Below are 57377 nucleotides of genomic sequence, written 5' to 3' on the forward strand. Positions count from 1 at the left end.
GGCCCAGCGCCACGCGCTCGTCGCGCGCGGCCTCCGCGTCGAGGACCGGCGGCGTGCGGGGCTCGACGACGAGCGCGCCCGCTCCCCCGGGTGGGGCCGGCAGGACCCCGGCCGGCGCGCCCGGGTGGGCCCGCAGCCGGACCGCCGTGCCGACCACGTCGTCGTACGGCTCCCCCACCCGCCAGCGCTCCCGCACCCCCGTCCGGTCGGCGGCCCGCACCCGCGCGCGGGCGTTGAGGCGGTCGAGGTCCTCGACGGGCGGCGGGCGGTACGGCGAGAGCAGGGGGTCGAGGTGGGCCACGCCGTCGACGACGTCGCCCGCGTCGTCGACGCCGAGGAAGCCGGTGTGCTTGCGCACGAGGCGGTGCCAGTCCGCGTCGCCCTGCGGGTGCTCCGGCGCCAGGCAGACCACCGTCCAGCTGACGGCGACCTTGTCGGGCCACGCGGGGTCGGTGCGCAGCGCGCGGCCGCGCACCTGCACCACCGACTGGCTGGTGGTGGCCGCCGTCAGGTCGACCACCCCCGTGACGCGCCGGGCGTCCCACCCCTCGCCGAGCAGGCCCTTGGTGCCCACCAGCACCCGCCCGCCGCCCGCCTCGAACCAACCGGTCACCTCCCGCACCCAGCGGCGGCTGCGCCAGGCCCCGGTGGTGCCGACGAGCCGGGCCAGCGGTGCCGTCCCCGCCTCGGGGGTGCCCTCCTCGACCGGCTCCACGCGCAGGGTGGCGGCCAGGCCGGGGTCGTGCGCGGCGACGTGGGCGGCCAGGTCCGCGAGCGTGCGCGGGGCCCCCGCCACGGTGCGGGCGGTCACGAGCAGCGGGTCGAGCGCCGCGGTCACCGGGTCGGCGGCGAGCCGGTCGAGGATCGCCCACGCCGACCCGGCCCGGCCGTCCACGACGCCGCGCAGCGTCATCGGCACGGTCGCCGTGGCGCTCTCGTGGTCGCACACCACGAGCAGCCGCAGGCGGTCGCCGAGCTCGGCGGCCTCGTGGGTCACGATCTCGACCGTCGCCGTCGCCTTGGCCTCCGAGCGGGCGAGCACGCGGTCGACCACGCTGCGCCCCCGCCGTACCCCGTTGCGGGTCCAGACGCGACCCACCGCGGGGAGGGTGCGGCGAACGACGTCGAGCACCCGCGCGTCCTCCGGGTCCTCGCTCGGCACGACGCAGCGGCGCAGCCAGTCGTCGAGGAGCAGCACCCAGTCGTCCACGTCGGGCGGCACCCGGTGCTCCTCCCGGGGCCGGGCGCCCTCGGGGAGGTCGAGGAGGCCGGCGTGGGCGAGGCGCAGCGCCGCGTCGGCCAGCCGCGGCTCCGCCAGCGCGAGCGTCGACCACGCGACCCGGCGTTCCGCGCGCGTGGGCTCGACGAAGCGGCGCTCCAGCCACGTGCGGAACGGGGTCGTCCCGAACGCCGGGTCCTCGAGCATCGCCCGCAGCTCGGCGAAGCGCAGGCCGCCCTCGGCCAGCCAGTCGCGCTCCGCCGACGTCGGGGTGGTGAACCAGGCGGTCTCCGCGAACGGCGCCAGGTCACCCTCGCGCACGACCGCCGGGACGCTGGCGGCGTAGGCCACCGGGCCGAACAGGGTGTCGACCACGGCGCCCTGCGCCCGCGAGAGCGTCTCGCGGGGCGTCGCCGTCAGCCCGAGCACGCGGGCGCCGGGCACGCGGTCGAGCAGGGCCACCAGCAGCTCGCCCCACAGGTCGAGCAGGTGGTGGCACTCGTCGAGCACGAGCAGGAGCGGGCCCGCGGTCGCCAGGCGCTCGACGAGGTCGGCGCCGTTGGGGTGCAGCCGGGCCACGAGGTCGTCCCCCGGCTCCCCCGGCTCCCCCGGCTCCCCCGGCTCCCCCGGCTCCCCCGGCTCCTCCGGCTCGTCGGGTACGTCGGACGTGCCGGGCTCCCCGTCGTCGGCACGGAAGACCGCGACGGACTGGTAGGTCAGCGCGGTGAGCGCCGCGTCCAGCGAGCGGTCGGTGCCGACCTCGAGGCCGAACGCGTGCGCGGCGGCGGCCCACTGCCCCTGGATCGCGGTGTTGGGGGCCAGCACGACGACCCGCTCCGCCTCGCCGGCCGCCAGGGCGTCGCGGGCCACCGCCAGGCCCACCCACGTCTTGCCCGACCCGGGCGGCAGCACCACCCACGAGCGGGACGGCACGCCCGCGGCGCGCTTCGCGCCGTGGTCGGCGGCGAGGGCCGCCAGGGCGAGGCGCTGGTGCCGGCGCCAGCCCGCTGCCCCGGGCGGCGGCGCGGGAGGGGCGGCGGCCTCAGCCCCAGAAGACACGGTCGACGACCGCCCGCGCGTGCCGCGTGGTGCGGAGGTGGTCGTTGACCATGGCGTCGACCTCGCCGGTCGCGTAGCCCAGCACCTCGGCGACGGCGCTGCGCTCCCGCGTGTCCCGGGGCAGCTGGTCCGACGGCTTGCCCCGCACGAGGGTCACGGCGTTGCGCAGCCGGCTGACGAGCCGCCACGCCTCCGCCAGGGTCGCGGCGTCGTCGTCGCCGAGCAGGCCCGCCTCCCGCGCGGCGTCGAGCGCCTCGAGGGTGCGCGGCGTGCGCAGCCCGGGCACGCGACCGGCGTGCTGCATCTGCAGCAGCTGCACGGTCCACTCGATGTCGGCGAGCCCGCCGCGGCCGAGCTTGAGGTGGGTCGCGGGGTCGGCGCCGCGCGGCAGCCGCTCGGTGTCGACGCGCGCCTTGATGCGGCGCACCTCCGCCACCGCGTCCTCGTCGAGCCCGTCGGCGGGGAAGCGCAGGGGGTCGACCAGCTCGTGGAAGCGGGCCCGCAGCGTCGCGTCGCCGACGACCGCGTCCGCGCGCAGCAGCGCCTGGAACTCCCACACCGACGACCAGCGGCGGTAGTAGGCGGCGTACGAGTCCAGCGTGCGCACCAGCGGGCCCTGCTTGCCCTCGGGGCGCAGGTCGGCGTCGACCTCCAGCGGCGGGTCGGTGCCCGCCACGCCGAGCTGGCCGCGCAGCTCGCCCACCACCGCCTGGGCGTACGACGCCGCTGCGGCCGCGCGGTCGGCGTCGACCTCGCCGTCGGGCCCGGGCAGCGGGTCGTGGACGAACACGACGTCGGCGTCCGAGCCGTAGGAGAGCTCGAACCCGCCGTAGCGGCCCATCGCCACGATCGCCATGCGGGTCGGCGGCCCGTCGAGGCCACGGGCGCGGGCGACCGCGCGCGTCGCGGCGTCGAGGGTGGCCTCCAGGGTCGCGTCGGTGAGGCGCGAGAGGGCGGCCCCCACGGTGGCGACGTCGGTGACGCCGAGCAGCTCGCCGCAGGAGATGCGGAACAGCTCGCGCCGCCGTACCGCCCGCACGGCGCGCACCGCGGCGCCCAGGTCGTCGTGGCGCCGCGCGCCCGAGAGCATCTCGGCGGTCAGGGCCTCGGCGCTCAGCGGCGCCAGGTCCTGGCCCAGGATGCGCACGCCCTCGGGCTCGCGCTGCAGCAGGTCGGTGGCGTAGCGCGAGGTGGCGAGCACCCGGGCGAGCCGCTCGGCGACCTCGCCCTCGTCGCGCAGCAGCCGCAGGTACCACGGCGAGGAGCCCAGCGACTCCGAGATGCGGCGGAATCCGAGGAGACCGGCGTCCGGGTCGGGGGCGTCGGCGAACCACGCGAGCAGCACCGGCAGGAGCGTGCGCTGGATGCGCGCGGTGCGCGACAGGCCGGCGGTGAGCGCCTCGAGGTGGCGCAGGGCGGCGGCCGGGTCGAGGTAGCCGAGCGCGGCGAGCCGCTGCTCGGCCGACTCCGGCGAGAGCCGCGCGTTGGCGCCGGGGATGCGCGCGACCGCCTCGAGCAGCGGGCGGTAGAAGATCTTCTCGTGGAGCCGGCGCACCTCGCGGCGGTGGTGGCGCCACTCCTTCTCCAGCTCGACCACGGAGTTGCGGGCGTGGCCCATCGAGCGGCCGAGGCGGCGCAGGTCGGCCTCGTCCTCGGGCACGACGTGGGTGCGGCGCATCTGCCACAGCTGCATCCGGTGCTCGAGGGTGCGCAGGAACGCGTAGGCCTCGTGCAGCGCGCGCCCGTCCTCCTGCCCGACGTACCCCCCGCGGGTCAGCTCGGCGAGCGCGCTCAGGGTGGCCTGGCTGCGGATCCGCTCGTCGCCGCGCCCGTGCACGAGCTGCAGCAGCTGCACCGCGAACTCGACGTCGCGCAGCCCGCCCGAGCCCAGCTTGAGCTGCCGCGCCGCCTCCTTCGACGGGATGTGCTCCAGCACCCGGCGCCGCATGGCGCGCACGTCGGTGACGAAGTTGTCGCGCTCCGCCGCCCGCCACACGAAGGTCTGCGCCATCTCCAGGTACGCCGCACCCACCGCCGCGTCGCCGGCCACCGGGCGGGCCTTGAGCAGCGCCTGGAACTCCCAGGTGCTGGCCCAGCGCTCGTAGTAGCCCTCGTGGCTGGCCAGCGTGCGGGACAGCGGGCCGTGGCGGCCCTCGGGCCGCAGGTTCGCGTCGACCGGCCAGATGCTGCCCTCGCCCGTGTGGTCGGAGCAGACCTGCATGAGCTGCGAGGCGAGCTTCGTCGCCGCGCGCGTGGCCGCGTCCGGGTCGGCGCCCTCGGCGGGCTCGTGCACGAAGACGACGTCGACGTCGGAGACGTAGTTGAGCTCGTGGCCGCCGCACTTGCCCATGGCGACGACGGCCAGGCGCACGTCGCCGGCCGCCTCGCCCACCCGGGCGCGCGCCACGGCGAGCGCCGCCTCGAGGGTGGCCGAGGCCAGGTCGGACAGCTCGGCGGCGACGTCGTCGACCCCGAGGTGGTGGGCGAGGTCGCGCGCGGCGAGACGCAGCAGCAGGCGCCGGTACTCCACCCGCAGCGCGTCGACCGCCGCGCGGTCGGCGTCGGGGCCGGGCAGCGCGGAGACGGGGTCGGTGTCGGCCGGGTCGGCGCCGACGGCGCGCAGCAGGCTCTCGCGCAGCGCCCAGGCCGCCGGCCGGGTCGAGCCCAGGAAGGGGTCGGTGAGCTCGCGCCACTGCTCGGGGTGGCGTGCCAGGTGGTCGCCCAGTGCGGTGCTCGCACCGAGCACGGTGAGGAGCCGCATCGCGGTGCCCTCGTCGTCGGCCAGTGCCGCGAGGAGCGCCTCGGCGCCGCCCGCGACCTCGTGCTCGCCCACCCGGTCGACGAGCTGGACGAGCTGGGTCAGCGCGGTGTCGGGGTCGGCCGTGCGCGCGAGGATGGTGAGCACCGCCGGCGCGTGCGCACCGAGGGTCGACAACTGCTCCGCCGCCTCGTCGACGTCGGCGAAGCCGGCCCGCAGCAGCGTGGCGCGGCTCGGCGCGCGCTCGACCACCCAGCCCACCCCCGCCCGGTCAGATGACCGGCAGCATGCGGTCGCGCTCGAAGGCGGAGACCTGGGTGCGGTACTCCTCCCACTCCGAGCGCTTGTTGCGCAGGAAGAAGTCGTAGACGTGCTCCCCCAGCGCCTCGGCCAGCAGCTCGGAGGACTCCGCGATGGTGATGGCCTCCGACAGCGTCTTCGGCAGCGGGTCGATCCCGAGGCTCTTGCGCTCGCGCTCGGTCAGCGACCAGACGTCGTCCTCGGCCTCGCGCGGCAGCTCGTACTCGTTCTCGATGCCCTTCATGCCGGCGGCGAGCACGACGGCGTACGCCAGGTAGGGGTTGCACGCCGGGTCGATGGTGCGCAGCTCGACGCGGGTCGACTGGCTCTTGTTCGGCTTGTACATCGGCACGCGCACCATGGCGGAGCGGTTGTTGTGGCCCCAGCAGATGTACGACGGCGCCTCGCCGCCCCACAGCAGGCGCTTGTAGGAGTTCACCCACTGGTTCGTCACGACGGTGATCTCGCCGGCGTGGCGCATGAGGCCGGCGATGAAGTGCCGCCCGGTGCGGGAGAGCTGGTACTCCGCCCCCGCCTCCCAGAACGCGTTGCGGTCGCCCTCGAAGAGCGAGACGTGCGTGTGCATGCCCGAGCCCGGGTGCGAGGTGAACGGCTTCGGCATGAAGGTCGCCCAGATGCCCTGGCTGAGCGCCACCTCGCGGATGACCGTGCGGAACGTCATGACGTTGTCCGCCGTGCTCAGCGCGTCGGCGTACCGCAGGTCGATCTCCTGCTGCCCCGGCCCGCCCTCGTGGTGGCTGAACTCCACCGAGATGCCCATCGCCTCGAGCATGGTGATGGCCTCGCGACGGAAGTCGGAGCCCATCGACTGCGGCGTGTGGTCGAAGAAGCCCGTGCGGTCCACCGGCACGGGGTCGGCGCCGACCTCGGGGATGTCCTTGAGCAGGTAGAACTCGATCTCGGGGTGGGTGTAGAAGGTGAAGCCCTTCTCCGCCGCCGCCGCGAGGTTGCGCTTGAGCACGAACCGCGGGTCCGCGTACGACGGGCTGCCGTCCGGCATCACGACGTCGCAGAACATGCGCGCGGTCGAGGGCCCGGTCGCGCGCCACGGGAGGATCTGGAAGGTCGAGGCGTCGGGCAGCAGGAGCATGTCGGACTCGTAGACCCGCGCGAAGCCCTCGATGGCCGAGCCGTCGAAGCCGATGCCCTCCGAGAAGGCCCCCTCGAGCTCCGCCGGCGCGACGGCGACCGACTTCAGCGACCCGAGCACGTCGGTGAACCAGAGCCGGACGAACCGGACGTCGCGCTCTTCGAGTGCGCGGAGAACGAAGTCTTCCTGCTTGCCCATGGCGCCACCCTAGTGGTCGGCGTGCACCGGCCCGCGGCTCACCGGACGTTCTCGCGGAACACGCGGTGGAAGGTGGCGGCGAGGCCGGGCGCCCCGGCCCCGGGGCTGAGGTCGACCCCGGTGCGCAGGAAGTCGGTGAAGCCCGGCACGGCGGCCATCGCGTCCGCCCCGAGCTCGCGGAACCCCATGGTCCACTCGGGGAACGCGCGCTCGTCCACCTCCTCCTCCACCACCACGAGGACGCCGCGGTGGCGGGGGTCGGCGGAGATGGTGGCGAAGAGCGACCGCACCGTCTCCCGGGGCCCCTCGAGCGTCTGCACGATCTTCCCGTCGGCGTAGAGCAGCGCCCCGATGACCCCCACCGCGGCGTTGCTGGCCCGTGAGTAGGCGAGGATCGCGGCGAGGTCCTCGGACGTCAGCTTCGGCACGGCCGAGCTCAGGTAGGTGAGCGAGAGCAGGCCGCCCCCGTCGCCGGGCAGGTCGCCCCCGTCGCCGGGCAGGTCGCCCCCGTCGCCGCTCATGCCTCCTCCGGCACCCGCTCGAGGTCGGCCAGCCAGGCTGCGGCCGTGGCGTCCGACGGCATCCGCCAGTCGCCGCGTGGGCTCATCGTGCCGCCCGCCGAGACCTTGGGGCCGTTGGGCAGCGCGGAGCGCTTGAACTGGCTGGCGAAGAAGCGGCGCACGAAGACGTCCATCCAGCGCCGGATCTCGGCGAGGTCGTACTCGGCGCGCCGGTGCTCGGGGAAGTTCGGCGGCCACTCCCCGGCCTCGCGGTCGCGCCAGGCGTGCCAGGCGAGCAGCGCGATGCGGCTCGGCGCCATGCCGTAGCGCAGCACGTGGAAGAGCGTGAAGTCCTGCAGCGCATAGGGGCCGACGCTGTCCTCCGTGCGCTGCGGCAGCTTGTCCTCGCGGGTGGGGATGAGCTCGGGGGTGATCTCCTGCTCGAGGATCTCCTCGAGCACGGCGTTGGTCTCGTCCTCGAACAGGCCCGCGCCCATCACCCAGCGGATGAGGTGCTGCACCAGCGTCTTCGGCACGCCCGAGTTGACCGTGTAGTGCGACATCTGGTCGCCCACGCCGTAGGTGCACCAGCCCAGCGCGAGCTCGGAGAGGTCGCCGGTGCCGAGCACGATGCCGCCGCGGTGGTTGGCGAGGCGGAACAGGTAGTCCGTGCGCAGGCCCGCCTGCACGTTCTCGAAGGTGATGTCGAAGACCTCCTCGCCCTGCGCGTAGGGGTGGCCGAGGTCGGTCAGCATCTGGCGCGCCGCGCCGGTGATGTCGATCTCCTCGAACGTCACGCCGAGCGAGCGCGAGAGGCGGGTGGCGTAGGACTTCGTCTCCTCGCCGGTGGCGAAGCCGGGCAGCGTGAACGCGTGGATGTCGCTGCGCGGGCGCCCGAGGCGGTCCATGGCGCGGGCCGCGACGATGAGCGCGTGCGTCGAGTCGAGGCCGCCGCTGACGCCGATGACGACCTTGGGCTGGCCGATCGACTCCAGGCGCCGCTCGAGCCCGGCGACCTGGATGCTGTAGGCCTCGTAGCAGTCCTGCGCGAGGCGCTCGGCGTCGTCGGGCACGAACGGGTAGCGCGCGTGCGTGCGGCGCAGGCCGACGTCGCCGGTCGGCGGGTCGAGCTCGAACTCGACGAGGCGGAACGCGCCGTCGCCGAGCACGGCGCGCCGGTTGTCGTCGAACGTGCCGGTGCGCAGGCGCTCCAGGCGGGTGCGGTCGAGGTCGGTGTCCACGACCGTGCGGCGCGGCCCGTCGGGGAACCGCTCGGTCTCCCCCAGCAGCTCGCCGTGCTCGTAGACCATCGTCTGGCCGTCCCACGAGAGGTCGGTGGTGGACTCGCCCTGGCCCGCCGCGGCGTACACGTAGGTGCCGAGGCAGCGCGACGAGGCGGAGCGGGCGAGCAGCTTCCGGTCCTCGGCGCGGCCGACGGTGATGGGGCTGCCGGAGAGGTTGAGGAGCAGGGTGGCGCCGGCGAGCGCGGCGTGCGCGCTCGGCGGGACGGGCACCCACATGTCCTCGCAGACCTCGACGTGCAGCACGAGGCCGCGCACGTCGGTGGCCGAGAAGAGCAGGTCGGCGCCGATCGGCACCTCCTGGCCGGCGAGCACGGTCGTGCCGCCCACGTCGTCGCCGGGCGCGAACCAGCGGCGCTCGTAGAACTCGCGGTACGTCGGGAGGTAGGACTTCGGCGCCACGCCGAGCACCCGCCCGCGGTGGATGACGATCGCGGTGTTGAGCACCCGGTTGCCGTGCACCAGCGGCGCACCGACGACGAGCACCGGCAGCAGGTCCGCCGACGCCGCGACGATCTCCGCGACCGCCTCGAGCGTGGCGTCGAGGAGCACGTCCTGGAGGAAGAGGTCCTCCGCCGAGTAGCCCGTCAGGCACAGCTCCGGGAAGACCGCGACGGCCACGGCGTCGTCGTGGCAGGCCCGCGCCTGCTCGAGCACCGCCGCCGCGTTGGCGGCCGGGTCGCCCACCGCGACCGGCAGCGTCACCGCCGCCACCCGGGCGAACCCCTGCGCGTACACCGAGGACCACTCCACGCTCACACCACCGTCCCGGCCCGCGGGCCGCTCGCCACCATCCGTGCGTCCGGGCGCCCGGTACCACCGGGCGCCGGGTCTAACCCTCGCCCCGACCCCCGCCGCGCGCCCCGTGCTCGCGCTCGATGCGCCGCAGCCGCTCCCGCGCGCCCTCCTGGTCGTAGCCGCGGCGGAACTCGCGCCGCAGCACGACGGCCAGCGGCAGCCAGAAGAACAGCACCACGAAGAGGAACAGGCCGACCTGCACGGGTGTCGACACCGGCACGAGCGCGACCGCCACGACGAACACCACGAGCAGCCACAGCGGCGCGGAGTGCACGCGCCCCACGGTGCGGGCGTAGCGCGTCAGCAGGGAGGTCACCCCCGCATCGTGCCACCCCCGACCCGTGCCGCCCCCGCGCACGCCGGCCCCGCCGGTCGCGCGCGCCCTATAGTTGAAGATGTGACTATCACCTTCGCCTCCGTCTCCGGACCGTCCCGCACCACCATCGAGCAGGAGGAGGCGCCGGCCGAGCTGTCACCGGGAACGGTGGAGGTGGCGATCACCTACTGCGGCATCTGCGCCACCGACACGCACAACCACACCTCGGGCGGGAAGGTCCCCCCGGCGGTGTTCGGCCACGAGTGGACCGGCACCGTCACCCGCGCCGCGGACGACGTCACCGGCGTCGCGGTCGGGCAGCGCGTGCTCGCGAGCGTGGGCCCGGCCTGCGGCTCCTGCGCGATGTGCCGCGCGGGCCACGCCGACCACTGCGACCTCGCCTTCGCCGAGGCCAACGGCGTCGCCCCGGGCTCCCCCGCGCACGGCGGCTTCGCCACCTCGCTCGTGGTGCCGGCCCGCCGCGTCGCGCCCGTGCTCGACGCGCTCAGCGACGTCGAGGCCGCGCTCGTCGAGCCCACCGCGGTGACCTTCCACGCCGTGCGGCGCACGCGGCAGCGCCTCGGCGCCGTCGTCGTCGTGCAGGGCGCGGGCCCCATCGGGTTGCTGACCGCCCAGCACGCGCGGCACGCGGGCGCCGGCCGGGTCGTCGTCGTCGAGCCCAACGAGGCCCGCCGGCGCGCCGCCACCGAGCTCGGCTTCACCGAGGTGCTGGCCCCCGGTGACGCCGCCCGCGACGCCGTGCTGGCCGCGAGCGACGGACGGGGCGCCGACGTGCTCTACGAGTGCACGGGCGTCGCCGCCCTCCTGCAGCCCTCCGCCGAGCTGGTCCGCCGCGGCGGCACGCTGTCGCTGCTGGGCTTCCCCATGACCGACTCGACGGTCAGCTACGGCGACTGGCAGGTGCGCGAGCTCACCGTCGTCGGGTCGCTGGCCTACACCCACGACGACTTCCTGGGCGCGCAGCGCGCGATCGCCGACGGCTCCGTCCGGGTGGCCGGGCTGCACACCGGCACGATCGGGCTCGGCGACCTGGAGGCCATGTTCACCGAGCTCGACTCGGGCGCGACCGAGCACGCCAAGGTGCTCGTCGACCCGCGCCGCTGAGCGCCACGGCGCCCGCGGCCGCGGCGCTCGTGCCGGTCGTACGCTGGGCCGCGGTCCGGGGACTCCACCAGGGAGCCGCGAGAACGCACAGATCAGGAACTCGACGATGAGTGACGCCACGAACGAGGGGCCCAGCCCGTACGGATCGGGGACGCAGGCGCCCGCCGCGACACCCGCCGGCGCCGGGGGCCCCGGGGCCCCCCGCCGCATCCGCACCCACCACCTGCGCGACATGAAGGCGCGCGGCGAGCGGTGGACGATGCTGACGGCCTACGACATGTACACCGCGCAGGTCTTCGACGAGGCGGGCGTCGAGGTGCTCCTCGTCGGCGACAGCGCCTCGAACAACGTGTTCGGCAACGAGACGTCCCTGCCCGTGACCGTGGACGAGCTGCTCCCGCTCACCCGCGCCGTGGCCCGCTCGGCGCGCCGCGCCCTCGTGCTCGGCGACCTGCCCTTCGGCAGCTACCAGGCCAGCCCGGAGCAGGCCTACCTGACCGCGGTGCGCTTCATGAAGGAGGGCGGCGCCCACGCCGTCAAGCTCGAGGGCGGCGCCGAGATGGCCGCGACGATCACGAAGCTGACGCAGGGCGGCGTGCCGGTGTGCGCACACATCGGCTTCACCCCGCAGTCGGAGCACACCCTCGGCGGCTACCGGGTGCAGGGCCGCGGCGAGGCCGCGGAGCGGGTCCTCGCCGACGCCCGGGCAGTCGCCGACGCGGGCGCCTTCGCCGTGGTGATGGAGATGGTGCCGGGCGACGTCGCCGCGCAGGTCACCCGCGAGCTGGCCATCCCGACCGTGGGCATCGGCGCCGGGCCCGACTGCGATGCCCAGGTGCTCGTGTGGCAGGACGCGTTCGGGCTCCGCTCGGGCCGGATGCCGCGGTTCGTCAAGCAGTACGCCGACGTCCGCTCGGTGCTGCTCGACGGCGCGCGGGCCTACGTGGAGGACGTGCGGGGCGGGACGTTCCCCGGCCCCGAGCACACCTTCTGAGCCGCGGTGCGCCCAGCCCTCGCGGTGCGCCCAGCCCTCGCGGTGCGCCCAGCCCTCGCGGTGCGCTCAGCCCTCGCGGGGTGCCTCGTCGTCGTCCGCGGCCTCCCACGCCTCGTTGCGCTGCGCCACCCGCTCCAGCGCGCCGGCCGCCTCCTCGCGCGTCGCGAAGGGGCCGAGCCGGTCGGCGTTCCGGCAGCCCTTGCGGGGCTCGACCGTGTGGTGCTTGAGGCAGAACCACCAGTCGTCGGGGGCGTTGTCGGAGGAGGTGCGGGCCATGCCCCCGAACCTACGGGGCGCCCGGGGCCGGCGGTAGCGTGACGCGCATGCGTCCCCCGCTCGTCCCCGGCACCGTCTCCCCCACCCGCCCCGTCCCGCGGGACATCCCGCGGCCGGAGTACGTCGGCAGGCCGGCCCCGGCCCGCTTCGAGGGCGACGACGTGCAGGACGAGGAGACGATCGCGCGCATGCGCGTGGCCGGTCGCGTGGCCGCGCAGGCGCTGGCCGAGGTGGGGCGCGCCGTACGCCCCGGGGTGACGACCGACGAGCTCGACCGGATCGGCCACGAGTTCCTCTGCGACCACGGCGCCTACCCCTCGACGCTCGGCTACCGCGGCTACCCGAAGTCGCTGTGCTCCTCGGTCAACGAGGTCATCTGCCACGGCATCCCGGACTCGACCGTCGTCGAGGACGGCGACATCGTGAACATCGACATCACGGCGTACCTCGACGGGGTGCACGGCGACACCAACGCGACCTTCCTGGCCGGCGACGTCGACGAGGAGTCGCGCCTGCTGGTCGAGCGCACGCGCGAGGCGCTGGAGCGCGGCGTCAAGGCGGTGCGGCCCGGGCGGCGCACCAACGTCATCGGGCGGGTCATCGAGGCCTACGCGAAGCGGTTCGGGTACGGCGTCGTGCGGGACTTCACCGGCCACGGCATCAGCACGCACTTCCACTCGGGCCTCGTCATCGCGCACTACGACAACGACCACTACGCCGACGAGATCCGCGTCGGCATGACGTTCACCATCGAGCCGATGCTCACCCTCGGCACGCCCGAGCACGACATGTGGGACGACGGCTGGACGGCCGTGACCAAGGACCGGCGCCGCACGGCGCAGTTCGAGCACACCCTGCTCGTCACCCCCACCGGCGCCGAGGTGCTGACGCTGCCCTGAGACCTGGGGGCGGCAGGCAACACCCGCGTTACAGGTCGTCGGTAACCTCCGAGCATGACCGCCATGTTCGAGGGCTACCCGGGAGCGCAGGGGCCGGCGTACGACGAGATGTTCGACCCCGCGGGGCTGCGTGCGTCGTACCAGCAGCTGTCCCGCTCGCTCGAGGAGATGAGCGAGTCCGACCTGCGCGGGCGCGTCGACGCGCTGCAGACGGCGTACCTCGACCAGGGCGTCACGTTCGACATCGGCGGGGAGGAGCGGGCGTTCCCGCTCGACATCCTCCCGCGCGTCATCGAGATGGAGGCGTGGAACCGCATCGAGAAGGGCGTGCAGCAGCGCGTCAAGGTGCTCGAGATGTTCCTCGACGACGTGTACGACGCGGGCCGCGTCTTCGAGGACGGCGTCATCCCGCGCACGGTCGTGACGACCTCGTCGCACTACCACCGGGCGGCCGCCGGCATCACGCCGCCGAACGGCGTGCGCATCCAGGTGTCGGGCATCGACCTCATCCGCGACAACGCCGGTGAGTTCCGCGTGCTCGAGGACAACGTGCGGGTGCCCTCGGGCGTCTCCTACGTGATGACGAACCGGCGTGCGATCTCCTCGGCGCTGCCCGAGACGTTCGCCCAGCACCGCATCCGGCCGGTCGCCTCCTACCCGCAGCGGCTGCTCTCCGCGCTGCGCGCCGCCGCCCCCGCCGGCGTGACGGACCCGACCGTGGTGGTGCTGACGCCGGGCGTCTACAACGGCGCGTACTTCGAGCACGCGCTGCTCGCCCGGACGATGGGCGTCGAGCTCGTCGAGGGCCGCGACCTGGTGTGCCGCCGCGGCCGCGTGATGATGCGCACCACCCACGGCCTCGAGCAGGTGCACGTCATCTACCGCCGCGTCGACGACGAGTTCCTCGACCCGGTGCAGTTCCGCGGCGACTCGCTGCTCGGCTGCCCGGGCCTCATCAACGCCGCCCGCGCCGGCAACGTGACGATCGCGAACGCGGTCGGCAACGGCGTCGCCGACGACAAGCTCGTCTACACCTACATGCCCGACCTCATCCGCTACTACGTGGGCGAGGAGCCGGTGCTCCGCAACGTCGACACGTGGCGGATGGGCGAGCCGGAGCACCGCGAGGAGGTCATGGACCGCCTCGACGAGCTGGTGCTCAAGCCGGTCGACGGCTCGGGCGGCAAGGGCATCGTCATCGGCCCGCGCGCGACGCGCGCCGAGCTCGACGAGCTGCGCGCCAAGGTGCTCCAGGACCCGCGGGCGTGGATCGCGCAGCCGGTGGTGCAGCTCTCGACGGTGCCGACGTTCGTGGGCGGTCGGATGGCCCCGCGCCACGTCGACCTGCGTCCCTTCGCCGTCAACGACGGCCAGCGGGTGTGGGTGCTGCCGGGCGGCCTGACCCGCGTGGCCCTCGCCGAGGGCGAGCTCATCGTGAACTCCTCGCGGGGCGGCGGCTCGAAGGACACCTGGGTGCTCGCCGGGCCGGGAGCGGGGCAGCACCGACCGCTGGCGACGCGGCCCGCGAGCACCAGCACCTCTCCCCCGGTCTCCGGCCCCGCGCTGGGCGCGGTGACGGGCGTCGAGCAGGAACAGCAGCAACAGCAGCAGATGGGGCAGCAGATGGGGCAGCAGCTGGGGCGACCGGCGAGCCGGGCCGCCGCGGCCGGGACCGTGGGCACCACCGAGGACGAGGGGGACGGCGCGTGCTGAGCCGCATCGCGGAGTCGATGTTCTGGATCGGGCGCTACGTCGAGCGCGCGGAGGACACGGCCCGCATCCTCGACGTGCAGACCCAGCTCATGCTGGAGGACCCGACGGTCGACGAGGCCGCCACCTGTCGCACCCTGCTCTCGATCATGGGCGTGCCCCACGACGAGGACGCGCCGGTGAACCGGCAGACCATCCTCGAGCTGCTGGCCTACGACGCGCAGGCCCCCGCCTCGATCGCCGCCGCCCTCGCCGCCGCCCGGGAGTCCGCGCGCCGGGCGCGCGAGACGCTCTCGGAGCCGATGTGGGAGGCGGTGAACACGACGTGGCGTGCGCTGCCCTCGGGGCGCTTCCGCACCCTGCGACCCCCGGCCGTGTTCGGCTGGGTGCGCGACCGCGCGGCGCTCGTCAACGGCACGGCCGAGGCGACGATGACGCGCGACGAGGGCTACCAGTTCCTCGTGCTGGGCCGCAGCATCGAACGGGCGGACATGACGGCGCGGCTCGTCGCGACCGCGGCCCTGACCGGGTCCAGCGCGTCGTCGGCGTGGACCTCGACGCTGCGCGCGTGCGGTGCGTACGAGGCGTTCCTGCGCACCTACCGCGGTCTGGAGACCGACCGGGGCGCGGCGGAGTTCCTGCTGCTCGACCGGCTGTTTCCCCGCTCGATCGTGCACTCGATCAGCCGGGCGGAGCAGTGCCTGGAGAACCTCGAGGCGGGCGGTCAGCGCGCCGGCTTCCAGAACGACGCGCAGCGGCTGCTGGGCCGCACCCGCGCCGACCTCGAGTACCGCTCGCTGTCCGACGTCGTGGCGAACCTCCCGGCGGAGATGGAGCGGCTGCAGTACACGTGCGCCGCCGCGACCGAGTCCGTGACCCGCCGGTACTTCGCCGGCTCCGAGGCGACCGAGTGGCACGGAGGTGTCCTGTGAGCATGCAGCTGCGCATCACCCACACGACCGGCTACGAGTACGACGGGAAGGCCATCACGTCGTACAACGAGGCGCGGCTGACCCCGCAGACCTCGCCGGAGCAGATCGTCGTGCACACCCGGCTCGACATCACCCCGACGCCCTGGACGCACACCTACCGGGACTACTTCGGCTCGCAGGTCACGGCGTTCGAGGTGCTGGACCCGCACGACGCGCTGACGGTGCAGGCGCACGCGACCGTGCACACGAACCGCTCGCCGCTCCCGCCCCCGTCGCTGCCCTGGGCGGACCTCGCGACGCCCGAGGTGGCCGACGTGCACACGGAGTACCTCGTGCTCTCCGAGGCCGTCGCCCCCACCGACGACTTCGCCGCCGAGGTGCGGGCGATCGGCACGGACGCCGCCACCCCCGGCGAGGCCGCGATCGGCGTGTGCGCGCTCGTGCACGCCGAGGTCGACTACCTGCCCGGCTCGACCGAGGTCGGCAGCCGCGCGGCCGTGGCGTGGGAGCAGCGCGCCGGGGTGTGCCAGGACATGACCCACCTCGCGATCGGCGGCCTGCGCACGCTCGGCATCCCCGCCCGCTACGTGTCCGGCTACCTCCACCCCCGCGCCGACCCCGAGATCGGCGCGACGGTGCAGGGTGAGTCCCACGCCTGGGTCGAGTGGTGGGACGACGGGTGGCACGCCTTCGACCTGACCAACGACCAGCCCATCGGCGACCGCCACGTCGTGATCGCCGCCGGGCGGGACTACGGCGACGTGCGCCCCCTGTCGGGCATCTTCGCCGGCTCCCGCACGTCGCGGATGTTCGTCGAGGTCGAGGTCACCCGGCTGGCCTGAGGGGTACGGCGCGCCTCAGCGCAGCTGGTCGACCGTGCCCGTCCGCTCGGCGAGGCGGCGCTCGATGCGCAGCACCGTCGTCTCGTGCTCCGGGTCGCCCGTCATGGCGGCCGCGAGGCGCGCGTGCGGGAGGGCGTCGGCGTACCGGGACTGCCGCTCGAGGCTGCGGGCCAGCGCGTGGCGCACCCAGTCGTCGCTCGGGTTCTCGTCAGCGAGGCCGCGGAGCTCCTCGTCGGCCCGCTGCAGTTGCGCGCGCAGGAGGTAGGCCCACGCGCGCAGGCTGCGCAGTCCGTAGTTGCCGGGGTCGACCTCGAGGGCGGGCTCGAGCACGTCGAGCGCCTCCTTCGGCGCGCGGCGGGCGAGCAGATCGTGCGCCGTGCGGTGCGCGCCCGTGGGGTCGGCCGCCTGGCCGGGGAAGACGATGGCCGGGGCCTGGATCTCGTGGCCGGTCTCGTGGCCGGTCTCGTGCTGGATCTCGTGCTGGATCTCGTCGTTCATGGTGCTCCTCTCGTGGGGCGCCCGGACAACGTTCGGCGACCCGGTCGGATTCCCCTATCCTTGCGCGAGCGGATGGGCTGGCCGGGCGGCCGCGGCGCGCTCCACGGAGGGCGTCGAGGAAGGTCCGGGCTCCACAGGGCGAGGTGGTGGGTAACGCCCACCCGGGGTGACCCGCGGGACAGTGCCACAGAGAACAGACCGCCCGCGCCGACCTCGGTCGGTGCGAGCAAGGGTGAAACGGTGGTGCAAGAGACCACCAGCGCTCCGGGCGACCGGAGCGGCTCGGTAAACCCCACCTGGAGCAAGGTCGAGAAGCCTCCCCACGGGGAGGTGCGCGTGCGTTCGAGGGCTGCCCGCCCGAGCACGCGGGTGGACTGCACGAGGCCGTCGGCAACGGCGGCCCTAGATGGATGGCCGCACATCGGTGCCCGGCGACGGGCCCGAGGACAGAACCCGGCCTACAGGCCAGCCCGTCCGCTTCCCGGGCCCGTGCGCCTGGGTGCCGCGCCTGGGACGCCGCGCTCGGGACGCCGCGCCTGGGACGCCGCGCTCGGGGCGCCGGGCTCCACCCCGTGTGCCACGGTGGGGGCATCTCCCGCGCGCTCCCGCCCGGGGTCCCCGACACGATGGAGATGATGCACGTGACCGAGTCCCCGCTCAGCCCGTCGGCCCGCGCGATGCTGGCGAAGCCGAACCCCGCCGTCATCGCCACCACCCGCCGTGACGGGCAGCCCGTCTCCGCGGCGACGTGGTACCTGCTGCAGGACGACGGCCGCGTCCTCGTGAACATGGACGAAGGCCGCGTCCGCCTCCAGCACCTGCGGCGCGACCCGCGGGTCAGCCTCACCGTCATCGACCAGGCGGACTTCTACACCCACCTGACCCTCATCGGTCGCGTCGTCGACATCCACGACGACCCCGACCTCGTCGACATCGACGCGCTGTCCCGGCACTACACCGAGCAGCCCTACGCCCGCCGCGACCGGCTCCGCGTCAGCGCCGTCATCGAGGTCGACCGCGTGCACGGCTGGGGCGAGCAGAAGAACAACGACCAGGCCTCCTGAGTGGTCCGCACCGTCGCGGGGTTGCGTCCGGTCTGGTCGCGGACGACCGGGGCCCTGCTCCTGCTGCTCCTCGTCGAGGTCGTCCTGGTCGTCGCCGGCGCGCCGTTCGACGGCCTCGTGACCCGGGTGGCGTGGGGACCGGCCGTCGTCGCCGCCGCGCTCGTCGCGCTCTCCCTCCTCGTGGCGGTGGCCCCGCGCTCCCCCGTCGGCGCCCCCGTCCGCCTGGCTCCCCCCGTGCGCGGGGAGTGGACGGCGGTCAACAGCCCCGGTCAGCGCCTGCCCAGCCACGGTCGGCGCGCCCGTGGGCAGTACAGCGCCGTCGACGTCTGCGGCCGGGCGACGGGCGGGAGCCCACCCCTCGTGCGGCTCGGCCTGCGCGGCACGCGGCCCGAGCGATACCCGGGGTACGGCGAGCCGTGCTGGCCATGGCCCCCGGCGAGGTAGCGCGGGTGCTCGACCGCCAGCGGGACCACCGGGCCCGCGACACGTGGCAGGGCCTGACGTTCATGGTGACCTTCGAGGGCCTGCTGCGCGACCTGGCCGGCACGGCCCGGGTGCTCGGCAACCACGTCGTCGTCGCGCACGACGACGGCACGGCGGCGGTCTACGCGCACCTGCGGCGGGGGTCGGCCGCCGTACGGACGGGGCAGCGGGTCGGCGTCGGCGAGCTGCTCGGCCGAGTGGGCAACACCGGCAACACCTCCCTCCCCCACCTCCACGCGCAGCTGATGGACCGCACCGACGTCGAGAGCGCGGCCGGTCTCCCGCTCGTCTGGTCCGACGTCGAGCTGACCGGGGAGATCGACGCCCGCTTCGCGGCGTACGCGAAGGCGCCGGAGGCGTCCGCCCTGCCCGGGATGCCCCGCAACGGCGAGGTCTTCCTGGCCGGCGAGGGGCACGAGCCGCACGCGTGACGAGCGTCGGTCGACCTACGCTCGGCCGCATGACCGACCGCGACGTCCTCCGGAGGCTGCTCGACCGGCACGGCACCACCTTCGCCGAGGACGCCGGCATCCGGCTCACGGACGAGCCGGCGCCGTTGTGGCAGCTGCTCGTCCTCACCCTCCTGCTCTCGGCGCGCATTCGCTCCGACGTCGCGGTCGCCGCGACCCGCGAGTTGCTCGACGCCGGCTGGCGCACGCCGCAGCGCATGCAGGACTCCCCCCGTCGCTCGCGCGTCGCCGCCCTGGGCCGGGCGGGCTACCGGCGCTACGACGAGCGCACCGCCACCCGGCTCGGTGAGCTGGCCGACGCGGTGCTCGACCGGTACGCCGGCGACCTCCGCCGGCTGCGTGACGGCGCCGACGGCACCCGTGGCGTCGAGGAGGAGCTGCAGGGATTCGGGGGCATCGGCCCGGCGGGTGCCGCCATCTTCTGCCGCGAGGTGCAGGGCGTGTGGCCCGGGCTCGCGCCGTACGTCGACGACCTCGCCGCCCGCGGCGCCGAGCGGCTCGGGCTGCCCTCCGACGCCGACGCACTCGCGGGTCTCCTGGACCGCGACGACCTCCCGCGCCTGGTCGCCGCCTGCGTCCGGGCCGCCCGCGACGCCGCGGTCGCGGACGCCGCTGCGGATGGCGATACCGACGAGGGCTGAACGCTGCCGTCTTCGACGCGAGCTGGCCCCACTCAGGGCGGCAGGCTGTCGCTAATTACACAAGCGTAGTTCTTATGTGATAGTGGGCCTTGCGTCCCGCTCGGGGCGTCCGTACCGGGCGGGCACCCGGCCGAGGAGAAACGCAATGAGCAAGCCCCCACAGGTCCCCAAGAAGGGCGGCGGCACGCAGGAGCGCGACCGCAACAAGGACGGTCGCTGGCGCGACAAGCGCAGCGACGCTGGCAAGAAGCGCACCTGAGCCAGTAGGGCGGGGAAGCCCGTACTGGGGAAGGGCCCGGAGACACACCACATGTCTCCGGGCCCTTCTGCTCCCCACCGTAGTCAAGGACGTCGTGGGACGTGCGCCGGGCCGGCCTGGGTACCAGGCGACGTGGATCCCGCCAGCGCACCCGCCGTACCCGTTCCGACCGCGGGGGCCGCTCGTGACCCGCACGGTCGCCGACCTCGTCGTCGAGCGCGTCCGCGCCTGGGGCGTGCACCGGGTCTTCGGCTACACGGGTGACGGCATCAACCCCGTCATGGGCGCGCTGCGCCGCGCCGACGGCGACGCCGCCTTCGTGCAGGCCCGCCACGAGGAGCAGGCCGCCCTCATGGCGGTCGGGCACGCCAAGTTCACCGACGGCATCGGCGTGGTGCTCAGCACCCAGGGCCCGGGCGCGGTCCACATCCTCAACGGTCTGTACGACGCGAAGCTCGACCACGTGCCCCTCGTCGCGATCGTCGGCCAGCAGCCGACCACCGCGCTGGGCTCGGAGTACCAGCAGGAGATCGACCTGCCCGCGCTCTTCAAGGACGTCGCGGCCCAGTACGTGCAGTCGGTCCTGTCGCCGGAGTCGGCGCCCATGGTGCTCGACCGCGCCTTCCGCACCGCGCTGGCGACCCGGAGCCCCTGCGTCGTCGTGCTCCCCCACGACGTGCAGACCGCCGAGGTGCCCGAGCCCCTCCCCCACACGCACGGCGTCGTGCCGACCACGCCGACCTGGCGCACGCCGGTCGTCGTACCAACGGACGCGGACCTGCGCGCCGCCGCCGAGGTGCTCGACCGCGGCGAGCGCGTCGCCCTGCTCGTGGGCCAGGGAGCCCGGCACGCCGGCGACCAGGTCCGCGCCGTCGCCGAGCGGCTCGGCGCCGGCGTGACGACCAGCCTGCTGGGCAAGCCGTGGTGGGACGAGACGCTGCCGACCAGCGTGGGGGTCATGGGCCACCTCGGCACCACCGCGTCGGGCTGGCTGATGGACGAGTGCGACACCCTCCTCGTCGTCGGCAGCAACGACCCGTGGACCGAGTACTACCCCGCCCCCGGCCAGGCCCGCGCGGTGCAGGTCGACATCGACGGGCGCCACCTCGGCAACCGCTACCCCGTCGACGTCGGGCTCGTCGGCGACGCGGCCACGACCCTGGAGCGGCTGCTCCCCCTGCTGCGCGAGCGCACCGACCGCTCGTGGGAGCAGGAGGTCGTCGCGCAGGTCGAGCGCTGGCACGACGTCGCCGAGCGCCGCGCCCGGGTCGAGGCGCACCCGCTCAACCCCGAGCTCGTCGTACGACGCCTCTCCGACCACCTGCCCGCGGACGCCCAGGTCGGGGTCGACGTCGGCTCGATCACCTACTGGTACGCGCGGCACCTGCGGCTCCCGCCCGGCGTCCCGGCCCCACCTCTCGTCCACGCTCGCGAGCATGGGCTCGGCCGTGCCCTACGGGCTGGCCGCGAAGCTCGAGCACCCCGACCGTCCCGTCGTGGCCCTCGCCGGTGACGGCGCGACCCAGATGACGGGGCTCGCCGAGCTCGTCACGGTGGCGTCGCGCTGGCGCGACTGGGCCGACCCGCGCTTCGTGCTCCTCGTCCTCGCCAACCGGGACCTCGCGGAGGTCACGTGGGAGCAGCGCGAGATGGAGGGCGAGCCCCGCTTCGACACCAGCCAGTCACTGCCCGACGTGCCGTACGCCGGGTGGGCCGACCTCCTCGGGCTGCGGGGCATCCGGCTCGACGACCCCGCCGACGTCGACGACGTGTGGCGCGCCGCCCTGTCGGCCGACCGGCCCGTCGTCATCGAGGCGGTCGTCGACGCGGACGTGCCGCTGCTGCCGCCGTTCCCCGCCGGCGCCCAGAAGCTCGACAGCTTCCGCGACGCCCTGGCCCAGGAGGGCGAAGCCGGCGAGCACGCCCGTGCCCTGCTCGACGAGCACGCCGCGCACGAGGGCGGCTAGGCGCTGTAACGCGGTGTCCGGGCTGCTGCACACGGCGCCGGCGCCGTCTCCAGTAGCCCGGACACCGCGTTACACCCGCCGGGGAGTGCTCGTCACACCTCGGGCGCCGGGGCGACGTTCGGCGGCACGCTGCCCGGGCCGGCCGTCGGCGGGCGCGGCCGGTCCTCGGGGTGCAGGCGCACGGCGACGATCGCGACGTCGTCCTCCGTCCACCCCGGCAGCATGCGGCGCAGCAGCTCGTCGCTGAGCTCCTCGAGCGGCAGGTCCTGGGCTGCGAGGTCGGTCAGGGTCTCCCGCAGCAGCTCCAGGCCGACGTCGAGCACCTGGCCGCGTCGCTCGACGAGGCCGTCGGTGTAGAGCAGGAGGGTCGAACCGCGCGGCAGCACGACGACGGAGTCGTCGCGAGCCTCCTCGTCGCCGGGGATGCCGGTCAGCAACCCGAGCATGGGGTTGGCCGCGTCGGCCCACAGCAGGCGCGCCGTCAGGCCGCCGGAGGAGTCGGGGACGACCACGACCGGCGGCGGGTGGCCCGCGTTGGACCACCGCAGGCGAGTGACGCCGTCGGCACGCTCCTGGGGCGTCTGCTCGAGCCGCGCGACCACGGCGGTCGCCATGGTGTCGACCTGCAGGGTCGTCATGGCCGAGTCGACCCGCCGCAGCACGGCGGCCGGGCCCTCCTCCGTCGTCACCGCGATGCCCCGGAGCAGCGTGCGGACCTGGCCCATCGCCGCCGCCGCGACGGTGTCGTGGCCGATGACGTCGCCGATCACCAGCGTGGTCGCACCGTCGGGCTGGAGGAACGCGTCGTACCAGTCCCCGCCCACCTGCGCGGCCTCGGCCGCCGGCTCGTAGCGCACGACGACCTCGAGGTGGTCCGGCTCCGGCGGAGCCGTGAGCAGGCTGCGCTGCAGGCCCTCCGCGAGCTCGCGCTGGTCGGTGTACATGCTCGCGTTGTCCAGCGCCAGCCCCGCGCGCTCAGCGACGTCGGCGAGGACCTCGACGTCGTCGTCCGTGAAGGTGGCGCGGCCCGCGCCGCGGAACACGCTCATGAGGCCCGCCACCCGGCCGCGCCCCTGCAGCGGGATGATCGCGGCCGCCGACGGCGCCAACCGGCGGCACAGGTCGGTGGCCTCGCCGGGCTGCAGGATCGCGGCGATGCGGTCGGCAGCGCCCTCGGGCACGACGACCGGCCGGCCGCTCACCAGCGCCTGCACGACGAGCGACTCGTCGGTCAGCGCGGGCACCCGCAGCTGCGCGTAGCGCTCGACGAGCGGGCGGAGTGCGAGGTCGTCGGCCCACCAGCCCACGTCGCGCAGCCGGCGGCGCCACGAGCGCTCGGAGAGCAGGTCGTCCGGGAGCGTGCCGTCGACCAGGGTGACCACGCACCAGTCGCCCAGGGCCGGCACCAGCAGCTTCGTCAGCCGCCCGACCGCCTCCTCCTCGTCGAGGGTGTCGGTCAGCGCCCGCGTCGCCTCGGCCAGCAGCGCGGCGCGTCGCGCCCGGCGGGCCAGCAGCTCCTGCGCACGGCGTCGCTCGGTGATGCCGAGGAAGTAGACCGACAACCCGTCGGGCGCGGGCCAGCAGCGCACCTCGTACCAGTCGTCGAGCGGCGGCGGGTAGTACGCCTCGAACGCGGACGGCTCGCCCGAGGCGACGGAGCCGCGGTAGTGCCGCTCGAAGTCCGTGCCCAGCGCCGCGGGGAACAGCTCCCAGATGTCGTGGCCGACCACGTCGGTGCCGATGCCACCCAGGAGGCGACGGGCCTCGGGGTTCGCGTAGGTGAACCGCCACTCGGGGTCGAGCTGGAAGAACGCGGTCGGCATCGCCTCGAGGATCCGGCCGACGCGCGCCTCGCCCTCGCGCACCGCGGTGGTGTCGTACGCCGCTCCCACGACCCGCACCGCCGCGCCGTCCTCGCCCGTCACGGCATGACCGCGCGCGGCGACCCAGCGCAGCTCGCCGTCGGGCCGGACCACGCGGTACTCCGCCTCGTACTCACCGCAGGTGGCGATGGCCTCCGCCAGCGCCGCGCCCACGCGGGCCCGGTCGTCCGGGTGCACGCACTGCTCGAAGGCCTCGATCGTGCCGCCGAACGTGGTGCGGTCGTGCCCGAACAGCCCCAGCAGGCGCTCGTCCCACCGGAGCGCCCCCGTCGCCAGGTCCCAGTCGAAGGCACCGACCCCGGCCGCGTCGACCGCGAGCTGCCACAGCACGCGGTCCTCCTCGTAGGTGGTCTCGAGGGCGGCGAGCTCGAGCTCGGTCAGCGCGGGCCCCGTCAGCTGCTGCAGCAGCGCGACGTCGTCGTCGGACCACGACCGGGTCTCCCGGCCGAAGACGCACAGGGCGCCCACCACGTGGTCGCCCGCCCGCAGGGGGACGCCCAGGTAGGACCCGACCGCGCCCGAGGTCACCGGCGGCAGGTCCCGCACCCGCGGGTCGGCCGTCGCGTCGGGGATCAGCACCGGGACACCGGCCTCGACCGTCACGGTGCACAGCGACTCGGCAGCGGCCGAGCGCACCCCGACCGTCTGCGACGCCAGGCCGGCGCCGCCCATGACGGTCTGCTCGTCGGCGACGACGGAGACCTGGGCGGACTCGACGCCCAGCAGCTGCGCGGCCAGCTCGGCCAGCCGGTTGAGCGGGAGCAGCCCGCCGGGGCGCGCCGCGAGCTTGCGGGCACGCTCCACGCGGGCGGCGTCGCGGGCGCCGGACGACCCGAAGGGGGCGGCCCGGCCGTCGTGGGCACGGAGCTCCTGCCCCGTGTCGTCGGTGCCGGCACCTGCACCCGTCGTCACGGCGTCGTCACGTCGCGCACGGCTCAATCGGACTCCACTCGACGACGCCCCGAGGCTGCGGCCCAGGACGAGGAAAATGTCGTCGGACATTCTTCCACAACGCGCCCCGTCCGCCGCCTCGGCGCCGCGGCCGTGCTCCGGTTGCCCGCCACCGGGGTGGGTACCAGCCCGGCGCACCCTCCCACCCCGACACGCACGGAGGCACCCGTGAAGGCGATGACGTACCGCGGCCCGTACCGCATCCGCGTGGAGGAGAAGGACCGCCCCACGATCGAGCACCCGAACGACGCGATCGTGCGCGTCACGACCGCGGCCATCTGCGGCTCGGACCTGCACCTCTACCACGGCCTGATGCCGGACACCCGCGTCGGCCACACGTTCGGCCACGAGTTCGTGGGCATCGTCGACGAGGTCGGTCCGTCGGTGCAGTCGTTGCAGGTCGGCAACCGGGTGATGGTGCCGTTCAACGTCTTCTGCGGCTCGTGCTTCTTCTGCGCGCGCGGCCTCTACTCCAACTGCCACAACGTGAACCCCAACGCCACGGCGGTCGGCGGCATCTACGGCTACTCCCACACCACGGGCGGGTACGACGGCGGGCAGGCCGAGTACGTCCGCGTGCCGTTCGCCGACGTCGGCCCCTCGCTCGTCCCCGACTGGATGGGCGACGAGGACGCGGTGCTGCTCACCGATGCGCTGCCCACCGGCTACTTCGGCGCACAGCTGGGCGACATCGTGGAGGGCGACACCGTCGTGGTGTTCGGCGCCGGGCCGGTCGGCCTGTTCGCCGCGAAGTCGGCGTGGCTCATGGGCGCCGGCCGCGTCATCGTCGTCGACCACCTCGACTACCGCCTCGAGCTGGCGCGGACCTTCGCGCACGCCGAGACGGTCAACTTCACCCACCACCGCGACATCGTGGTGCACCTCAAGCGCACGACGGGCCACCTCGGGGCGGACGTGGCGATCGACGCCGTGGGGGCCGAGGCGGACGGCAACCTGCTCATGCACGTGACCGCGGCGAAGCTGAAGATGCAGGGCGGCTCGCCCATCGCCCTCAACTGGGCCATCGACGGCGTCCGCAAGGGCGGGACCATCTCCGTGATGGGCGCCTACGGCCCCATCTTCAGCGCCGTGAAGTTCGGCGACGCCATGAACAAGGGCCTCACCATCAACGCCAACCAGTGCCCGGTGAAGCGGCAGTGGCCGCGCCTGCTGGAGCACATCCGCAACGGCCACCTGCGCCCGAGCGACATCGTGACCCACCGCTTCCCCCTCGACGAGATCGCCGAGGGCTACCACGTCTTCTCCGCCAAGCTGGACGGCGTCGTCAAGCCGCTCGTCGTCCCGTCGGCGGCGTGACCGAGGAGCCAGCCATGATCGAGAAGCGCGACCCGGCCGACCTGACCTCCGAGGAGCGTGCCGAGCTGGGCACGCGGTACACCTACACCCCGCACAAGCCGCCGCTGGCCGAGACCAGCGACGAGCTCCGCGCCCGCATCCCCGGGTGGGGCGCCGACCTGGACCCGGCCGACCGCCCGGCGGTGCCGAAGATGCGGTTCGACCCCGGCGCGACCGGCGCCCGGTGGGAGTTCCCCGAGCGGCAGCCCGAGCTGCGGCCGCGGGAGCGGTCGGTGGAGCACGCGTTCGTGACCCCCGTCTTCGGCACCGGGCAGCCCCTCAAGGGCGTCTCGGGCGTCGTGCGCCGCCTGGCCTACCGCCGCTTCAGCGAGGCCCGGGCCGCGCACTGGCTGCTGCTCGTCGCCGCCGACCGGGTGGACGTCGCCGAGGGCCGGGTGACCTCCGCGCTGCGCGGCCGTCCCGACCGCCTCGTGGCGGAGACCGGCGTCCGGGGCGAGGCGGGCCACGAGCCCGTGTCCTCGCGCGCCGGCCGGGTCGACGTGCGACACCAGTGGATCGACCCCGTCATCGTGGCCGGGCCGATGGCGGTCGCGGGCGTGCTGGCCTACCGCGTCGTACGACGGGCCCGCTCGGCACGCTGAGGCCGGGGGGTCCGCCCGGGTGGCACCGTCGTCACCGAGGGGCGGACACCGGCACGCGCACCACGGTCAGCACCCGGTGCGCCAGCGACCCCGGCTCGGCGACGACGTCCACGGCGACCCCGTTGCGCTCTGCGCGGCGGCGCAGCGCCACGAGGGTGCCGACGGCGAGGCTGGGGAAGAAGGTGGCCTCGCTGAGGTCGAGGCGCACGTCGCGCGCGAACCCTCCCGACGCGGCGCTCACCGACAGGTCGAGCTGCTCGACGTCGTGGGTGTCGTAGAGCCCACCCGTCAGGCGCAGCGTTCTCGTGGCGGTGTCGAAGGTGAACGACGCCTCGGGCTCCCGCACGGTCGGCCTCCTCAACTGGCGAGCAGGGCCCCGACGGCCCGACTTCCCTGCGACGAAACCTACACAAACCGTTGAGGATTTTCTAGACATGCCGCCGAGCCCGCGCGCCGCGCCGCGCGTCGGGGTCGCCCGGGCGCGCCGCCCCGCCTAGGCTTCTCCGCTGTGCTGATCCTGCTGCCGCCCAGCGAGGGCAAGGCCGCGCCGGCGCGCGGCAAGCCGCTCGACCTGGCCTCGGTGTCGTTCCCCTCGCTCACCCCGGCCCGCGAGCAGGTGATCGACGCGCTCGTCGAGCTCTGCTCCGGCAACGAGCGCCACGCGGCGGAGGTGCTCGGCCTCGGCGCCACGCTGGCCGACCTCGTGCCCCACGACGCGGCGATCCGGTCGGTGCCCACGGCGCGGGCGGAGCTCGTCTACACCGGCGTCCTCTTCGAGGCCCTCGACGCGCTGACCCTCGACGCGGGTGCCCGTCGTCGGCTGCGCCGGGTGCTCGTCACGTCCTCGCTGCTGGGACTGGTGCGCCTCGGGGACCGGATCCCGTCGTACCGGCTCGGCGGCGACGTGTCGCTGCCCGGCGTGGGTCCGGTCGCCGGCGTGTGGCGCGAGCACCTGGGTCCGGTCGTCGAGCAGGAGGTCGGCCGGGGGCTGCTCGTCGACCTCCGGTCGAGCACGTACGCCGCCTTCTGGCGCCCCGAGGGCGACGTCGCCACCCGCACGGCCACCGTCCGCGTGCTCCACGAGCACGAGGGCGAGCGCAAGGTCGTCAGCCACTTCAACAAGGCGACCAAGGGGCGCATCGTGCGCTCCGTCCTGACCGACGGCGGCGACCCCCGCACCCCGGCCCGGTTCGCCGAGCAGCTGCGCGACCTGGGCTGGCACGTCGAGGTGGGAGAGACGGGACCGCGCGGCACGCGCCTCGACGTGGTCGTCCGCTCGCTCTGACGGCCTCGCGGGGTCAGGCGCCGAAGGGCCCCGTGCCCGGCACCCCGTTGAAGAGCCGCAGGCTCGCCATCGGCTCCGCGTCGTCGTCACCGGCGAAGTGGCCGACGACGGTGACCGACGCCGGGGCGAGCTCCATCCGGAAGACGGCCTCCAGCGGGGCCCCGAGGGCGTGGGCGACGAGCACCTTGATCGGGGTCACGTGGGACACCACGACGACGGTGCCGCCGGCGTGCTCCGCGAGCAGGCGCCGCAGGCCGTCGAGCACGCGGCGCTCCACGGTGCGGAACGACTCCCCCGTGCCGCCCGGTCGGGCGTCGAGCGAGCCGAGCCACGCGTCGAGCCCCGCCCGGTCGCGTTCCGCGACCTCGGCGAAGGTCGACCCGTCCCAGGCACCGAACTCCATCTCGGCGAACCCGGGCTCCTCGCGCGGCGCACCGGTGCCGAGGCGCTCCGCCACGATCTCCGCCGACTCGCGGGTGCGCCGTACCGGGGAGGTGACGACGGCGGTGACCCGCTCCGCCAGTGGCGCGAGCCAGTCCGCGGTCGCGCGCACCTGCGCCCGTCCCTCGTCGGTGAGCGGGGGGTTCGCCGATGCGAGGCCGCCCGAGAAGCTCTTGCGCTGGGTGTGCGCGGTGACGCCGTGGCGCACGAGCACCAGCGTGGTGGTGGCCCCTCCCGGCGACCAGCCGCGTGCGGGCGCGGGGGCCGTCGCGACGGGCGCGTCGTCGCGCGCCTCCTGGGCGCCCGCGTCGACCTCCTGCTGCAGGGCGTCCCCGGCCGCCGGCGCGGCCAGGTGCTCCACACCGGAGCGGGTGCCGTCGAGGGCCTCGTTGGCGAGGCGGTCGGCGTAGGCGTTCTCCGCCCGCGGCACCCACGTCCACCGGGTGCCGGGCGGGGCCAGCCCGCTCGCCTCCCGTGCGAGCGCCTGCATGTCGGGGTGCTTGATGCGCCAGTTGCCGGCCATCTGCTCGACGACGAGCTTGGAGTCCATCCGCACCTCGACCGAGGCCCCCGGCGCGAACGCGCGCGCCAGCCTCAGGCCCGCGACGAGGCCCGAGTACTCCGCCACGTTGTTGGTGGCCCGCCCCAGCGTCGCGCCGTCGTGCGCGATGACCTCACCGGTGCGCGCGTCCCGCAGCACCGCGCCGTACGCCGCGGGGCCCGGGTTGCCGCGCGACCCGCCGTCGGCCTCCACGATGACCTCGCGGTACGTCGGGGCGTCGCTCACAGACCCGACTCGCCCGTGCGGACGAGGATCCGCGAGCACTCCTCGCAGCGCACGACCGTCTCGACGCCGGCCTTCCGGATGACGGCCAGCTCGGCGTTGTCGAGCGTGAGGCGGCAACCGCCGCACTCGCGGCGGCGCAGCAGCGCCGCGCCGATGCCGCCCTTCTGCTCGCGCAGCCGGTCGTAGAGGGCGAGCAGGTCGGCCGGCAGGTCCGCCACTAGGGGGCCGCGGGCCGCGGTGGCGGCGGCGAGCTCCTCGTCGATGGCCTGCTGCTGGGCGGCGACGTCCGCCTGCAGCGCGCGGCCGCGCTCGTCGATCTCGGCGAGCTGGGCCGTCGCCGCGTCGAGTCGGCCCTGGGCCTCCTCGAGCCGCTCCATGATCTCGATCTCGGTGTCCTCGAGGGAGGCGATGCGCCGCTCCAGGGAGACCAGCTCGGCCTGCATGCGCTCGAGGTCGCGGGGGTTGGTGACGAGCCCGGCGTCCATGCGCTGCTGGTCGCGGGTGCGGCGGGTCTTGACCTGCTCGACGTCCGCGTCGGCCTTGCGCTGCTCGAGGGAGAGGTCGTCGACCGCGATGCGGGCGTCGCGTGCCTCGTCGTCCACCACCCGGCGCCGGGCGGTGAGGTCGGCGAGCTCGGCGAGGCCCGGCAGCGAGCGGCGCTGGTGGCGCAGCACGTCGATGCGGGAGTCGACCTCCTGGACGTCGAGCAGCTTCAGCTGCGCGAACGGATCGGCTTTGATCACTCGCTCCTCTCGGTGCGGTCAGCGGGGTCCGTGGACACGGTGCGGAACTGCCACGGGTCGGTGCGCAGCTCGCTGACGCGGACGTCCACCTTATCGCCGAACGCGTCCTGCACGCGCCGCTGCACCACGGGCAGCCACGTCCACTCGGCCGCCCAGTGGGAGACGTCCACGAGCGCCGGCCCGCCCGCCGCGACGAACTCCGCGGCCCGGTGGTGGCGCAGGTCGCTCGTGACGTAGACGTCGACGTCGGAGGCGGCCAGGCGGTCCAGCAGGAAGTCGCCGGCGCCGCCGCAGACGGCGATGCGCCGCACCGACCGCGTGGGGTCGCCCGCGACGCGCACACCGCCCTCGGTGGCCGGCAGGGCGTCGGCGACGACCTGGGCGAACGCGCCGAGGGTCGCGCGCTCGACGACGCCGATCCGACCGGTGCCGCTGACGAGCGCCTGGGGGTCGGCCAGCTCGACGACGTCGTACGCCGGCACCTCGTAGGGGTGCGCGGCCAGGAGCGCCGCCACCACCTGGCGGCGCAGGCGCCGCGGCAGCACGGCCTCGACCCGCTCCTCCTCGACGACGGCGATGTCACCGACGGTGCCGATGGTGGGCTGGGAGCCCTCGAGCGGGCGGAACCGTCCCTGGCCGGCCACCGAGAACGTGCAGTGGTCGTAGGTGCCGATCGCCCCTGCGCCGGCCTCGGCGATCGCGGCCCGCACGGGGGCGGCGGCGTCGGTCGGGACGGTCACGGTGAGCTTGTCGTAGGGGGCGGCGTGCCCGGGGAGGATCGGCTCCAGCTCGCTCAGCCCGAGTGCGTGGGCCAGCGCCTCGGAGACCCCGCCGACCGCCTGGTCGGCGTTCGTGTGCGCCACCAGCAGCGCGCACCCGGCCGCGGCGAGGCGGCTCAGCGTGCGGCCCTTCGGCGTCGTCGCCGCGAAGCCGTGCACCGGGGTCAGGAAGAGGGGGTGGTGCACGACCAGCAGGTCGGCGCCCCACGCGACGGCCTCCGCCGCGACCGCCTCGTCGACGTCGACGGCCAGCATGACCTTGCGCACCTGCTGGGCGGGGTCGCCGTACACGAGCCCGACGGCGTCCCAGTCCTCGGCCGTCGCCGGCGGGTACCAGGAGTGGAGGGCGGAGACCAGCTCGTCCAGCGACGTCATGGGCCGTACCGTAGCGGCCCCGTCGGACCTCAGTTGACCTGGCGCTCCTGGCCCTCCCAGTACGGCGCGCGCAGCTTGAACTTCTGCAGCTTGCCCGTCGCCGTGCGGGCCAGCTCGTCGCGGACCTCGACCGACGTGGGCGCCTTGTAGCCGGCCAGCCGGTCCTTGCACCACGCGATCAGCTCGGCCTCGTCCGCGCTCGAGCCGGGCGTGAGCACGACCAGCGCCTTGATCGTCTCGCCCCACTTCTCGCTGGGGACGCCGATGACGGCGACCTCGGCGACGTCGGGGTGCGAGAACAGCGCGTCCTCCACCTCGATCGACGAGACGTTCTCGCCGCCGGTGATGATCACGTCCTTCTTGCGGTCGCTGATGGTGAGGTAGCCGTCGTCGCCGATGACGCCCCCGTCGCCGGTGTGGAACCACCCGCCCGCCAGCGCCCGCTCCGTCTCGGCCGGCTGCTCCCAGTAGCCCTGGAGCACCTGGTTGCCCTGCGCCAGCACCTCGCCGTGCTCGTCGACCCGCAGCCGTACGCCGAGGGCCGGCGCCCCGGCGCGCACCAGCCGGGCCGCGCGCTCCTCGGCCGTCAGGTCGTCCCACTCCGCGCGCGTGCGGTTGACCGTGAGCAGCGGCGAGGTCTCGGTGAGGCCGTAGATCTGGACGAACTCCCAGCCGAGCTCCTCCTCGACGCGGGCGACCGTCCGGGTGGGCGGCGGCGCGCCGGCCACGATGATCCGCACGCGGTCGCGCCCCGGCACCTCGCCCTCCCAGGTCTGCGCGGCCTCGAGCACGGCGGCGACGACCGCCGGCGCGGCGCACAGGACGGTGACGCCGTGCTGCTCGACGCGGCGCAGGATCTCGGCGCCGTCGACCTTGCGCAGCACGACCTGGGGGACCCCGAGGCCCGTGGTCGCGAACGGCATGCCCCAGCCGTTGGCGTGGAACATCGGCAGGGTGTGCAGGTAGACGTCGCGGTCACCCAGCCCGACGTGCAGCGCGAACGTCGTGGCGTTCACCCAGATGTTGCGGTGCGTGATCTGCACGCCCTTGGGGCGGGCCGTGGTGCCCGAGGTGTAGTTGATGCAGGCCGTGGCGTCCTCGTCGGGTTCCCACGGCGCCGGCTCGGCCCCCTCGGGGGCGTAGAGGTGCTCGTCGCGGCCGAGCACGTAGCGGTGCTCGCAGGTGACGTCGGCGAGGGCCTCGTCCAGCTCGGGGTCGACGTACAGCACCCGTGCCCCCGAGTGCTCGACGATGTAGCGCACCTCGTCGGGCCGCAGCCGGAAGTTCACCGGCACGAGGACCCGCCCGTGCCCCGCGACCCCGAAGAACGACCCGAGCAGGCGGGCGCTGTTGTGCGAGACGACGGCGACCCGGTCCCCGACCCCCACACCCAGGGCGTCGAGGTGCGCGGCCTGGCGCCGAGCGAGGTCGTCGAGCGCGGCGTAGGTGAGGGAACCGAGCGACGGCGCGGGCTGGTCGGGCTCGTCGACGACGCCCACCCGGTCCGGGTAGACCGTGCGGGCCCGGTCGATGAAGTCGCGGACGCTCAACGGCACGAACATGGCACTCCCTGTCGTTCCGGGGCCCGACCCGGCGGTCGGGCGCGTGACGCCCGTCACTCTAGGGCCGGCGGGGGCGGCACCCGCGGGTCGGGTCGTGAGAGCCCTCTCATGAACCTGGGCCGGGGGACGTCGGTGGGGCAGGATCGACCCGTCATGTCCAGCGTCCTCAAGGTCCTCCTCGGCGTCGTCGTCGGTCTCGTCGTCGGCGGGGTCGGCGTCCGCGCCCTCGCGGGCGAGCCCGCCGCTCCCGAGGTGGGCGGGGCCGTGAGCCCGTCGGGCGCCGGCACACCCGGGGAGCCGCTCGGCACCGGTACGACGCCTCCCACCGCCACCGCCACCCCCACCCCGACGGCCCCGGCCACCCCGGGCACGCCCACCACCGGTCCGACGGCCTCGCCGGCGCCGCCCGCCCCGGCGCCGCCCGCCCCCCGCACCGTGCAGCCCACGGCCGTGCCGGTGCCCCCCGAGCGCGACGACGACGGGGACGATGCCGGGGACGACGGCGGGGACGACGGCGGGGATGCCGGGGACGACGACAGCGGGAGCGACGACGACGGGGACGACGACTGAGCACCCCCCGCTCCCCCGCGTCGCGCACCGGCGCGTCGGTGCGCCTGCGCATCACGACGACCGTGGCGCTGCTCGTCGCGCTCGCCCTGGCCGGTGCGGGGCTCAGCTTCTTCCTCATCGAGGACCAGCGCATCGACGCCGAGCGCGTCGCGGCCATCGAGCAGGAGCTGGCCGAGTTCCGGCAGTTCGCCGCCGCCCCGGGCCCCTTCAGCCAGCCGGACCCCACGACGGGCGAGCGGCGCACCGGCATCGCCGACCTGCTCTGGGGGTACGTCGAGAGCAACGTGCCGACCGACGACGAGCTGCTGGTCGGCTGGTGGGACGACCGCCTCCAGGTGCGTCCCGGGACCGGCAGGGGCCGTGACGCGGCGGTCACCGAGGCGGAGGCCTTCAGCGACGCCGTCCGTCCCCTTGTGGCGTCAGGCGGCTCGACCACGGTGGAGGTGGCGGGTGAGCCGCTCTTCCTGACCGTGCAGCCGGCGACCGCGACCGACGCGGCAGGTGCCGTCGAGCCGGGCGCCCTCGTGGTCGTCACCTTCACCGACGTCGCCGACGAGCAGCTGGCGGAGACGGTGCGCACCTACGCGGTGGTGGCCGCGATCGCACTGCTGCTCGTGGTCGGCGCCGCCGCGTGGCAGTCGGGACGCCTCCTGCGCCCGCTGCGCGTGCTGCGCCGCAACGCGGAGGAGATCGGCGAGACCGACCTCTCGCGCCGCGTCCCGGAGACCGGCAACGACGACATCACCGCCCTGACCCGCACGGTGAACGGCATGCTCGCCCGCCTCGAGAACGCCTTCGCCGCCCAGCGCCGCTTCCTCGACGACGCGGGTCACGAGCTCAAGACGCCGCTGACCATCGTGCGTGGCCACCTCGAGCTGCTGGAGACCGACAGCCCCGACGCCGCGCAGACCCGCGACCTGGTGCTGGACGAGGTCGACCGCATGGCCCGCCTCGTCGGGGACCTCCTGCTGCTCGCCAAGAGCGACCGCCCCGACTTCCTGCGCACCGCGCCCACCGACGTCGGCGACCTGGTCCTCGACGTGCTGGCCAAGGCGCGGGCGCTGGGTGAGCGCACCTGGACCCTGGACGCCCCGGACCCGGCCACCGGGTCCGCGGGCGCCGTCGTCGAGGCCGACCCCCAGCGGCTCACCCAGGCCCTGCTGCAGCTGTGCGACAACGCCGTCAAGCACACGCGGCCCGGCGACGAGGTGGCCGTGGGGTACGACGTGCCCGCCCCCGGCCGGGTGCGCCTGTGGGTGCGCGACACCGGGCCGGGCGTGCCCGAGACCGACCGCGACCTGGTGTTCGAGCGCTTCGGCCGCAGCCACGTCCCCGATGGCGACGAGGGGTTCGGTCTCGGCCTGTCGATCGTCGCGGCGATCGTGCACGCCCACGGCGGCACGGTGGCCGTCGAGGAGGCCGATCCCCCGGGCGCCCGGTTCGTCGTCACGCTCCGGGAGTCGGGATGAGACCGTCCCGCGGCGCCGCGGGTCGTCGTACCGCACCGCCACCGCACCACCGCACGCACGCACGACCTGCACGCACCACACGCACCGGAGGAGGACCAGGGGTGGCCAGCATCCTGATCGTCGAGGACGAGCAGCGGATCGCGTCGTTCGTCGCGAAGGGCCTCAAGGCCGACGGGCACACCGTGACGGTGGTCGGCGACGGCGTCGACGGTCTCGACGAGGCGCTGAGCGGCGGCCACGACCTGATGGTGCTCGACATCGGCCTGCCGCGCATGGACGGGTTCGAGGTGCTCGACCAGCTGCGCTCGCAGGGGTCGCGCATGCCGGTCATCGTGCTGACGGCCCGCGACTCGGCCGCGGACACCGTGTCGGCCCTCGACGGGGGCGCGGACGACTACATGCCGAAGCCGTTCCGCTTCGCCGAGCTGCAGGCCCGCATCCGCGCCCGCCTGCGGCAGGTGTCGGCCGGCGGTGGCGAGGCCGCCGCGACGGTGCTCGACGTCGGCGGCGTGCGGCTCGACCTGCGCACCCGCCGCGCCACCGTCGCCGGGCGCACCCTCGAGCTGTCGGCCCGCGAGTTCACCCTCGCCGAGATGTTCCTGCGCAACCCCGGCCAGGTGCTGTCCCGCGAGCAGCTGCTGGACAAGGTCTGGGGCCTCGACTTCGACCCGTCGTCGAACGTCGTCGACGTGTACGTCGGGTACCTGCGCCGCAAGTTCGGCGCCCACACCATCGGGACGGTCCGCGGGATGGGCTACCGCTTCAACTCCTGAGTGCAGGCCCGACAGCGCAGACACGACGGCGCAGGCACGACAGCGCCCCCGCGACCCGTGGTCGCGGGGGCGCTGTCGCCCGGGGGGTCCGGTACGGCGCGGCGCCGCGTCAGTCGTCGCCACCGTCGTCGTCGCCGTCGTCACCGCGGTCGTCGTCACCGTCGTCACCGCGGTCGTCGTCACCGTCGTCGCCGCGGTCGTCACGGTCGTCGTCGTCACGGTTCGGTGCCGGCGCAGCCGGCCGCGGCGCGGGGGCGGGCGTCGACCGGGGCGCGGGCGCGGGCGCCGTCGAGCGGTCGTCGCGGTCGTCGTCGCGGTCGTCGTCGCGGTCGTCGTCGCCGTCCCGTCGCGGCGCCGCGGGGGGCGCCGGAGCCGGTGCGGAGGGGGCCGCCGTGGGAGCAGCCGTGGGGGGCGTGGTGGGGGCGGCCGAGGTCGGTGCCGCGGTGGGCGCGGGGGTGCCGGCGTCGTCGGCGTCGTCGTCACCGACGGAGGTGATGGTGACGGCCTCGGGCTGCGGGCCGCCCGACCCGGGGAGGGCGAGCAGGGCCGCGCCGCACAGGCCCAGCAGGGCGACGACGCCGGGGAGCACGATCTTGAGCAGCATGGGGTGTCCTCTTCTCGACGGACCCGCGGGCCCGGTGGGTGATAGGACGACCTTCCCGCCGCGCCGTTAGACCACCGTGAGGCTTGCGTGAGAGCCCTCTCACCTCGACCGGGGGCCCACCGGGGAGGAACCTCCGGTCGGGTAGTCGGCGCTCCGCGCCGGCCGGAGGGGCGCGCCGTCGGCACAGGACGCCGGCGGGACGGCGGGGTGGGCGAAGAGGGGCTCGAACCCCCGACCTTCCGGGTGTAAACCGGACGCTCTGACCAGCTGAGCTATTCGCCCTCGGGCGGCGCACAGCCTACGACAGCCGGGGGGACGTCACCGACCGGGCCGGACGCCGGGTGCGATCCGGACGTCCGCGAAATTGAATGTCGCGCCGCTGGAGTCTCGGGTCACCAGCGGCGCGACGAGAAGATCATGCAACGGTTGATCGTTGAACTTCCACGGAACGCGGAATCCGTCTCACATCGCGGCCACCGGTCCAGACCGGTGGGGCCGGTCGGGGCCGGTCGGGGCCGCTCAGACCGCGGCGCGCAGCGCGGCGAGGTGCGCGTCGAGGTCACGCCCCTGCGAGCGCTCGTTGTGCACCGCCCACCGCACGACCCCGTCCGGCCCCACGACGTACGACGAGCGGCGCGGGCAGCCGCGCGCCTCGTCGAGCACGCCGTACGCCGACGCCACCGCCCCGTGGGGCCAGAAGTCGGACAGCAGCGGCAGGTTGAGCCCGTCGCGGTCGGCGAACGCCCGCAGCGAGTACACCGGGTCGCAGGAGACGACCAGCGCCTCGGTGTCGAACGTCAGGAAGTCGGCGATGCGGGCCTGGAGACCGCCGAGCTCGCCGGTGCAGACCCCGGAGAACGCGAACGGGATGAAGACGAGCGCCACCGCCTTGCGGTCGCGGAACGACGACAGGGTGACGCTCTGGCCGAACTGGTCGCGCAGCGTGAAGTCCGGTGCCTGCGCGCCGACCGGGAGACCCGGGCCGGCCGCGCCGGCGCCGGGTCCGGGCGGGAGGTCGAGCTGCAGGTCGGGCATGTCGCCCATCCTCGCACCCTCCGCCGGCACCTCCCGCGACACCCGCTCAGCCCGCGTCGAGCTCCCGCTTCAGCACCTTGCCGGTGGCGTTGCGGGGCAGCTCGTCGAGGAACACGATCTCGCGCGGGACCTTGTAGCGGGCCAGGTTGGCGCGCACCCAGTCCTTGAGCCCGTCCTCGTCCACCGAGCCGTCGGCGGTCAGCACGACGAAGGCCCGCAGCCGCTTGCCGAAGTCGTCGTCCGGCACGCCCAGCGCGGCGACCTCGCTGACGGCCTCGTGCCGCGCCAGGCAGTCCTCGACCTCGCGGGGGAAGACGTTCTCCCCGCCGGAGACGATCATCTCGTCGTCGCGACCCTCGACGTAGAGGCGGCCGTCCGGGCCGAACCGCCCGACGTCACCGGACGACATGAGGCCGTCCACGACCTCCTTGGCGCCGCCGCCCGTGTACCCCTCGATCTGCAGGTCGTTGCCGACGAAGATCCGGCCCGGCTCCCCGTCGGGCACCGGTCGGCCCTGCTCGTCGAGGATGCGGATGACCGTGGCGTGCGGCAGCCGGCCCGCCGAGCCGGGCGCCTCCCGCAGGTCGGTGGGGTCGGCGATGCTCGCCCAGGCGACCTCGGTCGAGCCGTAGGTGCTGTAGAGGTTGTCGCCGAAGCGGTCCATCCAGTCCAGCGCGAGGTCGCCGGGCAGCGCCGACCCCGACGACGCGACGACCTGCAGGTGGTCGAGCCGGTGGCGGTCGAGCACGTCGGCGGGCAGCGCGAGGATGCGCTGCAGCATCACGGGGATCACGACGAAGGACGTGCAGCGCTCCTCCTCGAGCAGCGCGAGGGCCTCGGCCGGGTCGAAGCGGCGGCGCAGCACGAGCGTCGTGCCGAGCAGCATGGCGAGCTGGTAGTGCGCGAAGCCCCAGGTGTGGAACAGCGGTGCGGCGACGTAGCAGCGCCACCCGGCCCGCAGCGGCATCCGCGACAGCAGCGAGACCGCCGCCGGCACGCCACCCTGGGGCCGCGGGGCGCCCTTCGGCGTGCCCGTCGTGCCCGACGTGAGGATGATCGTGCGGCCCTCGCGACCCGGCGGGGCGGGCTCGGCGTCACCACCGGCCGCGGTCGCGGCCTCCACGAGCCCGTCGATCGTGGGCGGGGCGTCGGGGCCCGTCGGCTCCTCGTCGACCCAGGCGAGCACGCGCAGCTCGACGTCGACGTCGGCCAGCAGGTCGGTGAACTCCTCGTCGTGCACCAGGACGCGGGGCTGCTCGCGCTCGACGACGTCAGCCAGCTGCGGCCCGGCGAAGGCGGTGTTGAGGTAGAGCACGTCGGCCCCGAGCTTGCTCACCGCGATGGAGGCCTCCACGAAGCCCCGGTGGTTGCGGCACATGAGGGCGACGCCGTCGCCCTCGCGGACCCCCCGCGCGCGCAGGGCCGCGGCCAGGGCGTTCGTACGGCGGTGCAGCTCACCCCAGGTGAGCACGCCCCGCTCGTCCACCACGCCGGGCTGGTCGGGGGCGCGCAGCGCCAGCGTCCGGAACCCGCCCGCCGGCGACGTGCCCCACGCGCGGAGCGTGCCGACGAGACCGGCCAGCACCTTCGGGGAGTACGGGCGGACGATGCCCGACCTGACCAGGACCCGCAGGCTCGTGCCCGCGTCGGACGCCTTCGTCCTGAGTGCGCTCATGACCGACCTTTCCTCGAGAGGGTAGGGCGACCCTACGTGCCGAGGAACGGTCTTGAACAGGAAGTGTCACGCGCTGTTACGCAATCGGGCGCACGGGCCCGCCGATCAGCCCTGGGACTTCGGGGCCACGAGCCGCGTGGCCGACCAGTCCTTGCTGACCGGGGCCGTGGTCGTCTGCGCGAGCCCGGCGACCGGCGCGGCCTCCGCGATGTCGGCAGGGTCCACGCTGCCGGGACGACCCACCTTCGGCGTGAGCAGCCAGATCGCGCCGCCCCCCACGAGGTCGGTCAGCGCGTCGACGAGCCCGTCGACCAGGTCGCCGTCGTCCGCGCGCCACCACAGGAGCACGGCGTCGACCACGGCGCCGTCCGCCTCCTCGACGAGGTCGGCGTCGATCTCCTCCTCGATCGCAGCCCGGAGGTCGTCGTCGCAGTCCTCGTCCCAGCCGAGCTCCTGGATCGTCATGCCCTTCACCAGGCCCAGCCGGGCCGCCGGGCTCATGCCCGCCGTCTGGGTGGATCCACCACCCGGGGTCGCACTCACTGACTCCTCCAGTCCTTCGTCCGCAGTCCCGCGACGGCCTCGTGCCGCAGCGTGCCCCGTAGTCCACCGGGTTTCCGCAGGCTGCGCAACCTCTCCCCGCCGCGTGGCGCGCCCCGGAGGGGCCCGCTGGCCGCCTGGCGGACGTACTCACGGGTAGATTTCTTGCGGGTTCGCCACGTGCGACGATGGCGGGCGTGACCGCTGACTCGACACCCCGACCCGGCCAGTCGCGCTCCACTTCCACGTCCGTGATCCACGAGGGCCTGCCGACCCAGTTGCCCGACATCGACCCGGACGAGACCCACGAGTGGCTCGACTCCTTCGACTCCCTGATCGACGACCGAGGGCGGGAGCGCGCGCGCTACGTCATGCTCCGGTTGCTCGAGCGGGCGCGTGAGAAGCAGGTCGGCGTGCCGGCCCTGCGTTCCACCGACTACATCAACACCATCCCGCCCGAGCGCGAGCCGTGGTTCCCCGGCGACGAGGACGTCGAGCGCCGCATCCGTGCCTTCATCCGGTGGAACGCCGCGATGATGGTCTCGAGCGCGAACCGCAAGGGCCTCGAGGTCGGTGGCCACATCGCGACGTACCAGTCGTCGGCCAGCCTCTACGAGGTCGGCTTCAACCACTTCTTCAAGGGCCGTGACGCCGAGGGCGGGGGCGACCAGGTCTACATCCAGGGCCACGCCTCCCCCGGCGTCTACGCCCGCGCCTTCCTCGAGGGCCGGCTGTCGGAGCAGCAGCTCTACCGGTTCCGCCAGGAGGTCCAGCACGGCGTCGGGGCCGGCCTGTCGTCGTACCCCCACCCCCGGCTCATGCCGGAGTTCTGGGAGTTCCCGACGGTCTCGATGGGCCTGACGGCGATCAACTCGATCTACCAGGCCCGCTTCAACCGCTACCTGCAGAACCGCGGCGTCAAGGACACGAGCAAGCAGCGCGTGTGGGCCTTCCTCGGCGACGGCGAGATGGGCGAGCCCGAGTCGCTCGGCGCGATCCGCACCGCGGCGCGCGAGGAGCTCGACAACCTGACCTGGGTCGTCAACTGCAACCTGCAGCAGCTCGACGGTCCGGTGACGGGCAACGGCAAGATCATCCAGGAGCTGGAGTCCTACTTCCGCGGCGCCGGCTGGAACGTCATCAAGGTCGTCTGGGGCCGCGAGTGGGACCAGCTGCTGGCCCGCGACGTCGACGGCGTGCTCGTCAACCAGATGAACACGACCCCCGACGGCGCCTTCCAGACCTACTCGGTCGAGTCGGGCTCCTACGTGCGCGAGGACTTCTTCGGCGGCGACCAGCGCCTGCGGGCGATGGTCGAGCACATGAGCGACGACCAGATCCGCAAGCTCCCCCGCGGCGGTCACGACTACCGCAAGGTGTACGCCGCGTTCGACGCCGCGACGAAGCACGTCGGCCAGCCGACCGTGATCCTCGCGAAGACGATCAAGGGCTGGACGATCGACTCGCTCGAGGGCAAGAACGCGACGCACCAGATGAAGAAGCTGACGAAGGACGACGTCAAGCGCTTCCGCGACCGCCTCTACCTGCCCATCTCCGACCGCGACCTCGAGATCGCGTACGAGGAGACCGGCGCCGCTCCGTTCTTCCACCCCGGGGCGAAGTCGCCCGAGATGGAGTACATGATGGAGCGCCGCAACCAGCTCGGCGGCTCGCTCCCCCGTCGCGTCAACCGCGCGACGATGCTGAAGCTCCCGGGCGACAAGGTCTACGCAGACCTCAAGAAGGGCGCCGGCAAGAACAAGGTGGCCACGACGATGGCCGCCGTGCGCCTGCTGCGCGACTGGATGAAGGACCCCGAGATCGGCCAGCGGGTCGTGCCGATCGCGCCCGACGAGTACCGGACCTTCGGCATGGACTCGATGTTCCCGAGCGTCAAGGTCTACAACCCGATGGGCCAGACCTACGAGTCGGTCGACCGCAACATGCTGCTGGCCTACAAGGAGTCGACCTCGGGGCAGCTGCTCCACGAGGGCATCTCCGAGGCCGGCGCGATGGCGTCCGCGACCGCTGCGGGTTCGGCGTACAGCACGCACGGCGAGCACATGATCCCGTTCTACATCTTCTACTCGATGTTCGGGTTCCAGCGCACGGGCGACTCCATCTGGGCCATGGCCGACCAGCTCGCCCGCGGCTTCCTCGTGGGCGCGACGGCCGGTCGCACCACGCTCACCGGCGAGGGCCTGCAGCACGCCGACGGCCACTCCCCGCTGCTCGCGGCGACCAACCCGGCGGTCGTGCACTACGACCCCGCGTTCGCCTACGAGGTCGGCCACGTGATGCGTTCGGGCCTCGAGCGCATGTACGGCGCGAGCGAGGAGCACCCGACGGGCGAGGACGTCATCTTCTACCTCACCGTCTACAACGAGCCGGTCGAGCAGCCCGCGGAGCCCGAGGACCTCGACGTCGCCGGTCTCCTCAAGGGCATGTACCAGGTGTCCGCGTCGGAGGCGGAGGGCCCGCGGGTCCGCCTGCTCGCCTCGGGCGTCGGCTTCCCCTGGATCAAGGACGCCCAGCGCATGCTCGCCGAGGAGTGGGGCGTCGCGGCCGACACCTGGTCGGTCACGTCGTGGAACGAGCTGGCCCGCGAGGCCATCGCGTCGGAGGAGTGGAACCTGCTCCACCCCGACGAGGCCCCGCGCACGGCGTACGTCTCGGAGAAGCTGAGCGACTCGTCGGGCCCGGTCGTCGCCGTGTCGGACTACATGGCCGCGGTGCCGCTGCAGATCGCCCGCTGGGTGCCGGAGGACTACCGCGTGCTCGGTGCGGACGGGTTCGGCTTCGCCGACACGCGTCCGTCGGCGCGCCGGTTCTTCCACATCGACGCCCAGTCCGTCGTCGTCGCCTCGCTGCAGGCGCTCGCGGACGCCGGCGAGATCGACCCGGCGCTGGTCCGCAAGGCGTTCGACAAGTACCGGATCGACGACCCCACCGCGGTGAAGGACGTCGCGCAGGAGGGCGGCGACGCCTGACGCGTCGTCGACCGTGACGAGGGCCCCGGGCCCGCGCGGTGGGAGCGATCCCGCCGCGCGGCCCGGGGCCCTCGCCGTCGGCGGGGTTCCGGAGCGAACCGCAGGAAGAGGCGGCGTACGCCGGTCAGGCGCCCCGCACCAGGCGCAGGCGGCGCGGAGCCGGCGGGGCCGGTGCAGGACGGGCCGGCGCCTCGCCGGCCTCGGCCTGCACCGCGGGGACCGTCGGCCCGTCGAGGAGGTGGCGGCGCCAGCGTGCCCGGCTGTGCCGCGCGGGCTCCGTCGTCGCCACGAAGTCCTCGATGACCGCGGCGAACCGCCCGGGGTGGTCCTTGTGCGGGAAGTGGCCCGCGTCGTCCAGGACCTCGATGCGCGCGCCCGGCGCGAGCCGCGCCGCGTTGTCGACGTGGCCCACCGGGATGACCTCGTCCTCGCGCCCCCAGACGACGCACATCGGCAGCGACGCCGTGAGGTAGGCGCGGTCGGCCATGGTGATGATCTGGCCCCGCCAGTCGACGACGCCCCGCACGACGTGCCGGATCGCCGCGCGGGCGCGGGGGTCGCGGAACGACTCGACGATGGCGGCCACCTCGGGCAGGTCGCGCGTGCGGCGCCCCGGCACCCGGCCGAGCACCCGCAGGCCGCCGGTCACCGCCTGCCGCACGCCGGGCGCCGTCAGCACGCCCATCGCCTCGTGGAACCCGGGCGTGGTCACCGCCCGGATCATCGGGCTCACCTCCGGGCCCAGGCCGCCGCTGGCCACCAGGACGAGGCGCTCGGTGCGCTCGGGGAACTGGTACGCGAACTGCATGGCGACCCCGCCCCCGAAGCTGTGGCCCACGACCGTCACGCGGTCGACGCCCAGCACGGTCAGCAGGTCGCGCATGCCGTTGGCGTAGCCGCCCACGCTGTAGTCGGCCCGGGGCTTGTCCGAGCGGCCGTGCCCGAGCAGGTCGGGCGCGATGACGGTGTGGCGCTCGGCCAGCCGCGCCATGGCGGGCAGCCACGTCGTGTGGTCGCAGCCGAGGCCGTGCAGCAGGAGCAGCGCGGGGCCGCTGCCGGTCACCACGAAGGCCCGGCGGTGGCCGTGGACCTCGACGTGCTGCAGCTGGGGTTCCGGCACGGGCCCTCCTCGGGGTGGGGTCGTGCCGGATTCAACCAGAGGTACGTGCGGGGCGCGCGACGACGGGCGGGCGGTGACGAGACCGTCAGCGCACCGTCACCCCGGCGTGACCCGGGCGACGCACTAGGCTGTGGCGGGTGGTCCTCTCCCCGCTCCCCGGCCCCGGCGGGCCCCCGGCGGACCCCTCGGGAGGGACCCGGCCGTCGCCGGAGTCGACGCCCGACGCCGCACTGCGCGCCCGGACCTCCGACGTCCTCCAGCGGGGCGCCGGACGGCTGAGCACCGCGGCCACGGCCCGCATGGAGACCGAGGTGGGCTGGTTCCGCGACCTCTCGGCCGAGGACCGGTCGTGGGTCGGCCTCATCATCCAGGCCGGCATCCGCAGCTTCGTCGACTGGTGGCGGGCCGGTGGGGGCGCGCAGCCCTCGGACGCCACGCTGGCGACCGCCGTCTTCGGCGCCGCGCCACGGGCCCTGGCGGGCGTCATCACCCTCCAGCAGACCGTCGACCTCGTGCGCCTGGGCATCGACGTCGTCGAGGAGCACCTCGACCAGGTGCTCGACCCCGGCGACAGCCCCGCGGTGCACGCGGCGATCCTGCGCTACGGCCGCGAGCTGGCGTTCGCCACCGCGACGGTCTACGCCCGGGCCGCGGAGGCGCGCGGCGCCTGGGACGCCCGGCTCGAGGCGCTCGTCGTCGACAGCATCCTGCGGGGCGACCCGGACGACGAGATGCTCTCGCGCGCCAGCGCGCTCGGCTGGGAGTCGCGTGGCGGGGTGTGCGTCGTCCTCGGCGCGGCACCGCAGGAGCGGGTCGCCCCCGACCTCGTCGGCACCGTCCGCCGTCACGCCCTCACGGCCGCCACCGACGTGCTGTCCGCCATCCAGGGCCACCGCCTGGTCATCGTCCTGGGCGGCGTCGACTCCCCCGTCGAGGCCGCCGCCGCGGTCGTCGGCGAGTTCGGGGCCGGACCCGTCGTGGTGGGTCCGCGGGCCGACGACCTCGCGTCGGCGTACCGCTCGGCGCGGGAGGCGGTGGCCGGGTACGACGTCGCGGCCGCCTGGCCCGACGCCCCCCGGCCCGTGCACGCGCTGGACCTGCTGCCCGAGCGCCTGCTGGCCGGCGACCGCGGCGCCGCGGAGCACCTGCTGACCCGCGTGCACCGGCCGCTGGCGGAGCACCGCTCGGCGCTCGTGGAGACCCTGACGTCGTACTTCGCCCACCGGTCGTCGATCGAGGGCACCGCGCGGGCGCTGTTCGTGCACGCCAACACGGTGCGCTACCGCCTGGCGCAGGTCGCCGAGGTGACGGGTTGCACGCCGACCGACCCCCGGGACGCGTTCACCCTGCAGATCGCGCTCGTGGTGGGCCGCCAACACGGGGCTGCAGCCCGACCGGCGGGTAACCCGGATTTGTAGGGTCCCTCCAACGTCGCCCGCCCCAAGTTCGTCACCATCGGACCTGAATGGTGGGAAGGGCACAAGGCACAGTGGGGGCGTGCTCGTCGTACTGGCCCCCGGCCAAGGCTCCCAGACCCCCGGTTTCCTCCGACCCTGGCTCGCCGACCCCACGTTCGCGACCCGCTTCGACTACCTCGCCAGCGTCGCCGACCTCGACCTCGCGCACTACGGCACCGAGGCGGACGCCGAGACCATCCGCGACACCGCGATCGCCCAGCCGCTGCTCGTCGCCGCCGGCCTCGTGGCCGCGCTCGAGCTCTTCCCCCACCCGTCCGACGCCTTCGCACGCGTGGGCGCCGTCGTCGGCCACAGCGTGGGCGAGCTCGCCGCCGCCGCCGGCGCGCGGGCGATCAGCGCCGAGCAGGCGATGGTGCTCGTGCGGGAGCGCGGCCGGGCCATGGCGGCCGCCGCCGCGGCCACGCCGACCGGCATGACGGCCGTGCTGGGCGGCCAGCGCGACGACGTGCTCGCGACGCTGGAGCGCCACGGCCTCGTCGCCGCCAACGACAACGGCCCCGGCCAGGTGGTCGCCGCCGGTACGACGGAGCAGCTCGCCGCCCTCGCCGCCGACCCGCCGACCCGCGCCCGGCTCATCCCGCTCAGCGTGGCCGGCGCGTTCCACACCCACCACATGGCCCCGGCCGTCGACCGCCTCGGTGCCCTCGCCGCCGCCGTCACGACGCACGACTCGCGCATCCCGGTGATCTCGAACCGCGACGGCCGGGTCGTCCACGACGGCCAGGACGTGCTGCGGCGCATCGTCACCCAGATCGCCAACCCCGTGCGCTGGGACCTGTGCATGGAGACGATGCTCGACCTCGGCGTCACCGGCGTGCTCGAGATGCCGCCGGCCGGCACCCTCACCGGCATCGCCAAGCGGGCCATGAAGGGCGTCGAGACGTTCGCGCTCAACACCCCCGACCAGCTCGACGACGCCCGCGCGTTCGTGCGCAAGCACGGCGAGCGCTCCCTCATCTCCACGACGCCGACGTGGCGGATGGTCGTCGCCCCGGCCAAGGGCACCTTCGAGCGCGACGAGCAGGCCGGCGCCGCCGACCTGCTCGCGCCCCACGCCACGATCGGCTCGATCGTGTCCCTGCGCGACCGCACGCCGGTCACCGCGGCCCACGGCGGGCACGTCGTCGAGTGGCTCGTGGAGGACGGCGACCTCGTCTCCCCCGGTCAGCCCCTGCTCCGCCTGCACCCCGCGGGCGCCGCCTGATGACCGGGCTCGCCCTCGAGGCCGGCTCCGGGTCCCCCCACGCGCGCATCCTCGGCGTCGGCGCCTACCGCCCGCGCCGCGTGGTGCCCAACAGCGAGGTCGTCGACGCGATCGACTCCAGCGACGAGTGGATCCAGCAGCGCAGCGGCATCCGCAGCCGCCGCTGGGCCGACGCCGACGAGACGATCGAGATGATGTCGGTCGAGGCCTCCCGGGCCGCGCTCGCGCAGGCCGGCATCGACGCCCGCCAGGTCGACTGCGTCGTGGTCGCGACCGTCAGCCACATGCTCAACCTGCCGTCGGCCGCGGCCGCCATCGCCCACCGGCTCGGCACCGACCAGGCCGCGGCGTTCGACGTCTCCGCCGCCTGCGCGGGCTTCTGCCACGGCGTGGCCCTGGCCTCCGACATGGTGCGGGCCGGCTCCGCCCGCCACGTGCTGGTCGTCGGCGTCGAGCGGCTCTCCGACATGACCGACCCGACCGACCGCGGCACCGCGTTCATCTTCGCGGACGGCGCCGGCGCCGTCGTCGTGGGCCCGTCCGAGACGCCCGCGATCGGCCCCGTCGTGTGGGGCTCCGACGGCGAGCAGTACGACCTGATCCGCCAGAAGGACGACTGGCGCGACGTGCTCGCCGCCGACGAGCCGGCCTTCCCCTTCATGACCATGCAGGGCGCCGCGGTGTTCCGGTGGGCCTCCTTCACCATGGCCAAGACGGCGCAGCAGGCCCTCGACCGGGCCGGCATCACGGTCGACGACCTCGACGTGTTCGTGCCCCACCAGGCCAACATGCGCATCACCGACGCGATGGCGCGCACGATGAAGCTGCCCGCCACGGTGCGCGTCGCCCGCGACATCGCCGAGGCGGGCAACACCTCCGCCGCCTCGGTCCCCCTCGCGCTCGAGCGCATGATCGCCGAGGGCGAGGCACGCTCCGGCGACATCGCCCTCCTCATCGCCTTCGGCGCCGGCCTGGCGTACGCCGCCCAGGTCGTCGTCCTCCCCTGAGGCGGGAGCGTCCGGTCCGCCGGCCGCTCCCGCCGGCACCACCACCCCTGCACCACCCCTGCACCAACCCCCTGCACCAACCCCCTGCACCACCCCGCGACCACGGGGACGCACCCCGCGCCCCGGTCCCGACCGAGAGGAAGCACCATGCCCAGCACCGATGAGATCCGCGCCGACCTCGCCGACATCGTCAACGAGGTCGCCGGCATCCCGGCCGACGACGTCCAGCTCGACAAGTCGTTCGTCGACGACCTCGACGTCGACTCGCTCTCCATGGTCGAGGTCGTCGTCGCCGCCGAGGAGAAGTTCGGCGTCACCATCCCCGACGACGAGGTCAAGAACCTGAAGACCGTCGGCGACGCCGTCAGCTTCATCGAGAACCGCCTCTGAGGCTCCCGCCCACCGCGCGCGTCCGCCGTACCCCCACCAGCGAAGGGAACCCCCCATGACCAGCACCCGAGTCGTCGTCACTGGACTGGGCGCCACCTCTCCCGTCGGTGGTGACGTCGCCAGCACCTGGAGCGCCCTCCTCGAGGGCCGCTCCGGGGTCCGGCAGCTCACCGAGGAGTGGGCGGAGCCGCTGGGCGCGCGCATCGCGGCCCAGGTCGCCGTCGAGCCGACGGAGGTCCTGGAGCGCGTCAAGGCCCGCCGTCTCGACCGCTCCGGCCAGCTCGCGCTGGTCGCGGCGATCGAGGCGTGGGCCGACGCCGGGTTCACGGGCCCGGCGGGCGAGGTCGACGTCGACCCCGAGCGGCTGGCCGTGGCCGTCGCCTCGGGGATCGGCGGCGTCACCACGCTGCTCTCCAACTACGACAACCTGCTCGCCGCGGGCCCCCGCCGGGTCTCGCCGCTGGCGATCCCGATGCTCATGCCGAACGGCCCCGCGGCCGCGGTGGGCCTGCGGTTCAACGCCAAGGCCGGCGTGCACACGCCCGTCTCGGCCTGCGCCTCGGGCAACGAGTCGATCGCCCTCGGCGTCGACCTCATCCGCCTGGGCCGCGCCGACGTCGTCCTCGTCGGCGGCACCGAGGCAGCGGTCCACCCGCTGCCGATGGCCGCGTTCGGCCAGATGATGGCGCTGTCGAAGCGCAACGACGACCCTGCCGGGGCCTCCCGGCCGTGGGACAAGGGCCGCGACGGCTTCGTCCTCGGCGAGGGCGCGGCGGTGCTCGTCCTCGAGTCCGCCGAGCACGCCGCCGCTCGCGGCGCGCGGGTGTACGCCGAGGTGGCCGGCGCCGCGATCACCGCCGACTCGCACGACATCGCGCAGCCCGACCCCGCCGGTCTCGGCGCGACCCGGGCGATGAAGCGCGCCCTCGTCGAGGGCGACCTGGCGGCCGGCGACGTGCTCCACATCAACGCCCACGCCACCTCGACGCCGCAGGGCGACGTGGCCGAGGCGCTCGCCATCCGCAACGCCCTCGGCGACGCGGCCGGCGGTGCCGTGGTCACCTCGACGAAGTCGATGACCGGGCACCTGCTCGGCGCCGCGGGCGCCCTGGAGTCGGTCGCGACCGTGCTGGCCCTGCACCACCGCACGGTGCCCGGCACGATCAACCTCACCGACCCCGAGGACGTCGGCCTGGACCTCGCGGACAAGACCCGCGACCTGCCGGCCGGGGACATCGCCGCGCTCAACAACTCGTTCGGCTTCGGCGGCCACAACGTCGCCATCGCCTTCCGGAGCGCCTGATGACCCCGACCGTCGCCCCTGCCACCGAGCCGGCCGCCGCACCCGTGGCCGCGGGCAGCGTCCCGCGGGCGCAGAAGCCGAAGGTGCCGCGCGAGCAGGACCCGCGCAACCCGCTGCACCGCCTCACGGCGCTGCTCGACGAGGGCTCGCTGGAGCTGCTGACGCCGGACGACCTGTCGGGCATGCTCGCCGCGACCGGCACGGTGCGCGGCACCCGCGTGGTCGCGTTCTGCTCCGACGCCACCGTCATGGGCGGCGCCATGGGCACCGACGGCTGCCAGGTCGTGATGACGGCGTACCAGCGGGCGCTGACCGACGGCGTCCCGATCATCGGGCTGTGGCACTCGGGCGGCGCCCGGCTCGCCGAGGGCGTGGCCTCGCTGCACGCCGTGGGCCGCATCTTCGCGATCATGACGCAGGCCTCGGGCCGCATCCCGCAGATCTCCGTGGTGCTCGGTCCCGCCGCGGGCGGCGCGGCGTACGGTCCCGCCCTCACCGACGTCGTCGTGCTCGGGCCCGAGGGGCGGATCTTCGTCACCGGTCCCGAGGTCGTCCGCTCCGTGACGGGCGAGGACGTCGACATGCTGCGGCTCGGCGGCCCGGAGCCGCACGGGCGCCGCTCCGGTGTCGTGCACCTCCTCGCCGACACCGAGGAGGACGCCCTCGAGCACGCGCGGGCCACCGCCTCGCTGCTCGGCGGCCAGGGCACCCTGCGCCCCGAGGACGTCGAGGACACCGACCTCGCCGACCTCCTGCCGGAGTCGCGCAAGCGGGCGTACGATGTGCACCCCCTCATCGAGGGCATCCTCGACGAGGGCACCGCGCTCGAGCTCCACCCCCGCTGGGCGCCGAACGTCGTCACCTCGCTCGGTCGCCTCGGTGGCCGCACCGTCGGCGTCGTCGCGAACAACCCGCTGCGCCTCGGCGGCTGCCTCGACTCGCTGTCGGCCGAGAAGGCGTCGCGCTTCGTGCGGCTCTGCGACGCCTTCGGCGTGCCGCTCGTGGTCGTCGTCGACGTGCCCGGCTACCTGCCCGGCGTGGGGCAGGAGTGGGACGGCGTCGTGCGCCGCGGCGCGAAGCTGCTGCACGCCTTCGCCGAGTGCGTCGTGCCCCGGGTGACGCTGGTGACCCGCAAGACGTACGGCGGCGCCTACATCGCCATGAACTCGCGCTCGCTCGGCGCGACGAGGGTGATGGCCTGGCCGGGCGCCGAGGTGGCGGTCATGGGGGCCGTCGCGGCCATCCGGATCCTGCACCGCCGCAAGCTGGCGGAGGTGCCGCCCGACATGCGCGAGCAGGTCGAGGCGGAGCTGGCCGCCGAGCACGAGCGGATCGCGGGCGGTGTCGACAAGGCCGTGGAGATCGGCGTCGTCGACGAGATCGTGGAGCCGTCCCGCACCCGCACCGCGCTCGCCGCGGCGATCGACGTCGAGGTGCAGACCTCGGGCGTGCGCCGGGGCGCGCACGGCAACATCCCGCTCTGACCCACCCACCCCGGCACGGCACCACCCCGGCACCACCCCGCACGACGAACGGCGGCCCCCGAGAGCCTCGGGAGCCGCCGTTCCGCGTCGCGGGTGGAGGGTCACACCACCTGGTGCAGCCACCTCACGGGAGCGCCGTCGCCGGCGTGGCGAAACGTCTCGAGCTCGTCGTCCCACGGCTTGCCGAGGAGGCGGTCGATCTCGTCGAGGACGTCGGCCTCCCCCAGCGCCGACTTGAGCACGGCGGCCTTCAGCCGGTCCTCGGGGATGAGGATGTCGCCGTGCACGCCGGTGACGGCGTGGAAGATGCCGAGCTCGGGGGTGGCGGAGAAGCGGCTGCCCTCGGCGCCGGAGGACGGCTCCTCGGTGATCTCGAAGCGCAGGTGCTCCCAGCCCCGGAGGGCGGAGACGACCCGAGCGGCAGAACCGACGGCGCCCGTCCACGACAGCTCGGCGCGGTAGGTGCCGGCCTGCGCGGGCTGGGGGGTCCAGTCGAGGTTCACGGGCACGCCGAGGACGCCCGCGACGGCCCACTCGACGTGCGGGCAGAGCGCGGACGGCGCTGAGTGCACGTAGAGGACGCCCCGGGTCGCGGCGCGAACGGTGCTGTGGTTGGTCATCGGATCTCCTTCGTCCTCGGCGAGCTACGCCTTCCCCAGCGGTCTCGCGTGGAGGATCGAGGTGATCGAGATGACACGTGTGTGATTGTGCGTGGTTCCGTCGGCCATTGTGGCTCAACTCGCGGCGGACCACCAGTGGCCTGCCTCACTCGACTTGACACCCGGGACCTCCCGTACGGTTAGGTGAGCCTTGCCTAATCCACTCCCAGGAGGTCTGCGTGAGCTCGGCACCCACCACCCCCGTGGTCCCCCCGTCCCCGGGCGTCGACCGGCAGCGCCCCCTCGCTGCACTCCTCGACGCGACGTCCGCCGACGACCTCGGCACCCAGCTCGACGCGACGCGCGACCTGCTCGCGCGCGCCTTCGGCAGCGTGCGCCAGCCGCTGTCCGGCGTCTCCCCCACCGAGGCCGCCGCCCTGGTGGCCGAGGTCGACCTCGACGCCCCCCTCGCGAGCACCGCGGAGGTGCTGGAGGAGGTACGGCGGGTGTACCTCGACCACGCGGTCTGGTTCCACCACCCGCACTACCAGGCCCACCTCAACTGCCCGGTCGCGCTGCCCGCGGTCATCGGCGACGTCATCGCGGTCGCCGTGAACTCCTCGCTCGACACCTGGGACCAGTCCGGCACCGCCACCCACATGGAGCGCCACCTCCTCGCGTGGACGGCCCGCCGCATCGGCCTGCCGCGGGACGCCGACGGCATCTTCACCACGGGCGGCACCCAGTCGAACCTGCAGGCGCTCCTGCTGGCGCGCGGCGAGGCCCTGGCGGGCGGCGCCGACCTGGCCGACCTGCGGATCGTGGCCTCGGCCAACGCCCACTTCTCGAGCCGCAAGGCGGCCATGGTGCTCGGGCTCGGGGAGGACGCCGTCGTGCACACGGACGTCGACGCCCAGGGCCGGCTCGACGTCGAGGACCTCGACCGCGTGCTCACCCGGCTCCGCGCCGAGGGCCGCACCGTGATGGCCGTCGTCGCGACGGCCGGCACCACCGACCTCGGCTGCATCGACCCGCTCGCCTCCGTCGCCCGCGCGTGCCGCCGGCACGGGGTGTGGTTCCACGTCGACGCGGCGTACGGCGGGGGGCTCGTCACCTCCCGTCGGCGCCGGCACCTGCTCACCGGCATCGAGCGCGCCGACTCCGTGACCGTCGACTTCCACAAGACGTTCTTCCAGCCGGTCGCGTGCAGCGCCGTGCTCGTGGCGGACCGCCGGACCCTGCGGCACGTGACGCACCACGCGGCGTACCTCAACCCCGCGAGCGACGTCGTCGACGAGATCCCCAACCAGGTCGACAAGAGCCTGCAGACGACCCGGCGCTTCGACGCGCTCAAGCTCTGGACGACGCTGCGCGCGCTCGGGCCGGACCGCATCGGCGAGCTCCTCGACACGGTCATCGACCTCGCCGCCCGCGTGCGGGAGGACCTCGTGGGCGACCCCGACTTCCGCGTGGTGCCCGACGGCGACCTGTCGACGGTGCTGTTCCGCTTCGTGGAGTCCGACGTCGACGACGACGTGCTCGACGTCGTCAACGAGAGCGCCCGGGGCCGCCTCTACGCCACGGGCCTCGGCGCCGTGGCCCGCACCCGGTACGACGGGCGCACCTGGCTCAAGCTGACGCTGCTCAACCCGGCGACGACGCTCGCCGACGTGCAGCAGGTGCTCGACCTGGTGCGCGGGCACGCCCGCGCGGCCCTCGCTCAGGGCCTCCCGCACGACCTCGTCGGCCCCCGCCCCCTCGCGGACGGGGAGGTCGCCTGATGCGCGTGCACGACGTGGTCGGCATCGGGCTCGGCCCCTTCAACCTCGGCCTGGCGTGCCTCGCGGAACCGTTGCCCGACCTCGACTGCGTCTTCCTCGAGGCCCGCAGCGAGTTCAGCTGGCACCCCGGCATGCTGCTGCCGGACGCCACGCTCCAGGTGCCGTTCCTGGCCGACCTGGTGACCCTGGCCGACCCCACCTCGCCGTTCTCGTTCCTCGCCTACCTCAAGGAGGTGGGCCGGCTCTACCCGTTCTACGTGCGCGAGTCCTTCTACCCGATGCGCCGCGAGTACGACGCGTACTGCCGCTGGGCGGCCGAGCGCCTGCGCTCGCTGGAGTTCGACCGCGCCGTCGGCTCGGTGGAGTGGGACGACACGGTCGAGGGCGGCGCCTACGCCGTCCGCAGCACCGACCCCCGCACCGGCGAGCAGCACACCCACTGGGGTCGCCACCTGGTGCTCGGCGTGGGCACGCGGCCCTACCAGCCGCCCGCGCTGCGCGACCTGGACGGACCGGCGTGGCACAGCTCGCGCTACCTCGAGGTGCGCGACGAGCTGCTGGCCCGGCCCGACGTGACCGTCGTCGGCTCGGGACAGAGCGCCGCCGAGATCTTCAGCGACCTGCTGGCGTCGGCGGACACCGACGTGCAGCTGCGGTGGGTGACGCGCTCCCCGCGGTTCTTCCCGCTGGAGTACACGAAGCTGACGCTCGAGCTGACGTCGCCGGAGTACAGCGCGCACTTCCGCTCCCTGCCGCCCGAGCGGCGCGAGCGGCTGCTGGCCTCGCAGGCGGGCCTGTACAAGGGCATCAGCGGCGACCTCGTCGACCAGGTGCACGAGCAGCTCTACCGCCGCAGCCTCACCGACGCTCGCCCGCCCCAGCTGCTCACGGCGGCCGAGGTCACCGCGTGCCGCCACGACGGCGGGCGCTACGACCTGACGCTGCACCACCAGGAGAGCGACGAGACCTTCCACCTGACGACGAGCGCCCTCGTCACCGCGACGGGCTACCGCGCGGTGGTGCCGCCGTTCCTGACCCCGGTCGCCGACCGGATCCGCTGGGACGAGCGGGGCCGTCCGGTCGCCTCGGAGCACTTCACCGTCGACCACGACGACCGCTCCGTCTTCGTGCAGAACGCGGAGCTCCACACGCACGGCTTCGTCGCTCCCGACCTCGGCATGGGCGCGTGGCGCAACTCGGTGATCCTCGCCCGGGTGCTCGGCCACGAGCCGTACCCCGTCGAGCGCCGCGTCGCTTTCCAGGAGTTCGGCGTCCCGACCGCGCGGCCGACGGAGGTGGCGCGATGACCGCCGGCCCCGACGCACCCACCGCCGCCTCCGCTGCCACCACCCCCGCGACCGGGTTCACCACCCGGCCGCTCGACCTGGAGTGCGACGTACCGCTCGTGCACGCCTGGGTGACCAACGAGCGGGCGCGCTTCTGGGGAATGCAGAACGCGTCGCTCGACGACGTGCGCCGCGAGTACGCCGCGATCGCCGCCTCCGGGCACCACCGGGCCCGCATCGGCTCGCGGGACGGCACCCCGGTCTTCCTCGTCGAGACCTACGACCCGCACCGGCACGAGCTCGCCGCCCGCACGACGCTCGCCCCGGGCGACCTCGGCATGCACTTCCTCGTGGCGCCGCCCACGGGCGCCACCGAGCGCGGCTTCACCCGCTCCGTCATCGAGGCCGTGCTCGCCGAGTGCTTCGCGGACCCGGCCGTCGGTCGGGTCGTGGTGGAGCCCGACGCCCGCAACACCGCCGTGCACGCGCTCAACGCCGCCGTCGGCTTCGAGGTGGAGGGCGAGGTGCGCCTGTCGGACAAGACGGCGCTGCTCAGCACCTGCACCCGTGCCGCCTTCGAGGGGAGGACCCGCCGATGACCGCCACCCAGCTGCGCCCGCCGGTGACCCCGGCCGTGACCGGGACCGGCACGAGCGCCGACCCGGTCGCGCACCTGACGCCCGAGCGGATGGCGCGCGCCCAGCACGACCAGGTCGCCAAGATGCTCGGCGAGCTCGCCCACGAGTGCCTCGTGGAGCCCCGCGAGGACGCCGGGCGCTGGCTCGTCGCCGGCGACGACCCGTCCGTCGTGTGGGAGTTCGCCGCCCGGCGCCTCCCCCTCGACCACTGGCAGGTCGACCCGGCGTCGGTGCGCCGCACCGTCGACGGCGCAGGCTCCCCCGTCGACGCGCAGCAGCTGGTGCTGGACCTGCAGCGCCGGCTCGGGCTGTCGGAGGCGGTGCTCCCGACGTACCTGGAGGAGATCGCGGCGACCCTGGCCGGTCGGGCCTGGAAGCTGCGCCCCGAGGCGCCCTCCTCGGCCGAGCTCGCCGACGCGGGCTTCCAGCAGCTCGAGGGCGCGATGACCGAGGGCCACCCGTGCTTCCTCGCCAACAACGGCCGGATCGGGTTCGGCGTCGACGACTACCACGCCTACGCCCCCGAGACCGCGCCGCGCGTGCACCTGGAGTGGGTCGCGGTGCGGGCCGAGCACGCGGTGTACGCCGGCGTCGCGGGCCTGGAGGACCAGCGCGTCCTGCTCGCCGATCAGCTCGACCCCGACGAGCTCGCGGCGTTCGAGCGGGTGCTGCGGGCGCGCGGTGTGGAGCCCGGCGACTACCTGCTCGTCCCGTGCCACCCCTGGCAGTGGCGCAACAAGCTGGCGGTCACCTTCGCGCCGCAGCTGGCGACGGGCGACCTCGTCCACCTGGGCACGGGGCGCGACGCGTTCCAGCCGCAGCAGTCGCTGCGCACGTTCTTCGACCTCGACCGCCCCGAGCGCCACTACGTCAAGACCGCCCTGTCGGTGCTCAACATGGGGTTCATGCGGGGGCTGTCCGCGGCGTACATGGCGGTCACCCCGGCGATCAACACCTGGGTCGACGACCTCGTGGCGGGCGACGAGGAGCTGCGCTCGCTGGGCTTCTCCGTGCTCCGCGAGGTCGCGGCGGTCGGCTACCGGCACCCGGTCCACGAGCAGCACGGGCCCTCGCCGTACCAGAAGATGCTGGCCGCGCTGTGGCGCGAGAGCCCCGTGACGCGGGTCGCGCGGGACGAGCGGCTGATGACGATGGCCGGCCTGCTGCACGTGGACGCGCAGCGCCGGTCGCTCGCGGCCGAGCTCGTCGACCGGTCGGGGCTGGAGCCGCGGGCGTGGCTGGCGACGTACCTGCGGGCCTACCTGCGCCCGGTGCTGCACTGCTTCTACGCGCACCGCCTGGTGTTCATGCCGCACGGGGAGAACCTCATCCTCGTGCTGCGCGACCACGTGCCGGTGCGGGCGCTGATGAAGGACATCGGCGAGGAGGTCGGGCTGTTCGACCTGGAGTCCGAGCTGCCCGAGGAGGTACGGAGGATCCGCGCCGACCTGCCCGAGCACCGGCAGGTGCTGGCCATCGCCTCCGACGTCCTCGACTGCTACCTGCGGTTCCTGGCCGCCGCGCTCGACGACGCCGGCACGCTCCCCGCCGCCGCGTTCTGGGCCGAGGTCGCGGCGTGCGTGGCGGGCTACCAGGCCGACCACCCGGAGCTCGCCGAGCGGTTCGCCGCGCACGACCTGTTCGCGCCGACGTTCGAACGGATGTGCATGAACCGCCTGCAGCTGCGCGACAACCAGCAGATGGTCGACATCGCGGACCCCTCGAGCGCGTTCGAGCTCGCCGACCCGCTGCCCAACCCGTTGAGCGCCCACCGGCCCGTGACCGGGTAGGCGTACTCAGGCCCTCCCCCCTCGCCCGGGGGGAGGGTCGGGGGCATGTCCGTGTCCACGCCCTCCTCCCGCCCGTCCCCGTCGGTCGCCGACCTCGTCGCCGCGACGCCTGCTGACCGCAACCGCGTGGTCGACCTCCTGCGCGGCGCCGCCATCCTCGTCGTGTGCCTCGGCCACTGGCTGATGGCGGGCGTCCACGTCGACGGGGACGGCGAGCTGCGCCGTACCGGCCTGCTCGGGATCGCCACCTGGACCCACCCGCTCACCTGGGTGCTGCAGGTCATGCCGGTCTTCTTCCTCGTCGGCGGCTACGCCAACGCCATCTCGTGGCGCGGCGCGCGGGCCCGCGGCACGACGTACGGCGGGTGGCTGCGGGCCCGGCTGCGGCGGCTCACCGTCCCGCTGCTCCCCCTCATGCTGTTCTGGGCCGTCGTGGCGCCGCTGGCCAGCGCGCTCGGCGTCAGCGGCGGCACCCTGCGGATCGCCTCCATGGCCTCGCTGGTGCCGACGTGGTTCCTCGCGGTCTACCTCCTCGTCGTCGCCCTCACCCCGCTGACGCTGGCGCTGTGGGAGCGCTGCGGCTGGTGGTCGGTGCTGGGCGGCGCGGCGGTCGCGGGCCTGGTCGACCTCGTGAGCGTGGGCGGTGACCTCCTGGCCGTCGGCTTCGTCAACTACCTGTTCGTGTGGGGCACCGTGCACCAGCTGGGCTACGCCTGGCGCGACGGCGCGCTGCCCGGCCCGGCCCAGCGGCTCGGGATCGCCGCCGTGGGGCTGGTCGGCCTGCTGCTGCTCGTCGGCCCCGGCCCGTACGGCGTGAGCATGGTCGGCGTGGGCGGCCACGGCGTCGACAACTCCTACCCGGCGCGCGTCACCCTGCTGTTCCTCGGTCTCCTGCAGGCCGGCCTGGTGACCGCGCTCGAGCCGGCGCTGGCCCGGTTCGCCGCCCGTCCCCGCGTCTGGGCGGCGACCGTGCTGGTGAACGCCCGGATCATGACGATCTACCTGTGGCACCTGACGGCGCTCGGCATCGTCGTCGGCGTCTCCCTCGCGGTCGGGGGTCTCGGCCTGCACCTGGACCCCGGGAGCGGCGCCTGGTGGGCCACCCGCCCGCTGTGGTTCGCGGTGCTGGCCGCCACCACGGCCGCACTCGTCGCGCT

At 74.5% G+C, this 57377-nt stretch carries 50 protein-coding genes, 1 tRNA gene and 1 other RNA gene (1 of these 52 running past the window's edge); 31 read left to right on the plus strand and 21 right to left on the minus strand.

Annotated features, from left to right (window positions below):
• The 6 genes from KK617_RS06470 to KK617_RS06495 all read right to left on the minus strand — a co-directional run.
• A partial coding sequence (locus KK617_RS06470; RefSeq protein WP_277498870.1) for a DEAD/DEAH box helicase family protein occupies nucleotides 1-2278 on the minus strand: 2278 nt, incomplete at its 3' end.
• Entirely contained in the window at nucleotides 2262-5288 is a 3027-nt protein-coding gene (locus tag KK617_RS06475) for a bifunctional [glutamine synthetase] adenylyltransferase/[glutamine synthetase]-adenylyl-L-tyrosine phosphorylase (protein WP_277498872.1), read from the minus strand. The genes KK617_RS06475 and KK617_RS06470, both read right to left, overlap by 17 nt.
• Nucleotides 5289-5307: 19 nt before the next feature.
• The gene (locus tag KK617_RS06480) at nucleotides 5308-6645 is read right to left on the minus strand and encodes a glutamine synthetase family protein (RefSeq protein WP_277498874.1); all 1338 of its coding nucleotides are present in this window, start codon (nucleotides 6643-6645) and stop codon (nucleotides 5308-5310) included.
• A gap of 38 nt (nucleotides 6646-6683) precedes the next feature.
• The gene (locus tag KK617_RS06485; protein WP_277498876.1) at nucleotides 6684-7166 is read right to left on the minus strand and encodes a BLUF domain-containing protein; all 483 of its coding nucleotides are present in this window, start codon (nucleotides 7164-7166) and stop codon (nucleotides 6684-6686) included.
• The gene (locus KK617_RS06490) at nucleotides 7163-9205 is read right to left on the minus strand and encodes an NAD(+) synthase (protein WP_277498877.1); all 2043 of its coding nucleotides are present in this window, start codon (nucleotides 9203-9205) and stop codon (nucleotides 7163-7165) included. Before KK617_RS06490 ends, KK617_RS06485 begins: the two co-directional genes overlap by 4 nt.
• 73 nt (nucleotides 9206-9278) lie before the next feature.
• The gene (locus KK617_RS06495) at nucleotides 9279-9560 is read right to left on the minus strand and encodes a hypothetical protein (RefSeq protein ID WP_277498878.1); all 282 of its coding nucleotides are present in this window, start codon (nucleotides 9558-9560) and stop codon (nucleotides 9279-9281) included.
• Nucleotides 9561-9641: 81 nt separating this feature from the next.
• Here KK617_RS06495 and KK617_RS06500 point away from each other — a divergent pair, with 81 nt between their 5' ends.
• Entirely contained in the window at nucleotides 9642-10685 is a 1044-nt protein-coding gene (locus KK617_RS06500) for a zinc-binding dehydrogenase (RefSeq protein WP_277498879.1), read from the plus strand.
• A 106-nt stretch (nucleotides 10686-10791) separates the two neighbouring features.
• A complete protein-coding gene (gene panB, locus KK617_RS06505) occupies nucleotides 10792-11679 on the plus strand; it encodes a 3-methyl-2-oxobutanoate hydroxymethyltransferase (RefSeq protein WP_277498880.1) in 888 nt (295 codons plus the stop codon).
• Between the two features lie 66 nt (nucleotides 11680-11745).
• Here panB and KK617_RS06510 read toward each other — a convergent pair whose 3' ends face one another.
• Nucleotides 11746-11955 carry a hypothetical protein gene (locus tag KK617_RS06510; protein WP_277498881.1) on the minus strand — a complete coding sequence of 70 codons (210 nt, stop codon included), beginning with the start codon at nucleotides 11953-11955 and terminating at the stop codon, nucleotides 11746-11748.
• A gap of 47 nt (nucleotides 11956-12002) precedes the next feature.
• Here KK617_RS06510 and map point away from each other — a divergent pair, with 47 nt between their 5' ends.
• The 4 genes from map to KK617_RS06530 are packed head-to-tail and all read left to right on the plus strand — an operon-like array spanning nucleotide 12003 to nucleotide 16338.
• Complete coding sequence (map, locus tag KK617_RS06515; protein ID WP_277498882.1) at nucleotides 12003-12854, plus strand: type I methionyl aminopeptidase; 852 nt, start codon at nucleotides 12003-12005, stop codon at nucleotides 12852-12854.
• Nucleotides 12855-12908: 54 nt separating this feature from the next.
• Complete coding sequence (locus KK617_RS06520; RefSeq protein WP_277498883.1) at nucleotides 12909-14567, plus strand: circularly permuted type 2 ATP-grasp protein; 1659 nt, start codon at nucleotides 12909-12911, stop codon at nucleotides 14565-14567.
• The gene (locus KK617_RS06525) at nucleotides 14561-15496 is read left to right on the plus strand and encodes an alpha-E domain-containing protein (protein WP_277498885.1); all 936 of its coding nucleotides are present in this window, start codon (nucleotides 14561-14563) and stop codon (nucleotides 15494-15496) included. The genes KK617_RS06520 and KK617_RS06525 overlap by 7 nt, the downstream gene beginning before the upstream one ends.
• A 2-nt stretch (nucleotides 15497-15498) precedes the next feature.
• Nucleotides 15499-16338 (plus strand): transglutaminase family protein, encoded by an 840-nt coding sequence (locus KK617_RS06530; RefSeq protein ID WP_277498887.1) that lies wholly within the window; start codon nucleotides 15499-15501, stop codon nucleotides 16336-16338.
• A gap of 15 nt (nucleotides 16339-16353) precedes the next feature.
• Here the strand turns inward: KK617_RS06530 and KK617_RS06535 are convergent, their stop codons facing one another.
• Complete coding sequence (locus KK617_RS06535) at nucleotides 16354-16836, minus strand: tetratricopeptide repeat protein (RefSeq protein ID WP_277498888.1); 483 nt, start codon at nucleotides 16834-16836, stop codon at nucleotides 16354-16356.
• A gap of 73 nt (nucleotides 16837-16909) precedes the next feature.
• Here KK617_RS06535 and rnpB point away from each other — a divergent pair.
• From rnpB to KK617_RS06570, 7 genes are all read left to right on the plus strand, one after another.
• Nucleotides 16910-17313: RNase P RNA component class A (gene rnpB / locus KK617_RS06540), an RNA gene on the plus strand.
• A 164-nt stretch (nucleotides 17314-17477) separates the two neighbouring features.
• Entirely contained in the window at nucleotides 17478-17900 is a 423-nt protein-coding gene (locus KK617_RS06545; protein WP_277498889.1) for a PPOX class F420-dependent oxidoreductase, read from the plus strand.
• A 21-nt stretch (nucleotides 17901-17921) separates the two neighbouring features.
• The gene (locus KK617_RS06550; RefSeq protein ID WP_277498891.1) at nucleotides 17922-18344 is read left to right on the plus strand and encodes a hypothetical protein; all 423 of its coding nucleotides are present in this window, start codon (nucleotides 17922-17924) and stop codon (nucleotides 18342-18344) included.
• A gap of 5 nt (nucleotides 18345-18349) precedes the next feature.
• A complete protein-coding gene (locus KK617_RS06555) occupies nucleotides 18350-18814 on the plus strand; it encodes a M23 family metallopeptidase (RefSeq protein ID WP_277498894.1) in 465 nt (154 codons plus the stop codon).
• A gap of 29 nt (nucleotides 18815-18843) precedes the next feature.
• The gene (locus KK617_RS06560; protein WP_277498896.1) at nucleotides 18844-19494 is read left to right on the plus strand and encodes an endonuclease; all 651 of its coding nucleotides are present in this window, start codon (nucleotides 18844-18846) and stop codon (nucleotides 19492-19494) included.
• A 443-nt stretch (nucleotides 19495-19937) separates the two neighbouring features.
• Nucleotides 19938-21266, plus strand: coding sequence for a thiamine pyrophosphate-binding protein (locus KK617_RS06565; RefSeq protein WP_277498897.1), 1329 nt, complete (start codon nucleotides 19938-19940; stop codon nucleotides 21264-21266).
• Nucleotides 21190-21720: a thiamine pyrophosphate-dependent enzyme gene (locus tag KK617_RS06570; protein ID WP_277498898.1), complete on the plus strand. Its 531-nt coding sequence runs from the start codon at nucleotides 21190-21192 to the stop codon at nucleotides 21718-21720. The genes KK617_RS06565 and KK617_RS06570 overlap by 77 nt, the downstream gene beginning before the upstream one ends.
• A 92-nt stretch (nucleotides 21721-21812) precedes the next feature.
• Here KK617_RS06570 and KK617_RS06575 read toward each other — a convergent pair whose 3' ends face one another.
• Nucleotides 21813-24605 (minus strand): SpoIIE family protein phosphatase, encoded by a 2793-nt coding sequence (locus KK617_RS06575; RefSeq protein WP_277498899.1) that lies wholly within the window; start codon nucleotides 24603-24605, stop codon nucleotides 21813-21815.
• A 126-nt stretch (nucleotides 24606-24731) separates the two neighbouring features.
• Between KK617_RS06575 and KK617_RS06580 the strand changes: the two genes are divergently transcribed.
• Nucleotides 24732-25871: a zinc-dependent alcohol dehydrogenase gene (locus KK617_RS06580; protein ID WP_277498974.1), complete on the plus strand. Its 1140-nt coding sequence runs from the start codon at nucleotides 24732-24734 to the stop codon at nucleotides 25869-25871.
• 14 nt (nucleotides 25872-25885) lie between these two features.
• Nucleotides 25886-26512: a hypothetical protein gene (locus KK617_RS06585; RefSeq protein ID WP_277498901.1), complete on the plus strand. Its 627-nt coding sequence runs from the start codon at nucleotides 25886-25888 to the stop codon at nucleotides 26510-26512.
• A 31-nt stretch (nucleotides 26513-26543) separates the two neighbouring features.
• Here the strand turns inward: KK617_RS06585 and KK617_RS06590 are convergent, their stop codons facing one another.
• Entirely contained in the window at nucleotides 26544-26858 is a 315-nt protein-coding gene (locus KK617_RS06590) for a hypothetical protein (RefSeq protein WP_277498903.1), read from the minus strand.
• 162 nt (nucleotides 26859-27020) lie between these two features.
• Here KK617_RS06590 and yaaA point away from each other — a divergent pair, with 162 nt between their 5' ends.
• On the plus strand, nucleotides 27021-27797 hold the full coding sequence (gene yaaA, locus KK617_RS06595) for a peroxide stress protein YaaA (RefSeq protein ID WP_277498905.1): 777 nt from the start codon (nucleotides 27021-27023) through the stop codon (nucleotides 27795-27797).
• Between the two features lie 13 nt (nucleotides 27798-27810).
• On the opposite strand, the gene KK617_RS06600 is transcribed toward yaaA, so the two are convergent.
• The 4 genes from KK617_RS06600 to KK617_RS06615 are packed head-to-tail and all read right to left on the minus strand — an operon-like array spanning nucleotide 27811 to nucleotide 32484.
• Nucleotides 27811-29025, minus strand: coding sequence for a bifunctional RNase H/acid phosphatase (locus KK617_RS06600; protein WP_277498906.1), 1215 nt, complete (start codon nucleotides 29023-29025; stop codon nucleotides 27811-27813).
• On the minus strand, nucleotides 29022-29768 hold the full coding sequence (locus KK617_RS06605; protein WP_277498907.1) for a C4-type zinc ribbon domain-containing protein: 747 nt from the start codon (nucleotides 29766-29768) through the stop codon (nucleotides 29022-29024). The genes KK617_RS06600 and KK617_RS06605 overlap by 4 nt, the downstream gene beginning before the upstream one ends.
• On the minus strand, nucleotides 29765-30922 hold the full coding sequence (locus KK617_RS06610) for a Nif3-like dinuclear metal center hexameric protein (protein WP_277498908.1): 1158 nt from the start codon (nucleotides 30920-30922) through the stop codon (nucleotides 29765-29767). The genes KK617_RS06605 and KK617_RS06610 overlap by 4 nt, the downstream gene beginning before the upstream one ends.
• Nucleotides 30923-30951: 29 nt before the next feature.
• Nucleotides 30952-32484, minus strand: a complete 1533-nt coding sequence (locus tag KK617_RS06615) for an AMP-binding protein (RefSeq protein ID WP_277498909.1) — start codon at nucleotides 32482-32484, stop codon at nucleotides 30952-30954.
• A gap of 153 nt (nucleotides 32485-32637) precedes the next feature.
• Between KK617_RS06615 and KK617_RS06620 the strand changes: the two genes are divergently transcribed.
• From KK617_RS06620 to KK617_RS06630, 3 genes are all read left to right on the plus strand, one after another.
• Nucleotides 32638-33054 carry a hypothetical protein gene (locus KK617_RS06620; protein WP_277498910.1) on the plus strand — a complete coding sequence of 139 codons (417 nt, stop codon included), beginning with the start codon at nucleotides 32638-32640 and terminating at the stop codon, nucleotides 33052-33054.
• Nucleotides 33055-33092: 38 nt separating this feature from the next.
• Nucleotides 33093-34523: a HAMP domain-containing sensor histidine kinase gene (locus KK617_RS06625; protein ID WP_277498911.1), complete on the plus strand. Its 1431-nt coding sequence runs from the start codon at nucleotides 33093-33095 to the stop codon at nucleotides 34521-34523.
• 101 nt (nucleotides 34524-34624) lie between these two features.
• A complete protein-coding gene (locus tag KK617_RS06630) occupies nucleotides 34625-35296 on the plus strand; it encodes a response regulator transcription factor (protein WP_277498912.1) in 672 nt (223 codons plus the stop codon).
• Nucleotides 35297-35405: 109 nt separating this feature from the next.
• On the opposite strand, the gene KK617_RS06635 is transcribed toward KK617_RS06630, so the two are convergent.
• The 5 genes from KK617_RS06635 to KK617_RS06655 all read right to left on the minus strand — a co-directional run bounded on the left by KK617_RS06635 (nucleotide 35406) and on the right by KK617_RS06655 (nucleotide 39111).
• Nucleotides 35406-35900 carry a hypothetical protein gene (locus tag KK617_RS06635; RefSeq protein ID WP_277498913.1) on the minus strand — a complete coding sequence of 165 codons (495 nt, stop codon included), beginning with the start codon at nucleotides 35898-35900 and terminating at the stop codon, nucleotides 35406-35408.
• A gap of 208 nt (nucleotides 35901-36108) precedes the next feature.
• A tRNA-Val gene (locus KK617_RS06640) sits at nucleotides 36109-36182 on the minus strand.
• Nucleotides 36183-36419: 237 nt separating this feature from the next.
• On the minus strand, nucleotides 36420-36935 hold the full coding sequence (locus KK617_RS06645; protein WP_277498915.1) for a peroxiredoxin: 516 nt from the start codon (nucleotides 36933-36935) through the stop codon (nucleotides 36420-36422).
• A 46-nt stretch (nucleotides 36936-36981) separates the two neighbouring features.
• Nucleotides 36982-38610, minus strand: coding sequence for an AMP-binding protein (locus tag KK617_RS06650; RefSeq protein ID WP_277498916.1), 1629 nt, complete (start codon nucleotides 38608-38610; stop codon nucleotides 36982-36984).
• Nucleotides 38611-38715: 105 nt separating this feature from the next.
• Nucleotides 38716-39111 carry a DUF3052 domain-containing protein gene (locus KK617_RS06655; RefSeq protein WP_277498918.1) on the minus strand — a complete coding sequence of 132 codons (396 nt, stop codon included), beginning with the start codon at nucleotides 39109-39111 and terminating at the stop codon, nucleotides 38716-38718.
• 236 nt (nucleotides 39112-39347) lie between these two features.
• Here KK617_RS06655 and aceE point away from each other — a divergent pair, with 236 nt between their 5' ends.
• Nucleotides 39348-42140 (plus strand): pyruvate dehydrogenase (acetyl-transferring), homodimeric type, encoded by a 2793-nt coding sequence (gene aceE / locus KK617_RS06660; RefSeq protein WP_301799800.1) that lies wholly within the window; start codon nucleotides 39348-39350, stop codon nucleotides 42138-42140.
• Nucleotides 42141-42264: 124 nt separating this feature from the next.
• Here aceE and KK617_RS06665 read toward each other — a convergent pair whose 3' ends face one another.
• Nucleotides 42265-43260, minus strand: coding sequence for an alpha/beta fold hydrolase (locus KK617_RS06665; RefSeq protein WP_277498920.1), 996 nt, complete (start codon nucleotides 43258-43260; stop codon nucleotides 42265-42267).
• A 137-nt stretch (nucleotides 43261-43397) separates the two neighbouring features.
• Here KK617_RS06665 and KK617_RS06670 point away from each other — a divergent pair, with 137 nt between their 5' ends.
• The 6 genes from KK617_RS06670 to KK617_RS06695 all read left to right on the plus strand — a co-directional run bounded on the left by KK617_RS06670 (nucleotide 43398) and on the right by KK617_RS06695 (nucleotide 50126).
• The gene (locus tag KK617_RS06670; RefSeq protein WP_277498922.1) at nucleotides 43398-44678 is read left to right on the plus strand and encodes a PucR family transcriptional regulator; all 1281 of its coding nucleotides are present in this window, start codon (nucleotides 43398-43400) and stop codon (nucleotides 44676-44678) included.
• 79 nt (nucleotides 44679-44757) lie between these two features.
• Nucleotides 44758-45942, plus strand: coding sequence for an acyltransferase domain-containing protein (locus KK617_RS06675; RefSeq protein WP_277498923.1), 1185 nt, complete (start codon nucleotides 44758-44760; stop codon nucleotides 45940-45942).
• Nucleotides 45942-46949, plus strand: coding sequence for a beta-ketoacyl-ACP synthase III (locus KK617_RS06680; protein WP_277498924.1), 1008 nt, complete (start codon nucleotides 45942-45944; stop codon nucleotides 46947-46949). Before KK617_RS06675 ends, KK617_RS06680 begins: the two co-directional genes overlap by 1 nt.
• A 147-nt stretch (nucleotides 46950-47096) precedes the next feature.
• Nucleotides 47097-47339, plus strand: a complete 243-nt coding sequence (locus KK617_RS06685) for an acyl carrier protein (RefSeq protein WP_277498925.1) — start codon at nucleotides 47097-47099, stop codon at nucleotides 47337-47339.
• Between the two features lie 55 nt (nucleotides 47340-47394).
• Nucleotides 47395-48642 (plus strand): beta-ketoacyl-ACP synthase II, encoded by a 1248-nt coding sequence (locus tag KK617_RS06690; RefSeq protein ID WP_277498935.1) that lies wholly within the window; start codon nucleotides 47395-47397, stop codon nucleotides 48640-48642.
• A complete protein-coding gene (locus KK617_RS06695) occupies nucleotides 48642-50126 on the plus strand; it encodes a carboxyl transferase domain-containing protein (protein ID WP_277498936.1) in 1485 nt (494 codons plus the stop codon). Before KK617_RS06690 ends, KK617_RS06695 begins: the two co-directional genes overlap by 1 nt.
• A gap of 101 nt (nucleotides 50127-50227) precedes the next feature.
• Here the strand turns inward: KK617_RS06695 and KK617_RS06700 are convergent, their stop codons facing one another.
• Entirely contained in the window at nucleotides 50228-50746 is a 519-nt protein-coding gene (locus tag KK617_RS06700) for a DUF3145 domain-containing protein (protein ID WP_277498939.1), read from the minus strand.
• 218 nt (nucleotides 50747-50964) lie between these two features.
• On the opposite strand from KK617_RS06700, the gene KK617_RS06705 reads away from it, so the two are divergent.
• The 5 genes in view from KK617_RS06705 to KK617_RS06725 are tightly spaced (at most 45 nt apart) and all read left to right on the plus strand, a layout consistent with a single transcriptional unit that may run on beyond the window.
• Nucleotides 50965-52506 (plus strand): aminotransferase class V-fold PLP-dependent enzyme, encoded by a 1542-nt coding sequence (locus KK617_RS06705; RefSeq protein WP_277498941.1) that lies wholly within the window; start codon nucleotides 50965-50967, stop codon nucleotides 52504-52506.
• Entirely contained in the window at nucleotides 52506-53813 is a 1308-nt protein-coding gene (locus tag KK617_RS06710; protein ID WP_277498943.1) for a SidA/IucD/PvdA family monooxygenase, read from the plus strand. Before KK617_RS06705 ends, KK617_RS06710 begins: the two co-directional genes overlap by 1 nt.
• On the plus strand, nucleotides 53810-54391 hold the full coding sequence (locus KK617_RS06715) for a GNAT family N-acetyltransferase (RefSeq protein ID WP_277498944.1): 582 nt from the start codon (nucleotides 53810-53812) through the stop codon (nucleotides 54389-54391). Before KK617_RS06710 ends, KK617_RS06715 begins: the two co-directional genes overlap by 4 nt.
• A complete protein-coding gene (locus KK617_RS06720) occupies nucleotides 54388-56220 on the plus strand; it encodes an IucA/IucC family siderophore biosynthesis protein (RefSeq protein ID WP_277498947.1) in 1833 nt (610 codons plus the stop codon). Before KK617_RS06715 ends, KK617_RS06720 begins: the two co-directional genes overlap by 4 nt.
• Nucleotides 56221-56265: 45 nt before the next feature.
• A protein-coding gene (locus KK617_RS06725; RefSeq protein WP_277498948.1) for an acyltransferase crosses the window boundary here: on the plus strand, nucleotides 56266-57377 show its 5' portion. 229 nt of this gene lie beyond the right edge of the window; only the first 1112 of its 1341 coding nucleotides appear in the window; its start codon is at nucleotides 56266-56268; its stop codon lies off the right edge, out of view.

The sequence above is a fragment of the Nocardioides sp. ChNu-99 genome, from assembly GCF_029493445.1.
GTDB lineage: Bacteria > Actinomycetota > Actinomycetes > Propionibacteriales > Nocardioidaceae > Nocardioides.

Excerpts from the sequence above, each read along its gene's own strand:
- KK617_RS06585 (WP_277498901.1), top strand. The coding sequence starts at position 25,886 with ATGATCGAGAAGCGCGACCCGGCCGACCTGACCTCCGAGGAGCGTGCC.
- KK617_RS06480 (WP_277498874.1), bottom strand. The coding sequence starts at position 6,645 with ATGGGCAAGCAGGAAGACTTCGTTCTCCGCGCACTCGAAGAGCGCGAC.
- KK617_RS06655 (WP_277498918.1), bottom strand. The coding sequence starts at position 39,111 with ATGAGCCCGGCGGCCCGGCTGGGCCTGGTGAAGGGCATGACGATCCAG.
- KK617_RS06510 (WP_277498881.1), bottom strand. The coding sequence starts at position 11,955 with ATGGCCCGCACCTCCTCCGACAACGCCCCCGACGACTGGTGGTTCTGC.
- KK617_RS06560 (WP_277498896.1), top strand. The coding sequence starts at position 18,844 with ATGACCGACCGCGACGTCCTCCGGAGGCTGCTCGACCGGCACGGCACC.
- KK617_RS06710 (WP_277498943.1), top strand. The coding sequence starts at position 52,506 with ATGCGCGTGCACGACGTGGTCGGCATCGGGCTCGGCCCCTTCAACCTC.
- KK617_RS06615 (WP_277498909.1), bottom strand. The coding sequence starts at position 32,484 with ATGTTCGTGCCGTTGAGCGTCCGCGACTTCATCGACCGGGCCCGCACG.
- KK617_RS06695 (WP_277498936.1), top strand. The coding sequence starts at position 48,642 with ATGACCCCGACCGTCGCCCCTGCCACCGAGCCGGCCGCCGCACCCGTG.
- KK617_RS06610 (WP_277498908.1), bottom strand. The coding sequence starts at position 30,922 with ATGACGTCGCTGGACGAGCTGGTCTCCGCCCTCCACTCCTGGTACCCG.
- KK617_RS06635 (WP_277498913.1), bottom strand. The coding sequence starts at position 35,900 with ATGCTGCTCAAGATCGTGCTCCCCGGCGTCGTCGCCCTGCTGGGCCTG.
- KK617_RS06535 (WP_277498888.1), bottom strand. The coding sequence starts at position 16,836 with ATGAACGACGAGATCCAGCACGAGATCCAGCACGAGACCGGCCACGAG.
- KK617_RS06685 (WP_277498925.1), top strand. The coding sequence starts at position 47,097 with ATGCCCAGCACCGATGAGATCCGCGCCGACCTCGCCGACATCGTCAAC.
- KK617_RS06620 (WP_277498910.1), top strand. The coding sequence starts at position 32,638 with ATGTCCAGCGTCCTCAAGGTCCTCCTCGGCGTCGTCGTCGGTCTCGTC.
- KK617_RS06720 (WP_277498947.1), top strand. The coding sequence starts at position 54,388 with ATGACCGCCACCCAGCTGCGCCCGCCGGTGACCCCGGCCGTGACCGGG.
- KK617_RS06650 (WP_277498916.1), bottom strand. The coding sequence starts at position 38,610 with ATGAGCGCACTCAGGACGAAGGCGTCCGACGCGGGCACGAGCCTGCGG.
- KK617_RS06580 (WP_277498974.1), top strand. The coding sequence starts at position 24,732 with ATGACGTACCGCGGCCCGTACCGCATCCGCGTGGAGGAGAAGGACCGC.
- KK617_RS06520 (WP_277498883.1), top strand. The coding sequence starts at position 12,909 with ATGACCGCCATGTTCGAGGGCTACCCGGGAGCGCAGGGGCCGGCGTAC.
- KK617_RS06530 (WP_277498887.1), top strand. The coding sequence starts at position 15,499 with ATGCAGCTGCGCATCACCCACACGACCGGCTACGAGTACGACGGGAAG.
- KK617_RS06690 (WP_277498935.1), top strand. The coding sequence starts at position 47,395 with ATGACCAGCACCCGAGTCGTCGTCACTGGACTGGGCGCCACCTCTCCC.
- KK617_RS06680 (WP_277498924.1), top strand. The coding sequence starts at position 45,942 with ATGACCGGGCTCGCCCTCGAGGCCGGCTCCGGGTCCCCCCACGCGCGC.
- KK617_RS06485 (WP_277498876.1), bottom strand. The coding sequence starts at position 7,166 with ATGAGCGGCGACGGGGGCGACCTGCCCGGCGACGGGGGCGACCTGCCC.
- KK617_RS06715 (WP_277498944.1), top strand. The coding sequence starts at position 53,810 with ATGACCGCCGGCCCCGACGCACCCACCGCCGCCTCCGCTGCCACCACC.
- map (WP_277498882.1), top strand. The coding sequence starts at position 12,003 with ATGCGTCCCCCGCTCGTCCCCGGCACCGTCTCCCCCACCCGCCCCGTC.
- KK617_RS06575 (WP_277498899.1), bottom strand. The coding sequence starts at position 24,605 with ATGTCCGACGACATTTTCCTCGTCCTGGGCCGCAGCCTCGGGGCGTCG.
- panB (WP_277498880.1), top strand. The coding sequence starts at position 10,792 with ATGAGTGACGCCACGAACGAGGGGCCCAGCCCGTACGGATCGGGGACG.
- KK617_RS06645 (WP_277498915.1), bottom strand. The coding sequence starts at position 36,935 with ATGCCCGACCTGCAGCTCGACCTCCCGCCCGGACCCGGCGCCGGCGCG.
- KK617_RS06700 (WP_277498939.1), bottom strand. The coding sequence starts at position 50,746 with ATGACCAACCACAGCACCGTTCGCGCCGCGACCCGGGGCGTCCTCTAC.
- KK617_RS06570 (WP_277498898.1), top strand. The coding sequence starts at position 21,190 with ATGGGCTCGGCCGTGCCCTACGGGCTGGCCGCGAAGCTCGAGCACCCC.